The following is a 50751-nucleotide window of genomic DNA, read 5'->3' as shown; positions in this document are numbered from 1 at the left end:
AGTTCAATGAGGTTTGTTTTCGGTGTAAAGCGCGAAGGCAACGAAACGCGGACTTCGGGGGGGGGGGGGCCTCCTCGGTGTCCCAAGGGGGGGGCAAAAAGTATCAACTAAGCCATGATTACACAAAAGCCATCCGCAAAACCATCGTCTTGCGAAAAGCCATAGGCAATTTGGGTTAATGTCGAAAATCCCATTGTGGTGAAAACCTCGAATCCTAACAACAAAAAAGTGCTCTTATTTATATTAATATTTTCACTGTCCCGTCCCTCACAACCGTCACAATTGCGCGAGGGCGAATATCTCGGCGGGAGTTAAGGCGCGGCGATAGACGGCTAAGCCCGCGAGCAGGCCGGTATAAAAGTTGCCGAGCTCGCCACTGCGGTCAACGGCACCCACGGTGAAGTCCGAGCCGTTCGGCCCGCCATCGTGTAAACCACCCGCCAAGCTGTAAGGGTTCACGCCCGGTCGTGCATCGAGCACGCCGTTGAGCCAAGCATAGCCCGTATTGCCGTCATAGCTCATTGCAATCACTGACCATTCGTCGCAAGGAACGGGAGACGCGCCAACAGGGCCATCGATGCAGTATTTATAGGCCGGTGTCGGCCCGCCAACATTGGACAGGTGGCCCGTGACTTGATCACGCTGCTGCCAGACGCTGATATTGAGAAAAAGGCCGTATTGGCGGCCTAAATTTGTCTCATTCCACTGCCCCGCAATAAACTCGCAGCCTTTGTGCTGCGAAGGCTGACGCTTCACCCAGGCAACAACGGTCAACTGACCGCCTGGCCCATGAATGTCCAGCGCCGGGCATTCGCTGCGCGGGCAATTGAGCCAATCGCCTTCCTTGATTTCGATTGCGGTACCTCCAAAGGGCGCAGCCTCGTCGTCAACGGTATTGAGCGGGCCAGCTTGAGCCGACAGCACGTAAGGCTCACCCTGCTGAGCGGCAAAGGACTCCCCTGCCCGATCAAAGCACCAAAAGGTCGCAAGATCGGGTATATCAGCGGGCTTGAAGGAGATGAGAAAATTCGGATTTACAGCTTCGGACATGGCAATGGATTCGCTTTGCGATTGATGGTAGCGGTTGATAAATGAACAAGTATTAGTGACCAGCCAAACGGAGTCAAACCGCAGACTGGAACTGATGCGAGCCAGCACCCTTCGCCGTAAACTCCTCCCCCGTAGGCAAGGTCACAAGTGCAGTCATGCCCTGCGGAACCTCAACCAATAAACGGAACGGCTCGCCGCTGCGTTGCTCAAAGGACACACACAGCGAACCAAGCGGCGTCGGGTGCCTCATGGCAGCACGCTCCAGCGATCCGGGCTGCGGGCGAATGCCCATCCGGTGGCAACCGGGCTCCAGTGGTTGAACGCCCATTAGACAGCGAGGAATGATGTTAGCCGGGGCCGCGCCCCAAGCGTGGTTCCAGTCCAGATTGTTCTTATATTTCCAATCCCAAGCTTCCCAGGTCATGGTGCTGCCAGACGCAATCATGTTCATCCACCCACGCTCATCGGTCGTAGTCATCAGGGAAAGCGCCGCATCGGCTTCGCCCGCTTTGTAGAGACCCTCCAATAGGAATTGCGCACCATAGACGCTACACGCCATGCCCCGAGACTTTACGAACATGACCACAGAGGCAAGTCGCTCTGGCGGGACCAAATCGAAGGCGAGCATGAAGGCGTTACTATGCAGCGATGCATGAGTAGAGCCTTCGCCATCAACATAAACGCCGCGATCATTGTCCCAAAGCAATTGATTCAGCGTCGCCAGCACGCGCTGTCGTTGTTCCTCAAAGTGGACGGCATCTTCTGTCTTTCCAAGGGCACGAGCGATGTTCCCCATCAGCCCGACAGCGTAGGCATGGTAGGCATTCACAACGGTGTTAATAGGAAGCATTTCGTGATTGTCGCGTTCTCCCGTGCCACCGGTGGTGAATGAGCCAGGAGGCCAGTCAACCAAATCGCGGAGGCCGTGCCCGAAGATGTAGCGCTCATGCCAAAGATTGAGCGTGCGCTCGAAAGCAGCGTCACAACGCGGATCATCTGAGCTGATGAGGCCATCTTCGCGGGCTAGCCCGATGAGGGTCTTGGCCTTGAGCACATCATAAAATGCTTCTAGAGACTGCGCGTCGCCGGTGTAACAATAATCCTCCCACGCCATCATCACCGAAACGAGTTGCCAGTCCGTCGGCCAAGTCGAAAACCGCAACAGGTATTCGTGGGTGTAACGAGCCAACGCGTATTCCTGATCGACACAGTAATGGCCGAGTTGGTTCACATAGGCATCGCCTTCGTAGGCGATTCGCTCGCGGTCACCATCGACATAAACGCCGCAAAAGGTCGTGGCTTTTATTGTGTATTTACACAGCTCCCAGACCGCATTCAGCGCATCGTCGGACGACTCAAAATGCGCCGCATTGTCGTCGAACGGATAATGGACAAAGACCTGCCGCACCGCCTGTATATCCAGATCGGGCACGCCCTCGATCTCTGCATAGCGAAACGGCAGCACTTCACCAATTTCAGGCGGCATCAGGATCGCTGCTGGCCCTGTATTGCGCTCATCCGGCGGGATGATTAGCCGGCTGCCTGCTGTAGCGAGATCCTGTTCGATCCGACGATAGCGAATCTTGCCCGGCGGCGCACGATCCACCCTGCCCTCACTCGTCAACGTTTCACCCAGATGGACCGTTACCCGGCCATTGCCCGGTACGATGAGCGTGCCAAAAGCCGACCGACCAAAATCGAGAAACCAAGCGCCATCGTCGTATTGATGAGCCGACGAGGGCGCAACAAGCGTTTCAACGAGGGTCTTAGGCTTTATGGTAAAAACGGGATCAGGCATAATGGTTCACGCAATCGCGGAACCAACAGTCTCATTCATTGGGCTAAGGTTCATCAAGTCCAATTCGAGCGCTGCTTTATCAGCCAGGTCTTTCACACGGAACGCCGCAGTCCTAGCTTTGTGGAGCGCTTCCTGGCCCTTTGAGGCCATTCCCGCCAACAAGTAAGCGCGCGCCGCAGACTCCCAAGCATAGCCTAGATAGAAAGCGCTCAGCTTGTGCTCTTGAGCTGTAGTAATGCCTAACTGAGCATAATGAATCCCCGTGGTCACGTCTCCAGTCAGTGCATAGACACGTGATAGTTGCCAGTAGCTGACAGCATCATTTTGCGGAGTACGTTCAGGGGCGAATTGCCAATGCCAAAACGAAGTTTCAGCCGCGCGAATCATACGGCGATTTTCCTCAGGTGTACGGACAGGGAGATTCATGAACTCCCAGCATTGATTAAACGCCTCAGCGGCGAAATGGCGGTGAGCCTTTTCAGGTGTTAGTGTATCCATGTAGCAGGTAGTTGGGATGTAGTATACGAGTATCAAAAGATGAAGGGAATGCCGATCAACGTCAAGATTAGGCCTTAGAAAAAAGAGCAATATCTTTGTAGATACGACGAGTCATTAGCAAAATTGCTACCATCATCGTGTGCTAAAACAGTTTCTATTCTCCTGTAGTTACACGTTTCATCATGTGAAATTTCATCCGTCCTTTTCATCATAGTGGTTGATGCCATTTCGCTGACTCTATCACACCATTATTTATCTTGATCATGGGTTTATTGAGCACCGTTACCGACGGACTGGTTGAAACCCGTTTTTTACTGGCTAAAATTAAGATCGTAATTATCGGGAATATATCCAAACTCTAATGCTCGTATCGTCCTATGAAAACCATCGCACTGCCAGTCGCAGCATTCTCATTGTTAGCCGCTAGCTCCGCACAAGCCATTGTCCAAGCCTATTGGGACATGGACTCCAGCACCGTCAGCGGCAAGCTCCCCCCCAGCCAAGGCACACAAGCAGGCAGCATTTCCACCAGTTTCGTGGAGTTTAGCGCAGGCTTCATTGGCGAGATCCAACCCGGCATCGGGGGCACAACAGAAAATATACTGCCACCACCGTCAGCGACCAATCGAGCCGTCGGTTTCTTCCGCGCTGGCTCGGTCTATTTTGATGGAGCGTTTGAGATGGCTAATTTCGACTTCACTGGCCTGACCGATGCCAGCCTCTCCTTCGCCTACCGCAGCGACAACGTCTTCACTTGGGACTCCAATCTCGAGATCGACTACCGTATCGACGACGGCTCTTGGGTCGACTTCGCTGAAGGTGAAACTTACAACCCAGATTGGACCATTGCCACGATTGACTTTGGCTCCATCCTTGATGGCCAGTCCAATGTGGACTTCCGCATCCGCACTGACTCGTGGGCCAGCATCGCTGGCTACCTCGATATCGACAACGTGCAAGTCAATGCCATTCCCGAGCCCTCAACTTATGCGCTTCTGCTTGGCATTAGCTTGCTGGGTTTAGTCGCTTGGCGGCGTAAACGAAGCTAAAGCAAGTTCGCAAATATTTACTCCCACGACCCGCAAGAACTCTGCGGGTCGTTTTGTTTACAAAATCATTAATCAGTAAACCCCGGATGTATCAATTATCTGGCCTCTGTCAGGCTACATCCCTATAAAGTGCACTCATTCTGAATCTCTTGCACAACTATGATCAAACCGAGTTTTAAACTGTCTTTGGCATTCATACTGTCGCCATTCGCCCTGCAAGCGAATGACGCCTCCAAACTGGATGGTCCGCAATTAATGAACCGCTACGCGGAAACACAGACCGTGGACGCCGAGCTGGCGTTTATTGAGCTGAAGACTTTCGAAACCGAAACACCCACCGAAAACATCATTAAAAAGCGTTTGCTCGCCGTAACTCGGAAAGACGGGAATGGCGGCTATGACTACCTGATCCGCCTCTTGGTCCCCAAAGACGTGGAGGGCGTTAGCGTCCTAACGAATGTCAATAACGGCAACACCGATCAATATCTTTACCTGCCCGCTCAAGGTAAGCCCGTGCAAATTGGCACCGGTATGTCCGGCAATTTCCTGGGCTCGGATTTCGCCTACGAAGACCTGATTCGCGAAACGCCCAGCAACTACAACTATGAACGCCTACCCGACGCCGTCGCCCAAGGCGAAGTCTGCGCCGTCATCCTAGCCAAGCCGAGCGAAGTCGAAGGAAGCCAATACGCCTACCGTAAAATTTACTTGGACCCCATCAGCTTTGAGGTCCGCAAAATCGAGTTTTTCAGCGAGGATGGCAGCGACCCCGTCAAGGAATTACAGGCCTACGAATATCGTTCGCCAAACGTAGATGGTTCGACCGTGCGCCCACGCTTCGCCGTGATGACCAATCTGGAAACCGGCACGATATCAGTCTTTAAAGTCCTCAAAAGCCGGCTAAACCTGCCCCTTGACGAAGCACTTTTCACGTCAGACAATTTGCCAAATATTTCCGAGTCAGACATCAATGGCCTCTTGGTTGAGGTCGACGCTGTCGGTTCGCATTAGCATTGGTGCCGTCCGCGGTATCTAAGCAGTAATTCGCTGAGGCGCACCCATGGCCACGTCGTCGAAGCCAGGCGTGAAGTGAGCGCCGATGTAACGCGCATTTGGCCAGAAGGGCTGATCGGCGTGAAGCATCGCATCATGCCAATATTGCAGGCGAGCACGGTGCATTCGCCATGGTGGATGCTCGACTCGGAATCGTAGTGCCTGCCCCAATCGCCGCGTGTAGGCATTGTAACGCTCAAGCACGAATTCTTCGAAGCTCCCGGGGTCGGTCGTCTCGGCAGCCAAGGCATAGTCAGCGTCGAATTCAATCCCGATCCGAAAGCCCAGTCGCCCGCCAAAACGCCGATTGCGTGTATCATGCGCATAACGAATCGTAGTGAACTGATAAGGCAGGCCATAGGTCATCGGGCCAGCCACCCGAGCGAGTAGTTTGGGAACATATTCCGCGAGAAAATAAATCCCCAGTTCGTTGCCGACACGCACGTATGTCCGCACATTCAAAAAGGCGTGCTCAGCCGGGCCCAGCAACCAGTGTGGCGCACCCGGCCAAGCATCGACTCGCAGGTCTTCCATGTGAAAGGCCACCAGCGTAACCACAGCCGTTCCCTCAAACGTATCCAGAGGAAACGGCGTGTGCGGCTGCAAGTCTTCCGCCGCAATCGCGAAGTGCATCATCAGCACATCGTGCCACGCTGCCCGCAGCAACGGCCCGCCCTCCTCGGCGAGACGCTCAACGGCCAACTGATGTGGCGCGACGGTAGTCGTTAGCGCATTCATTTTTCGTGGTGCTTAAGGATTAACTTTCAATTCGCAGTTGTCTTGGGCACAGCTTGGCGCGGGTTGGGCAAGCACCTCCCGCAGGTCGTCTTCGTCGCCATTGCTTAGTAGGCTCGACAACCGATAGCGATTGTTCGAGAGCTCGACAATCAATCGCCTCGCCAACGGTCGCCAATGTGGTTGCGCAAATTCAATTGCTCGCCCACGCCAGACTTCCAGCGCCCAGAGCACCATTAGCCAGCCGTCCAGCCCTTGCCAAATTTGCCCCTGCGGCCCCAGCACCGTCAGTTCTTCCCGCAGGTCGAACTGGTCAATGCCCGGAAACCGCTCGACCAGGTTCTCCGTTTGAAGAGGCAGGAATTTGATCCGCACAAACTTGGGCTGTCGGGCGATCCACCGATGCGCCCGACGGCAAATTTGGCAATCGGCATCAAAGAAAACCGTGAGTTCGTCAATCTTAGGTTGCGTGTCCATTAGTCCCCAGCTCCAGTTGCGTGTATCTGCCCGGTAGGGGGAACCGGAGGCGGCGCGCCCCAAAGCTGGGCCCGCTTGCGCATCCGGTTAAACAGATACAGGTTGAAGAAGTGCATGCCGCCAAGCACCAGCAGCACCACGCCAATGCGCGCGCTGAGAGCCTCGAATATCTCGGCCGTCGTTTCGGGCCGCATCCCATAACGCAAGTAAAGCGTCACGAAGCCAAAATTGACCAAGTAAAAGCCAACGATCAGCAAATGGTTAATGCTGTCCGCCAGTTCTTGATTACCAGCGCAGGCGTCGACAAGAAATATCCGGCCGTGGCGGTGAAGTGTTCTGCCAACCCACACCGTCAGCCCAATGCTGATCGGCAGGTAAAGCGCGTAAGTGATGATGAGTGGATTCATGTTCGTGGTTGTTTAAGGTGACCAAATGGTCGCATTATAGATTTCGTATTTTCGGTATTATCTGAAAATTAAATTAAAATAAAACGTCAGCGTATTGCCGCCAGCGAAGTTACCCAGCGCATGGCCGAGCCGACGACGACCAGGTCGCACATTGCGCTTCGTCTTAGCAGCAAGCGGCGCAGCGATGTTATTGTAATTTCGATTAATTCTGAAAATTATGTCCATGGCATTTATCTTTCTAGGTTGAACGTTGTTTCTTAGCCGAAGAGCTTCAGCGCGGCGGGAACGACTTTACTGCGTTCAGATCGAGAGATTCGATCCATTACCGTAGAGGCGGCGGCAACAAAGTCTCCCAAGTCACGCATCATCTTGGTGAACTCCTTGGCCTCAGCGGTTTTCAGTTTGTCCGTGCGTGCGGCGCAATCGCTGATCACCGCCATTGCTGGCTCGATTTCGCGACGCTTACGCTCACGCGTGATCGCGCAAAACATCTTCCAGACGTCCTTTTCTGCCTCATAATAGTCCTTACGCTCGCCCATGACAGCGACTGGACGCAGCAGCCCCCAACCCACCAACTCGCGAAGATTCGCGTTGGCGTTTCCCCGGCTGATCTGGATCTTCTCCATGATCTGGTCGGTGTTCATTGGCTCAGGATTCGTCATCAACAAAGCGTGAATCATGGCCATGGTGCGATTGATGCCCCAGGCGCTACCCATGGCTCCCCATTGGCGGACGAAATCTTCTCTCGCCTGCTCTAGCTCTGTCATCACTGGTTTTGTTGTTTCCATCTTGATTTTCAATAATTACCGAAAATTCAGATACCGCAATAATAATCGCTGGCAAAAAAAAACTTATCGAAACGAGTTGCCATTGATTCAATATGCTTATTCATTCGTTTCGTAATATTAGAAAATTTAAAGCAAAAGGATCAAGCTGCATACTTTGGGCGAAAAACATTGTCCTCACTGTTGGCCCTCTTTTTGCTATTGAGGTAGTTAGCGACCTTTAAAAAACACGAATAATAACCACTGCCGTAATGAATCTGGAAACCGCTATTGGACTAATGCCGAACGACGAACGCCGCGCTGTATCTCGCGACCCCTTTCTGATTGAGTACGCCAATCTGAAACTCGCGGGCCTCAAGCAGCCCATCGTTGGAGAGGAGGCAAATTACCCTTTCATGCGCTTGGCCAAAGGCCTGCTAGCGCAATACCAGGAGCAGACCCGCCTTTTGGCCGGTCACTTGAGCCCGGTTGACCAACGCGCCCAGAATTTCATCGATAAATATCTTGCTGATTTGCCCGAAACGGAGCCCCGCCCTCGCCTGCCTCACAGCACGCTTTGTCTGGACCGCCATGGCCTCGCCCGTGTGCTCTGCATGCCACCAGACAAGGACGAATTTTCCTCGGATATCATCAAGAGCTACCGCGTCCACAACGGCGTGCTCCACAACCCGAAGAATGATCGTCGCACGACCAAGGGTGTCTTCCACGTCGCCGAAGGCGGTTTGCCAATTCCAGCAGACAAGCTTTCGGTGCCGAAGCTCACATTTGCCCGTATGCTAACCGAGGCGCTCAACCCGCCCTCCGAGCTCAAGCAACTTCCCTTCACCTCAGAATTGCCTAAGCCCGCCGAAGTCTGGGCATCCCTACTCATGCGTCCCGTTGTATGCCCCGGCGTGGAGGGCATTATCTCGGAAAAACGCTACGAAGTACGCTTTTTTGCGCCCGGTAACCTCGTCAGCAATCTCGACTTTGTGGAAAGTATTTTCGGCAATGCAGGCGATCCGTTTCTTCCAGAAAACGACGCTGCCGTCGACGTGCGCCACTGGACTGGCCATACTGGCTGCGTAATCCTCGCCCCGCACCTGATAACCAAAACCAAGAAAGAACTTGGCCTGCCTCATATCGATGAAGCCACCGAGCTCCAAAAGCGCCAAGGTATGTGCTGGAGCAAAGATGACGAACTCTACAACGGCGGCTCAGCGTTCAAGCTAACCGCTCGTGACGCCAGCGGCGTTATTGTCACCATCATTGCAGACAACTATTTTGGCTATTGCAAAAAGGAGGTGAAGACTCAGATCAGCTTTGCCGCCAATTTATATGGCTTGGCTGAAGAAGAACACGCTGGCGGTGCCATCGCGTTCCCAAGCTACGACTTGGGCGAAGAATTCCGCTTGGCCAAATACATCCCCGAGCTCGACCATTCCTTCGAGCAGGCAATGCAATTGCTGGGTGACCGGGCTGTCCGGCAACCCGAGGGCTTCGCCATCGATAAGGAATATCCGGACATTCATTACGTGCCCGAGGATACCGAAATTTCGCTGGCCGAGCAAACCGTGTGCTGGGGCAAAAGCGATGGCCGCGTATGCATGCGCCTCCGCCCCCACATCACTTACGTGATGCCATCGGGTTACAAGATTGAGATGCTCCGCCCCGCAACCGAAGGTCGACGCTGGCGCCTCGTTGGCACGACTGCCGAAGGCACCTTCTGCCACAAACCCTGCACGGTCTCCGGCGGCGGCAAGTCGGAAATCTCCAAGTCCATTTCCGACGCTATTATCTACGCACCGGTCATTGTCGCCGATTTCGAGGCAGACTTTGCCCGCGTGGGAGAAATCATTGCCAAGGAATACGGCATGCGGTTCAAAGACGATTCGAAAAATCGCCCGAACGGTCGTAAAGTCCTCAGTAACGAGCGCACGCTGGGCTCCGTAATCAAGCTACTCACACCCGCTCCAGAATACACCGACGAATACAATGCGTGGCTGCGGGACATTCCCTTCTACATCAAAGAATTCGTCTTTATCCTCAAGCGCTTCTACAAAGAAGACTGGGAGGGCGACTGGCGCAGCCGTTTCAGTGTGGACAGCGTCAACGGTTCCTCTGGCAACTGGCTTAAATACAAGGAAATGCGCTTGGTCACCCAATATTTGCGCATCGGCTACAACGAAGACGGCTCATGGCGCATCTTTGGCCTACGTAAGGATTTCAATCCCGCCGCGAAGCTTCAGACTGAGGACGATATTTCCGCAGCTGTCGTTATGCCAACGGATGTCATCCCAAATCTCAATCAGCGCTACAGCAACCCCTCGGTCAAGTTCATCGAAAACTGCGAGTTCCGCCTCTTCCAACGTCCGGATGATGCAATCCATCGCGGCTACGACAAGCGCACGGAGTTGGATATGTCCAAAGCGGGCAATTTCTTCTCCAACTACGAACCACTCAGCCGTGAGTTCATCACGGATCTGACCGAAGACGCCATCCGCTTCGAGCAATATACCGAACCGATGCAAGAGGCCATCAAGGCCTGTCTCGCCGATGAGCGTAGCCAGTACATGGTCATCAATTCCAACCCGCGCATCGTCGATGGCGCGCCGACCAAAAACCCACGTTACTTGCAAGACCGCGACGACCTCGTTGACCCGCGTAATTTCTACTTGGGCGAAGTTGGCGTGCGTTTATTCCGCCGAATCGGTGAAGAGCAAGGCGTGCCCATGCCGGTCAACGCCGTGCTGCCAGGCCGTCGCAACAATCCACCGCAAGATGGTGTTCGCTCACTCGCGGTTTTCAACCCAATCCATTATCTCCCACTGCCAGAGTTCTTCATGGAGATTATTTCGTCGATGACAGGCAAGAGCCCATCGACGACTGGAGCCGGTTCCGAAGGCGCACTCACCAAGGGGCCATTCAATGCCCTGCCACCAATTGTTGACCTCAACAACGCGCTCGTGTCCTTCGTTCTGACTGGCTACCAGCCCTTCATCACTGCGGCAGGTTACGTCGGCCCGAAAAACCGTGTGGACCACGACATTTCGCTACTCGTGCCCGAGGTTTGGAGCCGCATGAAGCCACGTGAACGCGACCCAGAAGCGCTCATTTCCGATGGTATGCTCGAAGCTGTGCCCGATGTGGAATTCAATGGCAAAACGGTACGCTCAAGTGTCCTCGGCTACCGCATCACGGCTCGCTTTGTTCGCCATTACTTTGGCCGCGTATTCGGTAACCCAGCCGCTGTGCTAACCGATGAAATGCTCAAGCCAGAACTGCAAGGCCTTGATCTATACGCAGACGGCATGGATAACATTCTGGCCACCCACGAACGCGTGTCCGCACTGTATTTTGAGGATGGTTCCATCGACGGCGCTTGTCCGCCGCTGAAGGCCCTGCTTCACATTATGCGCGACGGCGAATACGAGGGAAAAACACTCGCCGATCCAGAAATTCGCGATCTCTTCTCCCGCAAAGCCATGATGGAGAGCGACTGGTATCAAGCCCGTCTAGCCTGCCGTCAGCAAGTGGAAGTGAACCTGTGGGAACGGCACAACGCCTATCTCAAGGCCGAGATTGAAAAGCACGCCGGCGAAGACCAAGGTGCGCAGCAACTCGACCTCCATGCTAGCCTTGAGCACGCCCGTGAAACCTTGGCTATTTATCGTAGCCCTGGTCGTATCAATCAACTACGTGGCACACTGGGCACCGAGCCATATCTCTATCGCTAGGCCACTGAATCTCCGTGCTCGCCAGAAGCCGATGAAGCAAATCGGCTTTACGGCGAGCACTGGATGGGCCAAAGGATTATCCGTTTCATGACTAATACAATCATTGTCGGTCAAGGTATGGCTGGCAGCGTGTTGGCGTGGGAACTTCACCAACGTGGGCACACCGTGCGCATCATAGATGACGGTCATCGCACGAGTTCTTCGCGAGTCGCCGCTGGCATGGTTAATCCCGTCCAGGGGCAGCGCCTCACTCTAGCTTGGCGGATCGAGGACTGCTTGCCAGTCGCACGACAGTTTTTTGACGAGATGGCGGAGCAGTTCGGACGTGTGTTTTTTCGTCCCGCACCCATCCTGCGCTTGGTTGCCAGTGAGAAGGAACACGACTACCTTGAAAAGCGACAAGCCGACGAACGCTTTACGCCTTACCTTGGTGAGTTCATGGCACCCAGCGAAAATGCGCCGCTCAACGATGATCACGGAGGCTTGTTCATCAACCACAGTGGCTACGTCGAAACAAATCCACTGCTCGATTACCTCCAGACATACTTCCGCGAACACGACATACTTTGCGATGCAGAGTTCGATCACGCCGAATTCGTTGTCACCGAAAATGAAGTCCGTTGGCGCGATCAAACGGCCGAGCGGATCATCTTCGCCGAGGGCTGGCGCATCTTGGAGAATCCCTTCTTTCGAGAATTTAATTTCCAGCCCAACAAAGGCGAGATTCTCACCCTCAAGTCAGACCAACCCTTTCCCACGCATCCTGTAAATCGCGGCAAGTGGATCATTCCTCAGCCCGACGGAAGTGCCTGGTGTGGTTCGACCTATGGCCGCGGCAAAACCGATCTCGAAACCACGCCCACCGGACGCGACGAAATACTTCATCAGGTCGAAGCGACGTTACCCACGCACGAGCTGAGCGTCACCGGTCATCGTGCAGGCATTCGTTGTGCAGCCGGCGACCACATACCGCGTGCAGGCTGGCACCCTGATCATCCTCGCATTGGCGTCTTCAACGGCTTCGGCTCCAAGGGCAATGTCTTCATCCCCTGGCTGGCTCAACGCTTTGCGGACCACCTGACCAGCGATACCCCCCTCCCCCCTGACTGCAACTTCGGCCTTAATCCTCCTCGCCGCAAAAAGTAGCCCCCCCTTTTGATTTCAATTTGCCATGGCCCGTTTAACGCAAGTCGCTCACACCCAACTCAGTGATACGATTCAGGCAGGAGACTACGCGATAGACGCCACGGCGGGCAACGGTCACGACACGCTGCTACTCGCGCGACTAGTCGGGTCAGCGGGCCGCGTGCTCGCCATTGACCGGCAGGCAACTGCATTGTCCACCACACAGCAACGCTTGACCATCGCCAGCCTACTCGACCGTGTCATCTTGACCGAAGGCGACCATGCAAACCTGCTTTCACTGGCCCCCCAAGACTGGCAAGGGCACGTCCAAGCGATTGTTTTCAATCTTGGCTACCTACCTGGCTCGGACAAACAAATCATCACGACAGCAGCTACAACTCGCAGTGCGCTAGACGCCTGCCTTCAGCTTCTGAAGCCGGGTGGGTTGCTCTCATTGCTCATCTATCGCGGCCACGCGGGCGGCCATGATGAGGAAGTCGTCATACTCGATTGGCTTGAGACCAACGCCAACCATTTCTCGTCCCTCACCTGGAACGATGGCGATTTTCCCACTGCCGACAGCCCGCGTTTGCTCAATGGCGTAATCAGCATCTAGCTGGAACCCTCCCTTCATCCTACTGAAAGAATGCACTAACGCATCTCAATGTAGCCACGGTTCGCAAACAAATCAATGTTCGGCCTTGAGCTGACGGCCCATCAGGTTGCTCACGACCTCTGTGGGATGCCCTTTCGAGTAGCAAACACGGTGAATTTCACCCAAAATCGGCGCATCGACACCAACTTTCTTGGCCATATCCTGTACACATTGCGCAGCCCAGTAGCCTTCCACCACGGTCTTCCGGCCAGAGAGTAGTTCATCGATCCCCTGCCCCTTTGCCAAGGCTTCGCCAAAAGTGCGATTACGGCTCCATTCACCATTACAGGTAGCAATCAGGTCGCCGAAGCCGCTCAGGCCGTAAAAGGTTTCTGGCTTGCCGCCGAGCGCTGCCCCGAGGCGCACCATTTCAGCAAGCGCACGGGTTAAATAGGCAGCCTTGGCGTTGTCACCAAGTTTCAAGCCATCACAAAGACCGGCTCCGATTGCATAGACATTTTTCAAGCTACCACCGAGCTCCACACCATGCAGGTCGTTGCTCCGATAAACGCGCAAACTTTCGCTGCTAATGGCATGCTGTGCTTCGAGGAGTTGATCAGCGTCACCCTCAGCCGCGAGCACAATCGCGGTTGGTTTGCCCGCTGCGACTTCCCCCGCAAATGTTGGCCCCGAAAGCACGGCGGCAGTCAACTCAGGCAAAAGGTCTTGGACGATTTCTGCGGGGGCACGGAGGGTCTCGCGCTCATAGCCTTTGCACAAGGCGATGGCCATCTTGAGCTGCTCTGCACCGAGTAATGCATCACGAACCTTTTCGCAGAGTTCACGTAGACCAGTCGACGGACAGGCCAAAATGACGTAATCGGCCTCCATCAGCACCGGGGCAATTTCACAGCCGATCTGGATATCTGACGGCAATGCATACCCTGGCAGGTAATCGCGATTTTCCCGCTCTGAGGCAAGTGCGAGTGCGTGTTCCATCCGACGCGGTGCCAGCGTCACCCGATTGCCAGCACGATGAAGTTGTATCGCCATTGCCGTGCCCCAGGCTCCGGCTCCAAGTATCGCAAAGTTCATCCGTAAAGGCTATGGCCTGCGCCCGCTGGGAGTCGCGCATAATCTGTCGCAAACTTCACTTATCTTCACTCTGGAAGATGCAAACGAGTCAGACGTTTGAATTGCTTCCCTACAAAATATACGATACCTAGAATGCCCCATGAAACTGGAATCTCGACTAATCGGGCTTATTAAAGGTTGGGGTAAAACAAATTTTTCAAACACCACTCGTTGCCAATCTGGTCACAGTGCGATAAATTAATTTGCATAAATTCTTTTCAAGGCGGCGTAATCACTTTATTCCTTCGATACTTATGTCTTCCCCGATTTTAATTGTTGGTGCCGGTCCTGTTGGCCTTTGTCTAGCCTGCGAACTCGCCCGCTACGGTGTTCCCTTTCGTCTGATTGAAAAACGCCCCGAAGCCTCAAAAACCTCGAAAGCACTCGGAATACACGCCCGCTCATTAGAAATGCTGGAAGACATGGGCCTTGTTGACCGGTTCATCGAACGTGGCCTGAAAGTCCACCGGATGAATTTTTACGCGGGAGGCAAGCAGCTCACACACGTGAATTTGAGCGAAGTCGACAGCAAACACAACTTCACGCTGGACCTTCCTCAAAACCTGACCGAAGCCCTATTCATTGAGCGGCTCGCTGAGATGGGGCACAAGGTGGAGCGTTACGTGGAATTGATGGGTCTTTCCCAGGACGAAGACGGCGTCGCCGTAGAACTGCGCAAAAAAGGCGGCGTGGTAGAAAAGTCCACCTACCCCTATGTCGTTGGTTGCGATGGCTCACATAGCATCGTACGCAAAATCTTAGGAATGCATTTCGACGGTAATGCCTACCCGGAGCATTTCGCCTTAGCCGACGTCCACATTGATTCCGCGCTCGCGCCAGACGAAATGCATATGTTTTTCCACGGTGATGGCTTCCTGATCCTCTTCCCTATGCGGGACAAGCGATTCCGCGTCATCGCTACAGTTTCTACAACTGATGAACCGGAACTGGACGAAGCGTATTTCCAGCAACTCATGGATAAACGCACCAAGCAGCAAAGCCACATCAGCGATGGCATATGGTTTTCCAATTTCCGCATTCATCATCGCATTGTGCAGGAATACCGTGATGGACGGGTTTTCTTGGCGGGCGACGCAGCGCATATTCACAGCCCTGCTGGCGGACAAGGTATGAATACCGGCATGCAGGATGCCTACAACTTAGCTTGGAAGCTCGCACTAAAATCAGAGAACCTAGGTGATTTACTTGAAAGCTATTCCCCCGAACGTCAGCCAATCGGGCGTGGTGTAGTGGAACTGACGGACCGCATGACCAAGGTTGCCACCATGCAGAATCCCGTTGGGGCAGCGATTCGTAACCGTTTGCTCCCAGTTATGGCGAGCCTCGGAATCGTACAACACAAAATGGTCGATTCCATTGAAGAAATAGACGTAAACTACCGGGACACCAAATGCGTGGGCGAGTACCTAGGGGCTGCTGCTGCCAGCACGCGATCACCCTTTGCCCAAGGTCCACAGCCTGGCGACCGTGCTCCGGACGCCATTGTAACCCAAAGTGAGAGTGGCAAGCCCACACGCTTGTATGATCTCTACCACGGCCCGCATTACACACTCCTGCTCTTTATCAGTTCTGACGCCAACGAAGATGAGCTGAGCCACATGAAATTGACCCTTGAACAGTCTCAACGGAGGCTGGGAAAATGGCTTAAATGTGCCTGTGTAAGTGGGCGCAAACTACCGCGCGGATTGGACTCAACCGATTACGTCTACCTCGATGCACGACTAACCGCACACAAGAACTACGGCGTAACTCAAGTTCAGGCTCTCTATTTAATTCGGCCAGATGGCTATATCGCCTTCCGAAGTCTCCCTCTGGATGGCAATTCGCTCATCGCCTACTTAAACCGCCTAAAAATCGGGACTGTTTAGAACCAACCACCGGAAGAACGCACGACACCGTGCTCATCCGTGTCAGCAGAAGAACAACCACTACCCGCTAGTAACAAAGTTACTGCCGTTAATATAAGAAGAATAATGCGCTTCGTCATGCATTAACAAAAGCACAGGGCTGCATGGCCTCGTCAATGACGAAATGACGCAAACATGCGTCAATTAGGCTTTTTTTGGGGAAATATTACCCCGGTTCATTACGACTACGGATCTGACGCAAGGCTTCATAAACAACAATTCCCGCTGCTGTGGAGAGATTCAGCGAGCGCAGATCAGTCGCAAATTGCGGAATCATTATCCGCGTTGCCTCCAGTTCCTGATGTAAGGATTCCGGTGCACCATGGCCTTCATTGCCGAAAACAAGGGCATCTTCTGCTGCGAATTCAACATCCCAAATCGTGCGCTCGGCCTTCGTCGTGAGCAACCAGCAACGCGACGGCGCGGCAGATGTCTGATATGCATTCCAGTCTGCGTGATGCTCAACGTCGAGCTCCCTCCAATAGTCCATACCGCTACGCTTGAGCTGGCGGTCAGAGATGACGAATCCCAAGGGATGAATCAGGTGCAGTCGGCTTTGTGTAATCGCGCACATCCGCCCGATATTACCGGTATTCTGTGGAATCTCTGGCTGGTGCAGGACGACGTGGAGCATGGCTCAGAAAATCAACTAACGCCGAAAAGACACCGCACGGTCAGCCTCACGAAGCTGTTCCTTTTTCTTAAGAGACTGGCGCTTGTCGTGGAGTTGCTTGCCCTTGCAGAGCGCGATCTCGACCTTGATCAAGGCCTGTTTAAAATAAAGACGCAGCGGGATCAGCGCTTGGCCACCCGCTTCCATCTCCTGCTTGATACGCGAGATTTCCTTTTTATGCAAAAGGAGTTTCCGTGCCCGCGTCGGGTTGTGGGTGCCTGTGTTGTCGAAGACAAACTCGTCGATGTAAGCATGGTAGAGCGTGGGCACACCATCGCTGTCAATCCGCACAAAAGACTCCGTGATCTGGCCCTTTCCAGCGCGGATCGACTTGACCTCCGGGCCAGTCAGCTTGATCCCGGCCTCGAACTTATCGCCCACGAAGTAGTTGTGGAACGCCTTGCCGTTGCGCAACTCCCGGATATGGTCATCTTTCTTTTTCTTGGCCATGGATATAAAAAACGGATTGACCCTCACCGAGTCAATCCGCTGAAAATTCAAAACAGCTCACTTAGAGGCCGTCAGCCGAATAATACAGTTCGTAATCGATTTTTCCCTCGATGATTTCGCGTAGAGCAATGTCCTCAGGCTCGAGCTTTTCTAAGGACTCGACCAAGGGTTTCATCCCATACTTCAACTGCTTCACGCGGCGGCTAACCACGTTGATCAGGATGTTGGGATCTTCTATTTTCTTCTGGGCTTCGATTAAGTATTCGTCGCGCATGGTACGGTCTGGTTAATTGGCAATTTGGGAAAACCGGTAAAAATTGGGTGATCGTGAATCAATGACAAGCTTTAATTCGCCTGATCTTCCAGAACACGATTAGAGGTCAATCCCACGACAGAGCGCATTTTCAAAGCCACTGGTTTCGCCCAAGGGCTTTTTCCGTGCAAAACTCAATGTATCAGCCAGCGATAGCTACGCTTTAAACAGGCCCAGCGATTGAAGTGCTGCGCCCCCTCCGGGCCAAGCAAACAAAGTCCGTAATGAAAAGCCAATTCTGCCAGTGCGATGATAAATAGCCCGCTCAACAACCGAACAAAAATTGCGAGTTCAGGCACCCACCAAGGCATTGGGGCCATTAGCCAAAGCACAGTGGACAGCGCAACCAATCCGTATCCCGCGCAAACTTTCACCCACGAACCATGCCTCTCATCCACAAACGAAACCTAGCCCTGCAGACAAGGTAAGTCAATGCCTTCCGGGAATTCGTGTGATGCTTGCCAAAGTGGAAAAGTAAGTTTTTAGTCGTCGTTATGACATATTTCCCGCCCCGCACCTTTGCTTTAATCGCCGCCTGCATGTTGGCAGTCATTACCGCTCACGCACGCATTGGCGAAAGTAAATCCACCATCGAGCGCCGGATCACTGCGGGCAATCGGGGCATCGTTATCGACGATGACATTGCCAACTTCTACCTGGATCGCTCCCCGCTCAAGTCGGCCATGCTCACACCCAATTCAAAAGGCGAATTAGTACCCCATGACGACCTAAACCTGTCTGTCGGCGTTTACTATAAAAAGGTTGGTAACGACCGTGCCTTCAGCAGTGAGCTCGTAGGGAGAGATGGGAAACCGGTTCGTGAGCCTGACGGCTGGTTGCTCTTTGTCGTGTATTATAAGGATCGCTCAGTGCTTGAAGTTTACACACGTTCAGGCAGTATCAATGAGGCTGAGTCCAACGGGCTTCTGGCCATGAACCAAGCCTCCTCTTCCTGGGTTAAAGGTGCTCTACCCGAGGATAAATACCCCAACAAAGACTATAAGCCATTGTTACCGAACAACCTTCACCGCACTGATGGTGAGATGGCCGCAAACCTAAACGGCAATTCCATTATGATCTTCATGATCAACACCGACGATCTCCTTGGGAAAGCCAAAAAAGAACGGGAAAACCAGTCCGCACCCGATAGTCTTGCGGGCTTCTAACCGACACATGAGCAGCGAGCGGCTATATTTTTTTGATTCCGAGGCCAAGCAAGCACGTGGCCCCTACCTACTCGACCAACTCAAAGAATTTTCCGAGACCGGAGTGATTAGCCGAAACACCCTCGTGGCACCGCCAGACAACAGCGAATGGATCGCCATTAGCGATTGGCCAGAACTTGACAGCTTTCTTTTTCCCCCATCGACGATTCACTTGCGAACTGAGCGTTATCAGGCAGAGGCCGAAGCCCCAGCCGCATTGGCCACCGATGCCTACGAAGTGCTTGCGATCAACCGCTCCCACGAAGACCCCGACAAGCTCGTCATCACCGATGAAGACATGCGCCCGCGCATGACCCGACGCACTCGTGATTACCTATGGGGCATTTTCGGCGGCAATTTCCTAATCATCGCTGGCAATGGGCTTTATGGCCTGTTGTTTGGGGTCAATCCGGTCATTTTATTATTCTCGCTGGCCTTGGTTGCCATGTGGACAGCAGGCTTCACTTGGATCACCTACGGCATCATGGGGCGATGGTAGCGCCGCCAGAAACACTCTGGGCGCTGGGCGCGTTTCGCTCAGGCACCACGCTCCTGCACAGCCTCCTCAATGCGCACCCCGAGGTGGCTCTCATCTACGAGCTCAACCTCCATGATCGCTACCCACGCATGCCTGGCCCTCAGCCAAGGAGTGATTGGCGCAAGCGCTGGGACCTCTGGAACGGCTCGCTCTCCCGTGCAGACCTGCCGACAGGTTTTGACCCCCAACCGCCCGCCAATTGGGGCATGGCCGCCCAACGACTTTTTTCTGAATATGCCGGAAAAACTGGTGCTCGCTATGGCGGTGAGAAAAGCCCGGTCTACGCCTTCTCCGCAGAAGCATTGCTACGCGACAATCCGCAGGCTCGTTTGATTATGCTTTGGCGCGAACCGGCGGACATCCTACGCAGTGTGCGTCATGCCGCCGCCAAAAGCCGGTATTTCTGCAAGCCTATGCTCGACGCGTGGTTCCTCATCGGTCTGGAGCGCCTTCTCGAAACCTTCGACAACCCGGCCGCCAACGTCCATCAGCTCAGCTATCACCACCTTCTAGAGAGCCCCGACGCCGCTTTGGCTAAAGTCTGGCGCTTCCTCGGCATTGATGAAAATTGCGTGAATGCCCAAGCCTTCGCGCCAGCCTTCGCCATCGGCACCGAGCGCGATCTGCATCGCCCGCTCGCCCAAGGGAAAATCATCGTTCCACCGGATCGTGCGGAAATCCTCACACCAACTGAACGCCAAAAAATCGCCCGTTATCGCCAATACTGGGCCAACCGCTTTTCACTCGCCGGAAAATTTGCCGACGAACCCGATTGCCTGCCCGATGCTCCCTTGGGGGAGAAAGAACGCGCACTGGATCGCCTTGCCGCACGCACCTTCCAGCACTATAATCGAGCCATCCAATCACTCTATCTAAGACTTCCGCCATCGGCTATTTTGCGCTACCGCAAATCAAAGGGTGGTTGATGTGTTGAAGACGCGTCACGCATTCTCTGCGGCTAATGCTTTCTCGTCGGTCGTTTCCTCGGATGCCTTTGGTAATGTCATCTGGGACAGGCCAAGCAAGAGCCAGAAAAGCACCGCGCCCATCGGCCCCTCCAGCACCACCTGAAACAGCGCCCCAAAGAAGATCGTCCAGGCCATGATCAGAAAGATTAAGGCAGGCTGAAGCGGTTCTCGGGCCTTCTGTTTGCGGACCAATCGCCAAGCCTGATTTGTCATCGCGCCCAGAATAAGCACCCAACAGAAAATGCCGATCATGCCTGTTCGCCCAAATACGCTGAGGAGGAAATTATGCGGGCTACGCGTGCGAAAAGTTTCATTGCCCTGCGGGTAGTATTCCTGGATAAAAGGATTCGCCAAGTCGTAGCCAAACCCCAGCCCCTGCACCGGCCCATTCTCCAGAACATGCTCGGTCAGCGAGCGCCACCAGACCAGCCGGAAACGATTGTTATCGCCCGTGTCCTTGCTTTCGGGGTTCTGGTAATCGTAGCTCCCCGCGAAATCTACCAGTGACACACCGTGCTCGAAGACCGCATACAGCTGGCTCTCCGCCAAGCGGCGTTCGTGAGAAATATCCACCGCAATCACCAAGGCCGAGCCGAGCACCCCAACCAGCAGCAGCCGCGGCAATATCCGCCAGTGCCCAGCGATGACCATGATGCATAATCCAATCGCAGCTCCGACCATTGCGGAACGAGCTAGCGTTAAAAACAATACTCCGGCGGACAAGCCCATGAGCAGCGTCAGCCCGATTTTTTCCAACTTGCCCGAGCAACGCGTCGAAACGCCGTAGTAAAAGAAGATCCCCGCCGCCGCAAAGATGCCGACCAAGTCGCCTTTATAATAGATCACCGGCGAGCTCCGATACCTGATTTGATGAAACATCTCCGGTGCCACCAGATACAACAGATAGCCGACCGCCATCAGCGCAAAACCGATTCCCAGCGCCCACTCGATTATCCGTATCGACTGCTCCCGTTTAGCCAACGTCATCCCGCCAAAAAAGAAGACGGCATAATAGACCATGGCGAAGTCCCGAATGGCCAGAAAACCCGAGCTCGATAGGTCAAAAATCATGTGCGCCGAAGAGGTCGCCATCCAGACCGCAATGAACACCGTCAGCGGCGTGAGCCGGAACGAGAAATCGCGCTCCAGCGGAATGCGGAGTATCAGCGCCAGAGAGACGACTAGCACCCCTGCCTCGGCGGGAAGCATGGGCAGGCCCGGCGGCATGAGCTGCGCGAACCCACGGTTGCCCACCAGATACCCCAACACTAGCAGCCCCATAAACAACGCCTCCCAATGGCAACGAAGCATCGTTACTATCAAAATGTAGGCCAGCCCGCCGCATAGCACGAGGGGGCCAAACAGACTGCCCGTTCCCAATTGCCAACCAACGAGCAGCGCCAGCATTGTTCCAGCAATCATACACAGCGGTCGTAATATGGCGGGTGCCCAATACATCTGCCGCACAGCATGGCCAACCACCGTATCAAGCCAATCATTTTTGCTTGGCCAATGCCCTCCCTAATGCCGTTTAATAAAGGCCATCGCTACGAAGTCCGCATCACACACACGCAAACACCTGTTCCTCGAACTTTGGGGGCTGGGCGATGCTGTGTTGATGACTCCCGCACTGGATGCCGCTCTCGCTGCTGGCGACGAAGTCCACGCCCTCGTCAAACCTGCCTCCCGGCAATTACTTGAGCCCGCTTACCCCACCGTGCACTGGATTGAGTGGTCGGCACCGTGGACTGTATTCCGCGGTAAGTATCGCCTCTGGCAATGGCCTTGGCCCAAAATCCTACGATTGATTAAGCGTCTGCGGGGCATTCACTTTGCGGACGGCTGGTCCGCTCGACCAGACCCGCGTGACCACCTTTTCCTTTGGCTGGCAGGCGTCCGCCAAAGGCGAAGTTTTCGTCACTCCTTGAGCCAACCCTTTTTAAACGCAGGCCTCGACTGGCCTGAGATGCCGCGTCACCGATCCGAGGACTGGATTACACTCGCCCGTGCGGCAGGCCTCAATCCCCCCGATCGCCCAATCCTCCCCCCCCCCCTTTACCAACACGCCCTCCCTCCAAATTTAGCCAACCTCCCCCGACCCTGGGTAATTTTTCACGCTGGTGCCGCTCAACCTACTCGCCGTTGGCCCGAAGCCTCCTGGCAGGCGGTGCTGACGAGCCTCAGCGGACAAGCAGCGTTTTCGTTAGTCCTCATCCCCGACCCTACCGGCCACGGTCAAATGCTCCGTCCGCTGGCCGACGTTGTCCTTGATCAACTCGACCTGCCTGCTCTCGTCGCTGTCTTGGGTGCCGCGGACGCCGTCCTCGCGCATGACTCCGGCCCCGCGCACTTGGCAGCAGCACTGGGCACGCCTGTCTTCGCGGTTATGGGCCCTAACTTACCGGAACGCTTTGGACCACGCCACCCCGACGCAGCCGTACTTCACGATCCACAATGCCCTCATTTTCCCTGCCGCGATTATTGTCATTTTGACGAGCCTCGCTGCCTGACTCACCTCAGCCCGGAACGCTGCCTGCTCACCCTTGGCCCATGGCTTCAAAATAAGCTTCGCGCTGCAGCGGCCAAGCCCTTGAATGCGGGTGATTATGACTAGCGCCCAACACCGATTGGCTTGGATCAGCGCCGCCTTGCTCAGCTTTGCGGGAGCATGGCTGTTCCAGTTTTACGGCAACAACGTGCGCTCATATTTCAATACCGAATCGCTGTTTGCCTGGTGGGGATTACAATGGTTTAACCCACGCAGCCAGACCGAATATGGGCCAATTATCCTGCTGACTTCCATTGGCCTCACGATCTGGAACTGGCGACGCACGCCGGAGGATTCGTCTGAGCCTTGCCCGCGAGCCGCGGTCTTGTTGATCATGGCAGGGCTAGCGCTGCATGCTGGCGGGCTGATCGTCGAGCAAGCGCGTATTTCGATCGTCGGTCTGTTGGTTTTCATCAATGGTATTGCTTGGCTGGCTGGGGGTCGACGCGCTGGCCGCGCAAGCGCTTTTCCGCTCCTTTTCCTGCTTTTCGCGCTGCCCCTGGAGTTCCTTTTTGACGAATTTGGTTTCTACCTACGACTCGCGGTTATCCAGAGCTCCACCACGCTCGCTCACTTGGTCGGCATCGGTGTGTTTCGCAATGGCACCCACCTGATTTCGCCCGACGGCTCCTTTAATTATGACGTCGAACCTGCCTGCTCCGGCATCCGTTCACTCGTTGCCCTAACGGCGTTGACGCTGCTAGTCGGCTATTGCTGCTTTCGCACCTGGTGGCGGCGTGGATTCCTGCTAGCGGTAGCCTTCCCCTTCGCCTACCTCGGCAATGTTGCGCGGATTTTTACGATCATCCTCGCAGCAGAATGGTTCGGTCAAGAGGCTGGAATGGTCGTCCACGAATGGTTCGGTTTTTTGGTATTCGTGATCGTGCTGGGACTGGCGCTGGCAACGGTGTCTGCCTTGGAAAAATGGATACCAGAAAAACCTTTGGCCGTTCGTCAAACATCACAGAAACCACTAACGAGCACCCGAGCACTGGGGTTGACGCTCGTCGTTGGTCTGGGCTCCATTGCACTTTGTGCAGCCTTTGCCGCCAAGGTCGAGAACCTAGGCCGAAGCGCCGAAGCTGGCGTCCGCCTGACTGCTGATGGCGAGCAACCACAGCCACTGCCCAACTTGCTCGGACCCGGCCTCGAGTGGGCGGGTAAGGTGGCCCCCATAAGCGAAATTGAACGCACCGTGCTGCCGCCCGACACTGGATTTTCACGCAGCAACTACATCCATCTCGACGGTGGTGGCGAACTGGTTTACTTCTCGATTGTGCTTTGCGGAAAAGGCCGAGGGGCCATTCATCGGCCTGAACTTTGCCTCGTCGGGCAAGGCTGGCGCATTGAACGCAAGAGCCTACACGATTTTGCCATACCTGGGATGCCCGATGGCTTAGAGGCGACAGTACTTGAAATCGAGCGCACAGTACAGACCGAGGACGGCGAAGTAGTCATCCCTGGCTTGTTTGCCTATTGGTTTGTTGGTCGGGACCGCGTTGCCGCAACAAATATCGAGCGGATGGCTTGGTTTGCCTGGGATAGGTTGACTCGCCTGCAAAGTCACCGCTGGGCCTATTTATTCGCACAAACGGACTGCCCCGACGGACGCGAAGCCGGGCTTGCGCGCCTCCAATCAGTCATTGGTGAAGTCGTGCCAGTCGTGCAAACCGCAGGATTTCCAAGCGCAGAGTAGGCAATATGGAGGCTTTACGGTCTCGCAAGTGAAGACAAATCGCATAAACCATTGTTTACACGCTGTTTGTCTTTGACAAGTTCGTGCCGTTCATTCCTTTATCAATTGTGCTGAACTTTTTCTCCAACGATATTGGAATTGACCTCGGGACCGCCAATTCCCTCGTATTCGTCCGCGACAAGGGTATTGTCTTACGGGAACCATCCGTGGTCGCCGTTTATAATAACACCAAAAAAGTGCGTGCCGTAGGCATTGAAGCCAAACGCATGCTAGGCCGGACCCCCGGCAACATCACCGCCCTCCGCCCCATGAAAGACGGTGTTATCGCCGACTTTGAGATCACCGAGGCCATGCTGCGCCACTTCATCAAGAAGGTCGCGCACAACACCAAGTTTGTACCGCCCCGTGTCGTCGTAGCCGTCCCCAGCGGCATTACCGAAGTCGAGCGCCGCGCGGTTAAGGAATCTGCAATTCATGCCGGTGCTCGCGAAGTGCTTTTGCTCGAAGAGCCGATGGCTGCCGCAATTGGCGTAGGCCTTCCCATTGAAGAACCAGCCGCCAACATGATCGTCGACATTGGCGGTGGCACGACTGAAGTCGCCATTATTTCATTGGCTGGCGTCGTGTTTACCCGTTCGCTCCGCGTCGGTGGTGACGAGATGGACAACGCCATCATCGCCTACATGAAGCGCGCCTACAACCTGATGATCGGTGAGCGCACTGCAGAAGAAATCAAGATTCGCGTCGGCTCTGCCTATCCACTCGAAGAAGAACTGACGATGGAAGTTAAAGGCCGGGACTCCGTTGCAGGCCTGCCGAAAACCTTGCACATCACTTCACAAGAAGTGCGTGATGCGCTGGCCGACGTTTTCAATTCCATCATCGAAGTCGTCCGCTCTGCATTGGAGCGTTGCCCGCCTGAACTCTCCGCCGATCTGGTTGACCGCGGCATCGTGATGGCTGGCGGTGGGTCGATGATTCGCAATCTCGACAAGCTGATCAGCGAAGCGACCGGACTTCCGGTCATTCTCGCTGAAGACCCGCTCTCCGCTGTCGCCAACGGCACCGGTATCGTCCTGCAAGACCTGAACTGGTGGCTCCGGGATGCGTCGTAGAGGAGTTTAAAGGCCAAAGTTAGAAAGGTTAAAGAATTGGGGACTTGCGTCTCGATTGACTTTCTTTGGTCTTGGTTAATCAGCAACTATTCACCTGCTGTTTCTCCCGTCACATGCTGATGCTTTAAACTTTAACCTTTGTATTTTAACCTCCCCGATGAAATCCCTCCGTCTACTAAAGCCGCTCATTGCGTTGCTGCTTTTCTTGGCGTTGTGGGAGCTCACGCCAATCGCGATCAAACGATTCGGGAAGGACGCGTTTTTTGAATTCCAGGCGCCGTTGATCGCAGTACAAGGCTACGCAAAGGATTTGCAGACTTATTGGTCCCTCAGGACGCGATCAAAAAATGACTTAATTGAAGCCGGGCGGGACCTTTCCCGATTGAATGCAACGTATCAGGTCGCCCAACAGGAAAACCTGACCAAAGACGCCGAAATAGCACGCTTGGAGAGTCTTCTTAATTTGCCGTCGCGACAAGAATTTCGCTACGAAATCGCCCGCGTGGCCCAGCGTGACATTTCCGCCTGGTGGCAACAACTCGTCATCCGCAAAGGCGAAAACTATGACATCCCCGTAGGAGCGGCGGTCATTTACAATGGCGGCGTGGTAGGCCGTGTGCGCGAAGTTTTTGCCTACACGGCGACCGTGGAGCTGGTCAGCAGTCCGGGCTTTCGTATGGCGGCGAATGTCGTGGGTGAGGCAGCGCCGGTGACTTATCTGGGCGTCATCAACCCACCCTTCAGTCCGCCGCGTGGCGAGGCATTGAACGTCCCCCCCACCATCACAGTGACGCCCAACGAGCCGCGTAAATTAGTCTCTTCGGAACTGGGAGGCATTTTTCCTGCTGGGTTAACTATCGGTGAAATTACGACGCTAGAGCCTGGTTCGGATGGATATTTTCAGCGTGCTACGGTGCGACTCAGCCCGCAATTGGCAGGCTTGCGAGAAGTCGCCGTCGTGATTCCGTTTGGCCAGGAGCGTGCAGTCGAGCGAAGTGAAATGGAGGACGGGGATGGAACTTGATCTGCGCTGGCCCCTGTTTTTTTTCGCAAATCTTCTGCTAATCGCGCTGCTACGGCTGGTGAATGACACGGTCTCGCTTTATGGGTTTTATTTTTGCCTTCCCGGACTTCTAACCCTTCTGCCAGCACTCCATGTGCCACCCCGCTGGGGTATTCCGCTTTGCCTTGCCACGGCTTTGTTTTATGCAGCGCCGTACAGTGAAAAGATCGCGCCATTTCTGGTGGTTTATGGTTTGGGCTACGTAATTTTTCGCCAGTTCAGCAGCCAGCTACGACGGTTTCGGCGATTCCAACTGCTAACTGCATTGGCCGCAGCCAACACCCTGCTTATCCTTATACAGTCTGCGTTGCTAAGCCCTGAAGTCGGCATTTTGCCTTACATGCAGCGCGTGATGGTTGATGCAATGCTCTCTGCAATCCTGATATACCCCGTTGGTAGCTGGTTTATTGATCTCCAATACGGCGCGATGCAGCTCTTTGGAACGGACCCGCGAGCCGACGCCCCTCCGCAGTAGTGCTTACTGTATAATGACCTGCTGTGAGCCAGAATTCGCCGGCGGCAGGACCAATTTCACGCCGAGCACGATGCAGTTAAAAAGCACGCGGCCCGCCCAATCTTTGGTTATGTAGGCATTGCTGCCGGGCTTTTCCAACGCGGAAACGACAACATCCTCTTCCAAGTCAATCAGCTCAACGCGGTGCAGCTCGCTCTTCCATGTATCGATGTCCGCCAGATCGTCATCCGAGGTAAAATGCACAAGGTGATGGCCACTCTCCCAGTAAATCCAGACCTCGTTGATGACCTCTGAAGCGGGTGCCAAATAAACAATTTGCGGGGCCGATGGGTCCATTAAATCCGGGCGTTCGGCATTGACTTCCTCCTGCACCTCTTTGCGGATCAAGGCTAATAATTCCTGCCCTGGAAACAGCCGATCATTGCGCGTTTCGTGGAGCCAGTCAAAGACTTCCTCGAGCGTATAAACCTGCACGGAGTAAAGCTCTGGGTCCCAGACAAAATCGCGCTCGTAGGATACATTTACGACATTGAAGCGCTGATTTTTCACTTCCAACCCGAGCTCTTCAATTTCGTAATCCGCCTGCTTGAGCAGTACCCGAGTCCGGGCCAGCGGCACCATCACTTCGGCAAAGCGACTATGGTCCGATGCATCAGTTTTCGGGAAGAGTTCGCGATAGCCGATGACCACGTCATCAATAGCGTCAAAGTCCTCCGCCAGCATGGGCGCATCGATGTGCCAGCGATAGAGGTAACGCAGCAGCGAAAACAGATAATCGCGATCCGGCTCGGCCACCGGAGTCTTGGCAGGCGTCTCTACAACTGGAACAACTTCCTCAATGGTCTCGACAACGGTTTTGCCATCAACAGAGACAGTGGCCGTCTCTTCTCTGATAAGCACCTCATCGGCAGACAGCACACAGAAAGACAGCCAAAGCGCCAGACAATGAATTGGGCGAAAGTGGATCATTTTTCCAAACGCATTTCCAAGCTGCGGCCATGTGCATCGAGCTGTTCCATTTCCGCAAAGGCGCGCACAACGGGCCAAGCCAAAGCAATGGACTTGGCGTCGTATTCAACGATGCTGGTGCGACGCATGTAGTCCGTCACCTGCATGCCGCCAAAGAAGCGGCCAGTGCGATCAGTTGGCAGCGTATGGCTCGGGCCAGCGGTAAAATCTCCCAGCACCGTGGGAGTTTCTCCTCCTATAAGCATCGCACCGGCAGTGGTAATTTTCTTCGCAAGTATTTTCCGTGAGTCGGGCTTAACTTGCAGCTCCAAATGCTCCGGGGCAATATAGTTGGCGATCTCGGCAATCGCTTCCAGATCACTTGCGATCACGCAAAACCCATGGTGCTTCAACACGCCCAAGGCGGCGTCACGGTGTGATAACGTCTCGGCCTGCGCCGTAATCTCGGCCTGAATGGCAGCTGCTTGTTCGCGGCTCTCAACAATAAGGAATACCTTTTCTTTGCCCGTGCCGTGCTCGGCCTGAGCCAAAAGGTCCGCTGCGATAAAGGCAGGATTTGAAGTCGAATCACCGATGATGAGTACTTCGCTCGGTCCTGGTAAAAGATCCACCCCTACCCGACCAAACAACGCACGCTTGGCCTCCATGACGTAGGCATTGCCAGGGCCAAAAACTTTATCAACAGCAGGCACGGTTTTCGTCCCAATAGCCAAAGCGGCCAGCGCTTGAACACCTCCGATTTTGTAAACTTCTTCAACGCCGCACAAATGCAGCGCAGCGAGTAGGCTTGGGCTCACGGAGCCATCCTTGCCCGGGGGGGTGCAAACTGCCACCTCAGGGCAGCCAGCCAGCTTGGCCAGCACCGCGCTCATGATCACTGTCGAAACCAAAGGCACTTGGCCACCGGGCACGTAAAGGCCAACTCGCTGAATAGGGAAAAATGCCTCACCCACCGTAGCACCATGCGGATTCTTCGCGTGCCAGGACTGCGGCATGGTCTTGCGGTGGAAATCCTTGACGCAATGAATGGCCTCCTTGATCGCCTTGCGCTGCGCGGTCGTCAACGTCTTCGGCGCGGCTGATAGCTCGTCTGCCTTCACACGTAACGTGCGCGCTGTCAGCTTGGCCTTGTCAAACTTTTCAGTATAGCGAAAAACCGCCTTGTCGCCCTCACGCTCAACATCAGCAATGACCGTGCGGACTGTTTCCGCAATTTCATCCGCAGCGCGAAATGATGGGCAAGCCCGTTTCAGTTTTTGTGCAAAGCCAGGTTGGCCGTACTCCAGGATTTTCATAACGCGCAACCTTGGCGCATGCCACCAGACCGCGCAACTGGGAAAATGACTTTATCCGCGCCTTATTCTGGAAAATCAAATACTCCCGGCTGAACCTGCTCATTCACCGTAACTTCAGTGAACTTGACTGTGCGCAACAACGCACCAGTCTCATCGTAGGTCTCAACGGTTTTAGGGAATTTGATACCGCCGACATTCAAGGAATCCTTCTCCGTCATTGTCAGGCCATCGCTACTCACTGTCGCCAAAAGCTCACCCGTGTTGGGATCAAAATATCGAATGTAATACAGGTCGAGCGGGTAGGCAAAATTTACCTTGCGCGCAGATTTCCCGTTATAATCCACAATTCCTTCGTCCGTGATAGTTGCCCCGCGTATTTTATTGGGACCATTGAAGAAATTCAGATTTTCAACCGCATTCGCCATGAGCCGCTTGACCTGTGTTGGGCGTAATACCTGCACCAGCTTCTTCGTCTTATCATTGGGGTCGTAGCTCATCACATAGCCCTCGTAGCCATTGACAGCGGTTTCATTGACGACGTCTCCGCGCATTTCGCGCAGCAGCTGGCGGTTGGGCTTGTCAAAAATCAGCTCCAGATCCGACATTTTTTCTCCACTGGGCGATATTACGACTCCTTTATAATGAATCGCCTCTACATCATCCAGCACGCTCTCTGGCCCCAACTGCGTCCGCGCCTTTTGCAGAAACTGATCGATCGGCTCAGCATTAAGCGCGCCGACACTGGAAAGAAGAACGAAAAAGGCAAAGTTACGAAAGGAGATCATCATATTGATTTAAAAGACGGTAGGGTTGAAGGGGTGAAGGTTAACGCAGACCCTGCAAATGTGAAGCACGGATTTAGGCCGGGCTATCAGCATTTTTTTGCGCAATCCAAAAGCGTGTATCATCTGAGAAATCACGGACTTCCGCAGGTTCCATGCAAATTTCAGATCGCAGCGCCGAGGCGTCCACTCGGAAACCCGCTGCTTCCAAATCCGCCTGAACTTCACTGGAGTCCGCCGCATGGATATACATCCAATAACCTTCGTCTCCCTCGTAGTAGAGATCGCCAAATTCTTTCACCTGAGGATGCTGACGCCCTTTCTGCCAAAGCTTGCTTTCATCACGCCAGAAGCTCTTGCGTCCGTGGCGGTTACGATCATGCCCCGTGAAAACAAACCAACCGCTAGGCTTAATGACACGGGAAATTTCCTGTATGGCTCGTTGGCGATTAGCGCGTCCCGGTATCTGCATAAGGCCATTAAAGCCGAAAATGGCACCGTCGAACTCGCCATCACTAAAGGGCAAGCGCGTAGCGTCGGCTCGCTGAATCGGCACGCCATATTCCAGCACCTGATTGATCCGTCGTGCCTCAGCGACCATTTCCGCGCAATAATCCGTGGCCATCACACGGCGGTATTCCAACTCCCAGAGGCCAAAAGCAATCCGCCCTGCCCCGCAGCCCAACTCAAGAATAGAGTCCTCCGGCTTGAAAACACGGCGAAAGATGCGCTCCTCGCTCACCCACAAGCCAACACGACTAACAGCATGGGCATAGTGGTCAACAACTTCAGTTTGTTGAAAATAGGTCTGGGCTTCGGCAATTTCCATGATTTAATCATCCACCAATAAGCGGTGAAGTTACTTGCTGACAAGCTCAGTAAATACGTTTTTTAACCGAAACATCTGCTTTGAGAAAAGTTCCTGATCCGTCAGGTTCTGATTTCATTGCCGATCTTCCGGAACTTCCTGTTTGTAAAAACCTTGAGCAGGTTTACAAAAAAACCTTGCACTGCGCATATAATCCGCTTTTTTAGGCGGTTTTCCCATTTTCCAAAATGAAAGCAACTATTGAAACCCAAGGCCGCCAGTTCATCGTCACAGAAGGTGATGTGATCTTCGTGAATCGTTATAAAGACTCGCAGGCGGGCGATACAGTAACCCTCGACAAAGTGCTCTGTGTCGGTCAAGGCGCAGATACGCGTTTCGGCGCACCTTACGTAGAAGGCGCTAACGTCGCAGCAACGATTCTCGAAAACAAGCGCGACAAGAAAGTTGTCATCCATAAGATGCACCGTCGTATGGGCTATCGCCGCACGACCGGACATCGCCAAGAACTTTCCGTCATTAAGATCGAATCCATTAACGCCTAACCAGTCATGGCCCATAAAAAAGGACAAGGAACTTCCAGAAATGGACGCGACAGTGAATCAAAGCGCCTCGGCGTCAAGAAATACGGCGGCGAAAAAGTTCGCGCTGGTAATATCTTGATCCGCCAACGCGGCACCCGCTTCCACCCCGGCAACAATGTCGGTATGGGTCGGGACTTCACCCTGTTCGCGCTGGAAGACGGCGTCGTTGAGTGGGACCGTTTACACCGCAAGGTGAAGGTCGTGCCACACTTGGTCGAAGTCTAAACCACACTCCTGGTTTCACACTTACAGGCGCTTTCCTTCGGGATGGCGCCTTTTTCTTGCTCGCATCATTGGAGCGAATTCGCAGAATACGTTTTTGACCCTACGCTCATCATGTCATTCGACCTGAACGAATTACGCGCTCAGCGCGACCGCGTCCGTGAACACCTAGCATGGCTCGACCAGCAGATCAAGCAGGCCGACGCTTCGACCCTACCAGTCCCCCCCCCCTCCCCCCTCTCTGGGGCAACTTTGGCCGCTTCCCAGTCGAAGCAAGCGCCCCCCCCCCCTATCAATCCAACACCAGTCGGAGCGACGACAAAAATTGAGCCAGTAATAATCGATACCGACATTCCGATGGAATTCTCCCCCGGAGGATTTGACGGACGCACAAAAGCCGGTTGTATCTTATCTGCCGTGCTAATCATGGCGCTTTTCCTGTTCCTATTGTTCGGTTTGCCATCATTACTTAGTTAATCAGTCCGATTAGGGGCTTCCTTATTTCCAAACTATGCTTCGCCAACTGCGCAACGGCTTCTTTGCCGGCCTTATCATTGCCGCCCCCCTTGGCGTCACCATTTTCGTAGTGAATTTCATGCTGTCACGAATCGGTGAGCCGATCAGCAATGCGATTTTCCAATTTATTGACGAAGCCATCCGCAACCAATGGTTCATCCAACTGTTGCTCAGCATCGCGTCGATTTTCATCGTGGTGCTTGTCATCACGCTGCTCGGGTTCCTCTCCCGCTATTTCATCGGGCGCATTTTCATCAATCTGAGTGAGCGTATCATCAACGCAGTGCCGTTCATTAATGCGGTCTATAAAACGGTCAAGCAGATCGTCGACACCTTCAGCAAACAGCAGAAGGCCGTATTTCAGAAAGTGGTGCTCACCGAGTATCCGCGTAAGGGAGTCTATGTATTGGGCTTCCTGACCAGCGACGCCAAAGGCGAAGTCCAAAACAAAACTGGCGCGGAAGTCGTCAATGTATTCGTACCCACAACGCCGAACCCAACCAGCGGCTTCCTGCTCATGGTGCCACGCGACGAAGTGATTATCATGGAAATGACCATTGCCGATGGGATGAAGCTGATTGTGTCCGGGGGAGCCGTCACTCCGCCATTTCGAGAGGGCACAGATGAACTCACGGTAGAGACCGCTTCTGGTAATATATAGCCGATGCCCGCACGTGAGCTTCAGGCAGTTGGCGTTGTGCTGGCGACAGTTCCCTCGGGCGAACGCTTCCTGCGGTTAAACATTCTGAGCCCAGATGAAGGCCGTCTAGTGGCCATGTGGCGGCGATCCAATAAGAATTCTGGCAGCAGTCCCGACCTCTTCGATCAAGCTGTATTCCATCTGGAAGGCTCCAGCTCTGCGACAACTTGGTTTCTCAAGGAATATCGCCTTGAACATAGCCGTCGGGCTCTCGCTCGTAGCTACCGCACCTTGCAGCTTGCCACGAGGCTCGGAGAGCTGCTATGGCGCAACCTCCCCCATACCGAATTCTTTGCCCCAACCGCCCAGTTGGCCATCGATGCATTTAATGCGTTCGAAAGCTCCACCTTACCGCAATGCGTCTACCTCAAGGCCCTCTACCGATACGCCGCCGAGGAAGGCTACGCTGTGCGGCAACATTGGCTCGCTGATATGCCCACCCGCGAGCAAGAGCGAGCTCGATCGATCATACATCAACCGTTGGAGATGCTTTCGGCGGAGAATGATACTGTTGCCGGGACCATGATCGAAAAAATCGAGCGCTGGCTTCGCGCCGACACCGATATCATCGTTCCGTAAAAGTATGTCATAATTCCGGTTTCCGCAGTCAAGCGTTGTCAGTTCTGACAATTCCATTAGGAAAGGATGTCAATGAAAGCCCTCTACTCCATCTTCGCAGTTTTAATTCTTGCGACCACTTTGCCCGCACAGAATGAATCCTCCGGTGAAGAGGAAACCCAGACGGAAGTTTCCTTGCGTGAGCCTGTTCCCGCTCAAACCGATCCCATTGCCGCCAAGCTCGTAGAAACTTATCTGAAGGCCTCCGGCGGCAAAGACCGCCAAAAAGCGATCCACTCGGCGATCATCCATGAGACGATTCGCGAGGGCAAAAAGGATTACCGCACAATTTCTTACCGTGAGCGCCCTGATAAGCTGCGTTTAGAGCTCATCACTGAAAGTCTCGGGCGCGAATATAAGGTCATATCCGGCTACGACGGGACAGATGCATGGACATACGATCTGACACAAAAACACCCCTTCCCCAAGGAAATGGGCGGAAAAGAAAAGAAGAACTTCATCCAACTAGCTGCCTTTGACGACATTCTAATGCGATGGGAGGAGGAAGGCTGCGTCCTCGAATACATGGGAGCGGTCAACAATCGCAAACAGAAGAATTACCTGGTTAAACTCTTCCATCCCGATGGACTCACGGAATTCTTCTACTTCCACCCCAAAAATTACCTGATCACACGGCAAGGCCGGAGAGAAGAGCGCAATGGCGTAATTGTCGACATCGACAGCTTCTACGTGAAATATGATAACATCGAGGGCATCTGGTTACCAATGAAGACCGAACTCGTCCTCGAAGATCAAATTTACGGCTACTCAGAAGTGACCAGTCTCCAATTAAACCCGCATGTTTCGGACGACCTCTTTGCCATGCCCAAAGTCAAAGAAGTCTGGCTACGAGGTAATAATCAATAGAGCGGGACCGGCGAGAATATAAGAGCTCGTGTGCTCTCGAAATAGCCATCCACGCAATCCCGAACAAGTAGCAAATAAACAACGGCACCAATAGCTAACCAAGGCCCAAAGGGAATCTTGGCCTGCATGTTTAGATCCGCCTCCGGTTCAGTAGTCTCCGCGTCTTCCGCTTCATCCATCTTTTTCGGCGGTGCCATTTCTTCGACTTCACCAGTCTTTCCGGGACGTAACTTGGTGCCGAAAAGCGAGTTAACCAGCATCATCGGCAACACGACCAATGTGCCAAATAATGACCCTCCAAAGATCGCAAAAATCGCACCTTTCCAGCCAATAAAGGCACCGATACATCCCATTAAAAGCACATCACCAAAGCCCATTGCTTCTTCTTTGCGCAGAAATTTCTCGGCGAGAAGCCCAACCCAAAGAATAACTCCAGCCCCCACGACTCCTCCCGTCGCACTCAAGGCGGCACTGCGAATATGCTCCAGCAACGGTGGATCTCCGCTCCCTCCCTGCTGATGCAGCTCGGGGTAAAGACAAGAAAGGATAAAGCCGAACACCAGCCCCCAAACGGTAAACAGGTCTGGCAAAAATTGCGTATCGTAGTCGATGAAAAGCCCACAAATGAGCAGTGCCAGGAAAATCCAGATCGCAACAACGACGCCCAGATCGTCGCTATAAACAATCCAGGTCCACATATACAAGCCACCCGTCAGCGCCTCGATAATGGCGTAGCGCATCGAAAACGGCGCTCCACAGCAGCGAGCTTTTCCCCGTAAAATGCACCAACTGAGAATCGGCAAATTGTCGTACCACTTGATCGGCGTCTGGCAGGCAAAGCAGTGCGAACCAGGCTTCACCACTGATAATTTCGCTGGATAACGATAGATTACGACGTTAAAAAAGCTTCCCCAGCATGCGCCAAACACAAATGCCCAGAAGGCGAAAAACCACGGGTAGGCGCTGTTGATTGCGTAAAATTCTTCGAGATTCATGTAGATTAAAAGTCAGTGCTGATACCAGTAGTTGGTGCTTAGCTCAATAGTCGAATGAGCAAGGGTTCCGTCGCCGCCTGAATCAGGTCGATTAATTCCGCGTCCATCGGTTGATAATCATCAGGAATGTCCAGACTCTCAATGGGTGGCAATTCACTGTCGTGAAAGCACTCAATGATGCGGCGTTTGTGCGTGGGCACCATCACCAGAATCAAATCCGCCCAATCAATATCTGCTTGGCTGATGGTGTGTCGTGCAGATCCACTAACACCCGCCGAACGCACTTCCAGCCGTGCATCAGGGCGATAAATTTCCTCAGCTGTCGGGCTTCGCCACTGATTACGGCTGCAAACGAAAAGCAAACGCGGCTTCATGCACGGCGAGGTGTGTATCCTTTGGCGTAGCAAGCACCATCCATCATTGCTTGCGCTGGCACCTGTGCCCCAGTCCAGATTTCCAGACTGCGAACGCCCTGCCAAACCAGCATGGAAAGTCCATCGGCATAGGCCAAACCTTGGGTTTTTGCCGTACGGGCCAGATCATTTTCCACGCCATAGGTCATGTCGTAGATTTTTGTATCCGAGCCAAAACGTGAAAGCTTCAACGGTACTGGATCGTCCGCCTTTAGACCAAGTGACGTCGCGTTGACAATGACGCCGTCAGTGGGGAGGTCCGATGGCGGAGCGCTTAGGTCAAAGCCGCGCACTCGCTCACAGCCGGAAGCATCGGCAAGCAGCTCGATCAGCCCCTCAAGTCGCTCTTGATTACGATTGCCAATCCACAACGCAGCGACACCGGACTGCAAGCACTGCACAGCGGCTGCTCGGGCGGCACCACCGGCTCCCAGCAGGATAACTGTCGCTCCGGCCAGCTCTACCCCCAACTCTCGCTTCAGGGCCTGCTCCAGCCCATAACCGTCAGAGTTGTAGCCCGCCCAGCCATTTTCTTGACGATGCAGTGTATTGACCGCCCCCGAAAGCTTCGCCCCCGCATCAATCTCAACAACCAGATCCACTGCTTGCACCTTGTGAGGAATGGTTAAATTAATCCCTGTAAAGCCAGCTTGGTGGAGCTTTTCCAACGCCTGATGCAAAATTTCCGGCGGGGTATTGAATTTGAAATAACGCCAATTGCGGTAAAGCTGCTGGGTCTGGCCCATCAGATTGAGTGCGGCGTTGTGCATCGCCGGGCTAACGCTGTGCGTGATGGGGCTGCCGAGTACCGCCAAGGCGGTTCCGTTGTATTGCCAATGCTCAAGCTCATCCAGCAAACGCACGCGGTCGGAGTCGTCGTAATGCATCCCACGATGCTTGGTGACGTCTGCCGCGTCGACAAGCCCTATTCGTCATTAAGACGATAGGCAGCCTCGAATTCGTTCACATATTCCGTGAACAAACGGACTCGATCCGAATCACCCTCGCGACTGTATTGGTTGACCAGATTACGGCAACAGCGAGCAAGTACTTCGCCGACTGGGCATGGAGCAAAAACAGCTGGCTCCAACTCAATTTGATACGGCTCAAGCATTTCCTCAATTTCCTCAATGCCACGGAACACTCCACCCTCAAAAACATCAATGTAGAAAGGGTCAGCATCCAGGAAACAGCCCACCATAAACCGGCCAGGGAAAGCGATCGGCGAAAGTTCTAGGTGACACCGGTCTGCCACAAGCAAGTAGAGGATCGACAGGCTAATCGGAATTCCTCGACGACGGGAAACGACTTCACTCAAAAAGCTATTCCGTGGATCGTAAAAACTCTCCATATCGCCCGTAAAACCGTATTCTCCAAAGATGACCCGGTTCAAAATTCGACACTTTTCCCAAGCGGTGCTGGGATGCAAAAGTAACTCGCGGCAGCGATCAGACACCTCGGCTAAAAAGCGTTCGTAATCGACCATGCCCACATCTGGATTGGCCACTCGATCAAGCAGCAGCACACCCGTTTCCAATTCATAATGAAACGAGCGAATGAAGTCCCGGAAAACTCGCTCGGGCTGACCACCAGTTAGCGATTCCAACAGCTCCCGCGCGGCACAACCAACGCTGGATTCTGGATGTAACACCGCCTCGCGCAGAAAAGACACGCCCACTGGCCCCAATCGTTCTAGCTCCGCACGCACAGCTGTCCGAACGCTGGAAGTCGTATCGTCCAACAAGCCCAACAACGCGTGTTTACGCGAAGTCTTTAGCGGCACTGAATTTTTCTCATTCACTGTAATTACCATAAGATAAAATTTATCCTCCGCAACGGAAAAGCAAGGCATGGGCCAACCTGTTACGCAAAATATTCATTCAGCCGCCGAGCCGCCTAGGAGTTGTGCTTGACGCCATCGCACGCTGTTCGCACCGTCCCTACATGAGCGATGTTATCGACCAAGAAGTCTTGCAAATTTTCCGTGATTCCGGTGCCCTGTTGGAAGGCCATTTTATCCTCCGTTCAGGTCTGCGGTCCGGCCATTTTTTCCAGTGCGCCCGCGTTTGCGAACGCATGGACAAAGTCACGCGATTGGCTGAAATGCTTTTGGCTAAGATCGACCTTGCCAGCTTCGACACCGTCCTCGCACCAGCGATGGGCGGACTGGTGATTGGCCAAGAACTCGCCCGCCAAGCCGGTAAGCGCTTCCTCTTTGTAGAGAAGGTTGACGACAAGCTCGCCCTGCGACGTAATTTCAAAATTGCCCCCGGCGAACGACTATTGGTCGTCGAAGACGTAATCACCCGCGGAGGACGCGTTAACGAAGCACTGAACATCATTGCCGCCGAGGGTGGAACTGCCGCGGGAGTCGCCGTCTTGGTTGACCGTTCCGAGGGCCAGGTCAGCTTCTCTGCACCCTTGACGACTCTGCTCGCATTTTCGTTTCCAACTTATGATCCGGCAAACCTACCGCCAGAGCTCGCCGCGATCCCGGCAATGAAGCCAGGAAGCTAGAGCTGAAAAAAGCTAATCGATACGATTTCAGTATCGAGATAGAGTCGCGTTTATTGCTTTCAAAGTGCGGTTAGAGGCAAAAAACATTGTCATTTGGCCTCAATTATACATGATTGACCTTATATTTTACGGAATAATTCCGTATAAATACGAGAATAAGCGATCCATGCCCAACCTTAACTGGCCAACTGAAAGCAGAAACGCTCAGCCATCTGAGCGTGTTGTTGTCGTGCCCAGAACACCCGATTACGACCATCCTTACGCACGTGTCCCCAAGCCGCCGCCAATACGATCGAAGCCCAAAGTCACGGTAGTCCCCCCCCCCCTTCAGCGCAAAGCTAGCCCTGTTCCTTTCAGTCTGTTACTCGCAGTAGGCGTGATCCTTGCCATTTGCGGTGCCGCATACTACGTGATGAGCAAAGACTACACGCCCACAGCCCAAGACCGAAAGCTAGTCAACGCGCATCTAGCCGTTCCTGAGATTATGGCTAACGAAACTCCAGCTGATTTCGTCAAAGCTATGGACGTCCAAAGCGTTCGCTTGGCCTCTGGCCAAAGCCGTGCATCCATTAACGGTAAAGTCTATCGTGTTGGAGACGTCGTTGACGAATACCATGGGCTAGTTTTCGTCGGTCACGATCCCGATGGAGAGTTTCTGCTCTTTCGTGATCCCGAACAACAGGTACATTTCTATAGCCTCTACAAAGAGTAGGCTTGTTTAGCTAACCTGATCAGCAGAGCTAACGGGAGCTTCATCAACTGGCAGCGCGATGGGCGTCTGCTCATTCTGAATGAACATATAGGGGCGAATTGGCACCGATGCAGAACAACCGGTTAACAGGGCAACTACGGCCAACAGGCCTATCCAACGAAACTTCATTGAGCAGGAAATTAGGAATCGCAACGGCTCAGTGCAAGTAAATATCAGCCGCTAGAGAGATTTAGGCCGTCCTATGCGTCTAAACATACGATTTGCACTCCAGGTCCATGCACACCCTCAATTAGAATGCCTTCAACGTCAGCTGTCTTTGATGGACCCGTGGCCCAGATAACCGAAGGATCGCTCCCCAAATTTTCCAATGCGGTGACTGTATCTGGGTAGATCGTAGCGGGGTCCACGATCGCGGCATGAGTCCAGGGAGCCAACGCACCTAAACGGGCGGAAGTCGATTCATCCTTGAGGATCAAGCTTCCAGTCTCGGCAATGACACCCGCCGCCAGAGTTATCCCAAAGGCAAAATCGTCGAACCGCCCGCGGTCGAATTCTGTTTCGAGAGTAATCCCCTCAAACTCCGGCATCGCCCGAAGGCGTTCCGCCAAAGCTCGATCGCAATAGCCATGCGTCTGCTTTTTCTCGTGGAGCCATGAGCCCAACGTAGCGAGACCTACCAACGGCGTGCCGTTGACCTGCTTAGCCTTATGTGAAAACAGCTCCCAAAGCTCCGAAAATTCCGGGTGCGCACGGCAAATGGGTAACTCACGGGCGTAATTCGGCAAGGCCGCGCGCTGCGGCAAAGGTGCCAAAGCAGTCTTGATACGGGAGAAAATTTGGGTTCGATCGTCAGACATAGCAGTTTGCATTTTGCGGCTCGTTACTCGCTTTCCTTTTTCTTCATCCAGTCTCGGAATTTGCCGCCACGCCATTTGGGAAGCTGCCGCACAGAAGTCCAAGCCTGAGCCGCGGGAACCACGTTCATCATCGCCTGCGGGGTCACGTTAACCGCATAGCCGATTTTCATCGCGGCCTTCCAAGCACTCGGCTGGCTGGCCATCATCGCGTACATCCCCATCGGCGGCGTGCCAGCCGCGGCATTTTTCGCGCCCTCGCGTTTACCCTTGTCCCGCAAGCGCAAGAGCAAGTCAGGGATCGGGATATTGACCGGACAAACTTCATTACAGGCACCACAGAGGCTAGAGGCCTTGGGCAAATCAGCCAGCTCTGGAAACTTATCAGCCGCCAGCAATGGACTCAGCACCGCGCCGACTGGACCGGGGTAGACGCTCCGATAGGCATGTCCACTGGCCTGCCGATAAACCGGGCAGACGTTCAAACACGCACCACATCGGATACAGCGGAGGATTTCTCGGCACTCGCTCGCGAGGACATCCGTGCGCTTGTTATCAACGAAAATAACGTGCATTTCCTCTGGCCCATCGGGCTGTTCAGCACGCTTAGGCCCCGCAATGAACTGGGTGTAAACCGTGAGCTGCTGACCAGTGCCGGAACGTCCAATCAGATTCAAAAAAAGCCCAAGGTCTTTGTCACGCGGAACCAGCTTTTCGATACCCACAATCGCAATATGCAGCTTTGTCGCAGCCATACAGAAGCGGGCATTACCCTCATTCGTGACCAGCACTATACGACCGCTTTCCGCCGAAACAAAATTGGCACCAGTAACCGCCACATCAGCCTCAAAATACTTTTTCCGCAGGTGGACGCGGGCGCGGCGGGTAATCGTCTCCGGATCGTCATTGTATGCACCCAGGCCTTCGCGCTCGAAACTCCTAGCGATCTGGCGACGATTCTTGTGCATGATCGGCTTGACAATGTGCGACGGGTGATCGTTGTCGATCTGCACAATGAACTCGCCGAGGTCAGTCTCCACGCACTCAATGCCATTCTTCTCGAGAAAAGGCACGAGATGAGTCTCCTCCGTGACCATGCTCTTGGACTTCACCAGCTTCTTGGCACCATGTTTTTGCATCAGTTCGAGCGCAATCTGATTGGCCCGGTCGCCATCTCCGGCAAAGTGCACCTGAGCGCCATTAGCGGTCAGACTCTTTTCCGCTTGCTCAAGATACTGGTCAAGGTGTTCCAAAGTGTGCTGCTTAATTTGGCCAGCTGTTTCTCGCAGGACGTCCGCCGTCTCGGGGAAATCGCGCCACAGCACATCGTAACGTTTCTCGCTCGTGCTTTTGGAGCCATCATAAACGGTGGCATGCACCTCCGCAGGCAGATCACGGGCAAAACGGTCGATTTTCTGAAAAGTCTTAGGCTGCATGGCATTAAGCTTGAATTTCTCCGGCGTCGATAAGGGCGTCGCGCAGAATCTGAATCACGTGTCGGCGAGGAATTTCCTTACCCTCTTTGTCCATGATTCCGCCCAAGTGTAGCAGACAACCCATGTCCGCCGAACAAAGATAATCTGGCTGAGCCTTCACAATATGCTCGATCTTCAATTCACCCATTGCCTTGGAAATGTTGGGGAAACTGACCGAAAACGCACCGCCAAAACCACAGCACTGCTCTTGCTCACCAAAGGCCAAAAGCTCGACGCCTTCTATTGATGAAAGTAGCGTGTTAGCCGCTGGACCACTACATGTGCCGCGAGAGTGACAACTGCGGTGAAAGGCGATCTTGTGCGGAAATTTGCCGGGAATCTTCGTAATATCTAAGCCGTGCACCAAGTAGTCTGTGACTTCCCAAGTGCGGTTGGCGAGCTGCTTGACGCGAGGTAGGTCGTCCTCTTTTTCAAATTCCAGTATCGCACCATGAAAGCCCATTGCTGCACAAGAACCAGACGGAACCACCACTGGGTTTTCGCCCTTAAAGGTGTCCATCACATGCCGAACCACCTGGCGCGAGGCCTTCCAATCACCCGCGTTAAACGCTGGCTGCCCGCAACAAGTCTGGCCTTCTGGAAATTCCACCGTGCAGCCCGCCCATTCAAGTACCTGAACAGTCGCCATGGCCACGTCGTCAAAGAACGCGTCGCATAGGCAAGTAGCCATAAGTTGGATTGTTTTGGAAGCGGGGATTTGTCGGTCGAGATGAATCACTGAATGAAGATTGTTGGCCTCAATATGGGGCTGGCTCTTAGAAAATCAACCATATCTGCTCAGTTTTGGAAGATTTTGGAAGATTTAAGAAGCTTCTTATCAGGTGATTATTAGTTCTGGAAATATTTAGTCGCCTGCCTCCAACAGACGCATTCGACGATGTTTTTGTGGGAATTGAAGCGTCACCACCGTTCCTGACTCTGGGCGGCTGTCGAGGCCGATTTGTCCGCCATGGTCACGCATAATGCGGCGGCAGATCATCATCCCCAAACCATGCCCCGAAGATTTCGTGGTGTGGTAAGGCTGGAAGATTTTCGACAGGTCCTCCTGCGCGATGCCCACACCCGTGTCTGCAAAAGAAAGGTAGACGTACTCGTCGTCTTCACGCGATGCAATGCGTAGCTCCCCCCCTGCATCCATGGCTTCCATGGCATTTTTTAGCACGTTGAAAAACACCTGCTTGATCTGGTTGCGGTCTCCCAGAATGACCGGTGCCTCGTCGTTGACCGTAACGTCCACCTGAACGCCGAGGTTCGTGAGCTCGTCGCCAAGAAAATTCAGCACTTCGTCCAGCACGTCCAGTAACGGCGCTTCCTGCAAGTCGAGTGGCTGCGGGCGAATGGCCTGGAGGAAGTTAGCAATGATGCCGTCTAGGCGCTGGACCTCATTGGTACAAACATCCAAAGCATTGCTCATCTTAGCCGTCGCAGGGTCCTTGGGCATTTTACTGATCTGCCGCGTCAGTAATTGCAGGTGGATGTTAATCGAGTTCAGCGGATTGCCCAGCTCATGCGCAACGCCCGCTGCGAGGTCGAAAATGCTGGAAATCTTCTCGTCCTGGATGAGTTGCTCGGTCGAGAGTTTGTCCTCGGTAATGTCCGCCAGAATCATGGTAAAAAGCGGCGCGCCCTTATCCCCCTCCCCTTCAAACGGGGTCAGATAAACACGCACAAAACGGTGCTCAGGGTAGGTAATTTCTAGCTCACGGGCCACGGCAGCCGGTCGCACCCGGCGACCAGAACCGTCCTGTCCCGTCGCGTTAAGATTCATCGTGCGGGCCAAGTCCGGGACAGCTTTCCAGACCGGCATGCTACCGACATCCTCCTCCTTGAGGCCAAGAATCCGTAGCGCGGCGGCGTTGGCATATTCCACTAGGCCACTTTGCCCAATGACCAGCACGCCCTCGCGGATGGCGTTAAACACGGTCTCCAGCAGCTCACGCTCACGCGCCAACCGCTGCACGAGTATCGTGAGGTTCGTGGCGTCGAGGTCGTCGAGCCGCCCTAGTATGCGCTCCAAGGGGGAGATTTTGCTGCGAGCCGCCATGTTATAACACTATGCTGCGCGGACAGCGGGCGCATTTCAACGACAAACCGCAAAGGCAGAAATCAAAGGGATACTGGCCGCAAAAGTAGACTGCGCCTACGCTCCCAGCTCAGTCTGGATCGCCTTTACGGCGGCGGCGGGGTCCTCGGCCTTGAGGATTGGGCGGCCGACGACGATGTAGCTGCTGCCTTGCTCAGCGGCGTCTGCGGGCGTCATAACTCGTTGCTGGTCGTTGAGATCGGCACCTGCGGGGCGAATGCCTGGCGTGACCAAAACAGCGTCTGGGCCAAGCTCATTGCGCAGCGTGCGAAGCTCTTGTGGGGAGCAGACAAGGCCCCCTGCCCCGCCATCCAAGGCTAGACGGGCGAGGCGGAGGACTTGCTCGTCGGTCTCAGAGTCTACGCCGATGTCCGCCAGCGTGGCGCGATTCATCGAGGTGAGCACTGTGACGGCGAGCACGGTGGCCCCAGGAAGCGCTTCCTGAGCGGCTTCGGCGGCGGCGGCGACCATTTCCCTGCCTCCGCCGGCATGGATCGTCAACAGGCCAACGGGCTTGCCAGCGAGGCTCCTAATGGCTGAGGCAACGGTGTTGGGGATGTCGTGTAATTTAAGGTCGAGGAAGATGCTTTGCCCACGGGCGGCAACGGCGTCCAACAGCGCTGGACCCTCTTTAACAAAGAGCTGGAGGCCGATCTTGACCCATTTCAGGTCGGGGCCAATGCGATCAAGCATGGCGATAGCGGCGGCCTTATCGGGCACATCAAGGGCGAGAATGAGTTCAGTCGATTTCGGCATGCGGCAAAAACTGACGCCCTCACCGCTTTCTGGCAACCGTTTCCTAAAGGCAAAAAAACCGAGGGGGGGCACCAGACGCGATTTCGGCCAAAAAACCCGCTAGGCCAATATCCATCAGGCGCTCCAATGATTTAGGGCATTAAGACCCTAATAGCAAAACTGATACTTTTATGCTCTTTTTGGCCGGATTCTGGTTCAAAAATGTAAACTAGAGCAAAGTTTGGTTTCTAAAAAAAAGCCCGGAGCGGCTTGCTCGGAGCTTCAGTAGACGGAGGCGGCGGGGATTTTGGCTGAGTCTTGGCGTGAGATTCGTCAAGTGTGAGTCATCTTCACAACACCGACACTAAAGGTGGAGCCCGGTGTCCCGACCGGGCCGTTTCATCCTGCTTTCCGTGAAGCAACGTTAGCCCGGTCGGGACACCGAGCTCCACCTTGGGACTGGAGGCCGTTTCCACCATTGTTTGACCAAAACCAAAGAGTACCGCTGCAATACATCTGATCCTAAATGAACACTTGTCGTCGGTGGTAGTCTTAATGGAGACTGACCTATGGCGAGTAAAGCCCGTGCAATCATTTTTGGCCGACTGGCGATAGTCGCATTCATTTTCACGCTTCTGGCACTGGTTCTTCGTGGGCCGCTGGATTCATGGATCAACAACGTCGCGCTCGGTCAACTGGACTATACCAACCAGCAATATTTAGAGGAATCCTTTGATGACGCCTCGCGCCTGTTCCTGATCCTGACCGGGGTCAAGAGCGTGCTCGCTGTCGTGGAAGGCAGCGAGGTCGGGGTCGGCTTCGGGCTGGAGATTGGCGACATCGTGCAGGGCGTTTATGACTACGTAGACTTCGCCTGGAAAATTGTTCTTTGGGCAACGATGATCATTGTGATGACGCGCATGTTGCTGGAGGTCTCGCAATTCCTTGATCAGTGGCTGCTGGCGCTGGCGCTCGGCTCGATGCTTTTTTATCTGGTCGCCGTGTGGTTTATGCCTCGTCGGCGGGCAATGGCTCGCGTGCTGCGCGACGCCACGTTTTTCTGCACAATCCTGTCCGTGGCCGCCTATGTAATTGTGCCGCTGGCGGTGTCGGGCGGGGCCTTTCTTTCGACGGAAATCACGCAGAGCCGCGTCATCGAAGCCGAGGGGAATCTGACCGTGCTCAACGCCGAACTGAACGAGCGCTTTAGCGACATCGAAAAGGCCGAGGGCATCTTCAGCAAGGCAGCCAAGGTGAAGGATGCGACGTCGGCGTTGACGAGTTTCTTGGCGGAACGCACGAGCGCATTGTTCTGGGACGTCATCACGGTAAGTGCGGCGTATTTGTTCGACACGGTCATTTTCCCGCTGGGTTTGTTTTTCGTGCTGTTCTGGATGACGCGGCTGATTGGTCGCTATGCCTTCGGGCTGCGGCGCGGGCAAGTCTTCCGCGAAGATATGGATACGCTGATGGGCCGCTATTGGACGCAGCGCCCCACGCCCATTGACGCCCGCAAGAAACCCGAGCCGGATGTCGATTAGCCCTAGTTCGGGTAAACGTAATCTGAAACGACGAACGTATCGACTGCACTCTCGCCAGAATTCTTACTCGGGAAAAAGAAGACCAGCGTGCGCTGATTGGGCTGAACAGGCCATTGAGCGCGGTAAACCTGCTCGGTCCCCTGCTCTTCCTTGACCATCACAATGGCGTCAACCGGTGAATTCTCGGTAGCTGGATGTGTCATCCATTTGCCCCGAGGCTGTAGCGTGCGTACATCGTCCCCGACTTTGCAAAAAAGCTCATGCGAACAGAGATTGAAAAGCAGATAACTCCCGCCCGTGAAATGTTCCGGACGATCATCCAGCACAACGACTCCAAAACCTGACTGCGAATTGTTCTTCCCTTGACGAATGGCAAAGAGCAACAAGGGACGGCTAATGTCAGTTGTCAGATCGGCCTGAGCAACTGGCACACGAACCGTGCTCCCATCTTCAGCAAGCTCTTGCTTGAAGAAAACCAACGAACTTGGCCCGCTGTATTGATAAACAGGGCTCCGGCGCACGCGTTGAAACCGCAGTTCGGTGACGACCCCGTCGTTATCATAAAATATGCCTTTGGGTGGGGCCATTCCCTTCCAAGGGAGCACAGAAAAATCGACCACATAGGTCTTTGTCTCCTGGGCGTGCAGGCAAACCGTTGAGAAGAGCAATGACGCAAGGATAACTGAATGCAAAAACTTCATCTATACTTCATCGGGTTCGAGCCACCGGAAAGAAATTATCCGAAATGCCCGGCCCCAATTTTCATTTTCAGCACTCCACTGCACCCGATCATCGGTCGCTTCATTATCAGCGGCATTGATAAAATCAGGATAACGCTGCACTTGAGCTTCGCACCACCGACGCGTCACTTCAGCAGTGAAGGGATGGGTCACCTCACCATAGGCACGAATCGTAAAGGTATCCCCGCGGACGGCTAATGTCGCCCCCAGAGACGTGAGCACGTCAGCTTGGGTAATCGAGCCTGCAATCCCCCGTGTCGTCGAACCCGAGGCCGCCACAGGCGTCACGAAATCCGATGTAACGCTGGCCGTTCCTTCGCTTTCAATGGATGCATTGAGGTCTACTGCATCAATCGCAGACTGTAGCGCACCGCTAAGCCTCAAATCGCCAGCAAAAGCATCATCCTCCAAATCGCGATTAACGAAATCTGCCAATGACAAAAACGGCCCGCGCCGTTTAACCTGCTCTACGATTGCCTCTGCCAATGCCCGAATTTCGGGGCGAGAAAAACGTCTAAATCCGTTCCAAGGTTCGCCGGATGCCCCATTGGGCAAAGTAAATGAGGAGAAAGGCACACCGCTGGTGCTCTCCTTATTCAGCGAGCCATTCGTGCTCAAATACTCGACCTCGGCAGAGTCACCAAGGGCTCTCGCGAGGACCGCCTCCCAAGCGTCAACCGATACGCTGTTGACGTTAAAACCTCCCTCGACAAGAAGCTGAGCAGCGACCTCACGGTAGCCCTCGGGGCCTTTTAACGTGCTACGGACGGTCTCCAAGTCGAATTCGCTTTCGCGCAGGAAATGAACACGCGGATCTCTCAGGTCGCCATCAGAGCCGCCGCCTGTCCATGCATCAATAACGTCGCTCAAGGATTTTGTTTCTGAATACGATCCGGTGCCAGAGAACTCCGGTGCCAAGCCCGAAAAGAAATAGCCATCCCACAGAGCTTGATTGGCGTAGTAGGACAAGTCATAGACAGTGCTGTTACGACTGGGCGAAGTCGCTGTCTGGAACTCATAGAGTTCATCGAGCGGCACATACGGACTCGCGCTCGAGTTTCCAATGGCATGTGCCGACTGGTAATCCAATAGTGCGACATCCGCATGCTGTAGGGCGGCCAATGAAAGCAATGGTGCGGTCGGAATTTCCCAAGCGGTAACATGCGTTTCCCCCGCCCCGCCAAGGGTATCTCCCCAGAATGCATTGCTGCCGGAACTTTCAATGACTGATGCTAAAGATGATTGCGGCTCGCTGCTAATCAATGCCTGTGGCGCAGTTGCACGCGGAAAATTCGACGTCTGTGTTGAGCGGACCGCTGACCGCGGGTTGAAGTCCTCGAACAGGCTGGCGGTAGACGTATCGTGAGCTGGCAGTAGACGATAATCAATGTTGAAAAGCTCCAGACGCACACCGGGGATTCCAAGCAGCACAGGCACATCCAACAACTGCTCTTCGACGGCAAGATCCACGTAAAGCTCGTGTGTACCTCCATGAGATAATGGCGTATGCAAATACTGAATTTGTCGATCACCTTTCCAATGGCCACGAGCAGAGTCAGGTAAATCCGCTGGATCGACGCTAAAGACGCTAGTCAGCAGGTAATTATAATTCTGTCCCGCACCAATGTTATTGGTCTGGATCACTGCCGAGGAATCGCCATTCAAATGTGCCGGGTAGAGCTCGACACTCAGACTCGATGCAGCAGCGATCGGCATTGACCCACTGGTTTGCTCCTCAAGGGGGATTGTGACGCCCGTACTTTCGAAAACGGGTTCACCGCCCGTAATGCTGGTTAGCTTATTAAATTCTTGATAATAGGTTCCGCCATTGTAGCGGACTCCCTGTCTGAGATATAAGTTTGGGCTGTTGCTGCTACCAATGAGGGTGTCGTAGGCAACTGGTGCAGAATCGGGCAAAGAAAAGATTTTAATTTCGCCGGGCTCAAAACTTAAATCATCCATATCCGTGATAAATAGCTGGAGGTCCTTTCCCTGTGCGGTGTTGCCGTATGCCTTGTGAAGTGTTCGATAATCAGCTAGATATTCTTCGGATTTTCCGTCCGTTCTCTCTAGCCGAACATGAAAGTAAACAGGCAAATTGTCTTGGATAATTTTCAGTCCTGCATGCATCGATATATCGACATTATAAGGATTCCAAAGAACAACAATCGGTGCCATGACCAGCGCAAAGTTGCCGTCGATATTCATCACTGAAAAATTGTAAATGACGCGCTGCATCAGAGGAGCGTAGTTCCCTCGCGTCGGTCGATTACCGTATCCCAGAACATTACTGCCCATGAGCGACGTGGCGTACTCATTGGCTCCCGAATCCCCTGACCACAAGATTCCGTTGAATACGTTTCCTTGATACCGGATATAATCGTCCAAGCTGCGCGACGTCCCCTTTATCGAGTCGGCGATCGTGGATGGCACCTCCGGCGTATTGGGAAACATTGGCTGCGCTCCCAGAATTGGCGAGCTCGAGCGCGGCCCGATCACGTGCTTATAAAGGTTGTAGTAATCCCGTAGCAGATGCCAAGTCGGCCCGCGGAGTAAATCCTCTCCCGAGTTATCACTAACTCCATTGTCCACGGACTCGGCAAAGAGGAAACGCGCATAGAAATCCTCACCGTGATTTTGCTCAATCGCGGAAGTCATATCGTTACCTGTGCGTGAGCCATCACCGACAAATTCGGATGCGTTGAAGTACGTAAGGGAATTCGTGTCCGAGCCGACTTGATCCATCTCAAAAGCCAGGGAGAGATCACGCTTCAGCCCACCTTCACGCGGATTCGTCTGAAGAGAAAAAGTCCCATCGGTAAACGCATGAAAACGCCCAGGCTCATCTGAAAAGTCTTCGTTAATAACCGAAAACTGACTCCGCGACGGCTTCCTAACCAGTTGTGTGGACCACTCTGAATCATCCGCTCCAGCGTATAGAGCATCGGCATCCACACCTCCCGCACCGGATAGCACCAGACGCGAATCGGGGATTTCCGATTTAGACAACGCATTCACTGCATGACTTCCTGCAGTCAGCTGCGCTTTCTGGCTTTCATCGAATACGGCGTACGCATACGCCCCAGTCGTACCTGAGCCTGATCCGGCATTGGAGACGTTGACCTTGTTAACAACAACTGCGGATGAGGCTGTCGGATCCGCCCGATTAAACACAGTAACCGGATCGGTCAGCTCTTCCAACGGATTAGGATTATTACCGGAGACCAACCACCCCTCCATCTGGCCAAACTTCGGGTTGTTAGCACCATCCTGCGAATGCTCTGCTGTATTCCAGACTCCCAACCACAACGGCTGCTCGATACCCTCAATATCTGCCGTAAGAGGGTCGAGATCCCCAATGCCTGCGCTCGCGGTGATACGCTGATCAGGGCCAGCCAAGGCCTGTAGTTGACCAAGAGCAACCTGAAGTCCCAGGCGTGCCATTTCCTCCGCTTCAGTTTCCTGTTGCTTGAAGTTCGTCGTTTGCACGCCAACGACACTTAAAGACACCATCGAAACGACTAAGAGGAATATAAACCCCATGAGGGAAAGCGCGACAACTAGCGCAAACCCTCCACATCGATTACCCATTAGGCGTAAATTTTTTGGCGTGCGAGCCACATGTTTCATAAACGAAACCAGCGTTTAAGCCAGCTTTTGAAGGGCAATAATATTCAGGTAATACCCTTAAATATTACCGTTTCCTCCGAACATATACGACAGCGCCAATGCACCCAGCGAATAGCAAAGCAAATAGGGAAGGCTCAGGAATTGGGGCAACATCGGCAAATGTATCTCCGACTCGGAATTCGTCGAAACTAAATGTCTTTGATTCAGCGGCACCGGAATTGATCAGGCCCGAGCGAATGCGCTGGATGCTGAAATCACCGGA

Annotated in this window: 53 protein-coding genes; 23 read left to right on the top strand and 30 right to left on the bottom strand. The window is 53.9% G+C overall.

From position 1 onward, the window contains the following. Positions 1-276: 276 nt before the first annotated feature. The 3 genes from IE065_RS15325 to IE065_RS15315 all read right to left on the bottom strand — a co-directional run bounded on the left by IE065_RS15325 (position 277) and on the right by IE065_RS15315 (position 3346). Positions 277-1050, bottom strand: coding sequence for a LamG domain-containing protein (locus tag IE065_RS15325; RefSeq protein ID WP_189516656.1), 774 nt, complete (start codon positions 1048-1050; stop codon positions 277-279). Positions 1051-1123: 73 nt separating this feature from the next. Then, the gene (locus tag IE065_RS15320) at positions 1124-2848 is read right to left on the bottom strand and encodes an alpha-L-rhamnosidase-related protein (protein WP_189516654.1); all 1725 of its coding nucleotides are present in this window, start codon (positions 2846-2848) and stop codon (positions 1124-1126) included. Between the two features lie 6 nt (positions 2849-2854). Then, positions 2855-3346 (bottom strand): hypothetical protein, encoded by a 492-nt coding sequence (locus IE065_RS15315; protein ID WP_189516652.1) that lies wholly within the window; start codon positions 3344-3346, stop codon positions 2855-2857. Positions 3347-3723: 377 nt separating this feature from the next. Here IE065_RS15315 and IE065_RS15310 point away from each other — a divergent pair, with 377 nt between their 5' ends. Together IE065_RS15310 and IE065_RS15305 are read left to right on the top strand one after the other, a co-directional pair. After that, entirely contained in the window at positions 3724-4395 is a 672-nt protein-coding gene (locus tag IE065_RS15310) for a PEP-CTERM sorting domain-containing protein (protein ID WP_200163301.1), read from the top strand. Positions 4396-4581: 186 nt separating this feature from the next. Beyond that, positions 4582-5406: an outer membrane lipoprotein-sorting protein gene (locus IE065_RS15305; protein ID WP_189516650.1), complete on the top strand. Its 825-nt coding sequence runs from the start codon at positions 4582-4584 to the stop codon at positions 5404-5406. A 21-nt stretch (positions 5407-5427) separates the two neighbouring features. Here the strand turns inward: IE065_RS15305 and IE065_RS15300 are convergent, their stop codons facing one another. From IE065_RS15300 to IE065_RS15280, 5 genes are read right to left on the bottom strand one after another with little or no spacing between them, the layout of a single operon-like run. Next, a complete protein-coding gene (locus IE065_RS15300) occupies positions 5428-6186 on the bottom strand; it encodes a DUF2071 domain-containing protein (protein ID WP_189516648.1) in 759 nt (252 codons plus the stop codon). Between the two features lie 12 nt (positions 6187-6198). Further along, positions 6199-6660, bottom strand: a complete 462-nt coding sequence (locus tag IE065_RS15295; protein WP_189516647.1) for a thiol-disulfide oxidoreductase DCC family protein — start codon at positions 6658-6660, stop codon at positions 6199-6201. Beyond that, positions 6660-7067 carry a hypothetical protein gene (locus IE065_RS15290; protein WP_189516646.1) on the bottom strand — a complete coding sequence of 136 codons (408 nt, stop codon included), beginning with the start codon at positions 7065-7067 and terminating at the stop codon, positions 6660-6662. The genes IE065_RS15295 and IE065_RS15290 overlap by 1 nt, the downstream gene beginning before the upstream one ends. A 57-nt stretch (positions 7068-7124) precedes the next feature. Next, entirely contained in the window at positions 7125-7292 is a 168-nt protein-coding gene (locus IE065_RS15285) for a hypothetical protein (RefSeq protein ID WP_189516645.1), read from the bottom strand. Between the two features lie 32 nt (positions 7293-7324). Further along, entirely contained in the window at positions 7325-7855 is a 531-nt protein-coding gene (locus tag IE065_RS15280) for a GbsR/MarR family transcriptional regulator (protein ID WP_200163303.1), read from the bottom strand. Positions 7856-8103: 248 nt separating this feature from the next. Here IE065_RS15280 and IE065_RS15275 point away from each other — a divergent pair, with 248 nt between their 5' ends. From IE065_RS15275 to mnmM, 3 genes are all read left to right on the top strand, one after another. After that, positions 8104-11568, top strand: coding sequence for a PPi-type phosphoenolpyruvate carboxykinase family protein (locus IE065_RS15275; protein WP_200163304.1), 3465 nt, complete (start codon positions 8104-8106; stop codon positions 11566-11568). Between the two features lie 87 nt (positions 11569-11655). Further along, on the top strand, positions 11656-12714 hold the full coding sequence (locus tag IE065_RS15270; RefSeq protein ID WP_189516644.1) for an NAD(P)/FAD-dependent oxidoreductase: 1059 nt from the start codon (positions 11656-11658) through the stop codon (positions 12712-12714). Positions 12715-12739: 25 nt separating this feature from the next. Then, positions 12740-13309 carry a tRNA 5-(aminomethyl)-2-thiouridylate-methyltransferase MnmM gene (gene mnmM, locus IE065_RS15265; protein ID WP_189516643.1) on the top strand — a complete coding sequence of 190 codons (570 nt, stop codon included), beginning with the start codon at positions 12740-12742 and terminating at the stop codon, positions 13307-13309. A gap of 72 nt (positions 13310-13381) precedes the next feature. Here mnmM and IE065_RS15260 read toward each other — a convergent pair whose 3' ends face one another. Then, the gene (locus tag IE065_RS15260; RefSeq protein ID WP_189516642.1) at positions 13382-14383 is read right to left on the bottom strand and encodes an NAD(P)H-dependent glycerol-3-phosphate dehydrogenase; all 1002 of its coding nucleotides are present in this window, start codon (positions 14381-14383) and stop codon (positions 13382-13384) included. 293 nt (positions 14384-14676) lie between these two features. Here IE065_RS15260 and IE065_RS15255 point away from each other — a divergent pair, with 293 nt between their 5' ends. Continuing rightward, on the top strand, positions 14677-16311 hold the full coding sequence (locus tag IE065_RS15255) for an FAD-dependent monooxygenase (RefSeq protein WP_189516641.1): 1635 nt from the start codon (positions 14677-14679) through the stop codon (positions 16309-16311). A 205-nt stretch (positions 16312-16516) separates the two neighbouring features. On the opposite strand, the gene IE065_RS15250 is transcribed toward IE065_RS15255, so the two are convergent. The 3 genes from IE065_RS15250 to IE065_RS15240 form a co-directional block, all read right to left on the bottom strand. Beyond that, positions 16517-16984, bottom strand: coding sequence for a tRNA (cytidine(34)-2'-O)-methyltransferase (locus IE065_RS15250; RefSeq protein ID WP_189516639.1), 468 nt, complete (start codon positions 16982-16984; stop codon positions 16517-16519). A gap of 15 nt (positions 16985-16999) precedes the next feature. Next, complete coding sequence (gene smpB / locus IE065_RS15245; RefSeq protein WP_189516637.1) at positions 17000-17473, bottom strand: SsrA-binding protein SmpB; 474 nt, start codon at positions 17471-17473, stop codon at positions 17000-17002. 61 nt (positions 17474-17534) lie between these two features. Continuing rightward, positions 17535-17747, bottom strand: a complete 213-nt coding sequence (locus IE065_RS15240; protein WP_189516635.1) for a DNA-directed RNA polymerase subunit omega — start codon at positions 17745-17747, stop codon at positions 17535-17537. Positions 17748-18280: 533 nt separating this feature from the next. Here IE065_RS15240 and IE065_RS15235 point away from each other — a divergent pair. From IE065_RS15235 to IE065_RS15225, 3 genes are read left to right on the top strand one after another with little or no spacing between them, the layout of a single operon-like run. Continuing rightward, positions 18281-18952 carry a hypothetical protein gene (locus tag IE065_RS15235; RefSeq protein ID WP_189516633.1) on the top strand — a complete coding sequence of 224 codons (672 nt, stop codon included), beginning with the start codon at positions 18281-18283 and terminating at the stop codon, positions 18950-18952. Positions 18953-18959: 7 nt separating this feature from the next. Then, the gene (locus IE065_RS15230) at positions 18960-19490 is read left to right on the top strand and encodes a DUF4339 domain-containing protein (RefSeq protein WP_189516631.1); all 531 of its coding nucleotides are present in this window, start codon (positions 18960-18962) and stop codon (positions 19488-19490) included. Beyond that, positions 19484-20455, top strand: a complete 972-nt coding sequence (locus tag IE065_RS15225) for a sulfotransferase family protein (protein WP_189516629.1) — start codon at positions 19484-19486, stop codon at positions 20453-20455. Before IE065_RS15230 ends, IE065_RS15225 begins: the two co-directional genes overlap by 7 nt. Before the next feature lie 15 nt (positions 20456-20470). On the opposite strand, the gene IE065_RS15220 is transcribed toward IE065_RS15225, so the two are convergent. Further along, positions 20471-21919 carry an O-antigen ligase family protein gene (locus tag IE065_RS15220; RefSeq protein WP_189516627.1) on the bottom strand — a complete coding sequence of 483 codons (1449 nt, stop codon included), beginning with the start codon at positions 21917-21919 and terminating at the stop codon, positions 20471-20473. Between the two features lie 196 nt (positions 21920-22115). Between IE065_RS15220 and IE065_RS15215 the strand changes: the two genes are divergently transcribed. The 5 genes from IE065_RS15215 to IE065_RS15195 all read left to right on the top strand — a co-directional run bounded on the left by IE065_RS15215 (position 22116) and on the right by IE065_RS15195 (position 27394). Next, a complete protein-coding gene (locus tag IE065_RS15215) occupies positions 22116-23111 on the top strand; it encodes a glycosyltransferase family 9 protein (protein WP_189516625.1) in 996 nt (331 codons plus the stop codon). After that, positions 23104-24741, top strand: a complete 1638-nt coding sequence (locus IE065_RS15210) for an exosortase/archaeosortase family protein (protein WP_189516623.1) — start codon at positions 23104-23106, stop codon at positions 24739-24741. Before IE065_RS15215 ends, IE065_RS15210 begins: the two co-directional genes overlap by 8 nt. A 107-nt stretch (positions 24742-24848) precedes the next feature. Beyond that, positions 24849-25856 (top strand): rod shape-determining protein, encoded by a 1008-nt coding sequence (locus IE065_RS15205; RefSeq protein ID WP_189516621.1) that lies wholly within the window; start codon positions 24849-24851, stop codon positions 25854-25856. A 157-nt stretch (positions 25857-26013) separates the two neighbouring features. Next, complete coding sequence (gene mreC, locus IE065_RS15200) at positions 26014-26880, top strand: rod shape-determining protein MreC (protein ID WP_189516619.1); 867 nt, start codon at positions 26014-26016, stop codon at positions 26878-26880. 133 nt (positions 26881-27013) lie between these two features. Next, positions 27014-27394: a hypothetical protein gene (locus IE065_RS15195; protein WP_189516617.1), complete on the top strand. Its 381-nt coding sequence runs from the start codon at positions 27014-27016 to the stop codon at positions 27392-27394. A gap of 3 nt (positions 27395-27397) precedes the next feature. Here the strand turns inward: IE065_RS15195 and IE065_RS15190 are convergent, their stop codons facing one another. The 4 genes from IE065_RS15190 to IE065_RS15175 all read right to left on the bottom strand — a co-directional run bounded on the left by IE065_RS15190 (position 27398) and on the right by IE065_RS15175 (position 31269). Continuing rightward, a complete protein-coding gene (locus IE065_RS15190) occupies positions 27398-28363 on the bottom strand; it encodes a hypothetical protein (RefSeq protein WP_189516616.1) in 966 nt (321 codons plus the stop codon). Beyond that, complete coding sequence (gene hisD, locus IE065_RS15185) at positions 28360-29658, bottom strand: histidinol dehydrogenase (protein ID WP_189516614.1); 1299 nt, start codon at positions 29656-29658, stop codon at positions 28360-28362. Before hisD ends, IE065_RS15190 begins: the two co-directional genes overlap by 4 nt. Positions 29659-29720: 62 nt before the next feature. Then, complete coding sequence (locus IE065_RS15180; RefSeq protein ID WP_189516612.1) at positions 29721-30446, bottom strand: hypothetical protein; 726 nt, start codon at positions 30444-30446, stop codon at positions 29721-29723. 70 nt (positions 30447-30516) lie between these two features. Beyond that, entirely contained in the window at positions 30517-31269 is a 753-nt protein-coding gene (locus IE065_RS15175; protein WP_189516611.1) for a class I SAM-dependent methyltransferase, read from the bottom strand. Positions 31270-31496: 227 nt separating this feature from the next. On the opposite strand from IE065_RS15175, the gene rplU reads away from it, so the two are divergent. From rplU to IE065_RS15145, 6 genes are all read left to right on the top strand, one after another. Further along, entirely contained in the window at positions 31497-31811 is a 315-nt protein-coding gene (rplU, locus tag IE065_RS15170) for a 50S ribosomal protein L21 (protein WP_189516609.1), read from the top strand. A 6-nt stretch (positions 31812-31817) separates the two neighbouring features. Further along, the gene (rpmA, locus tag IE065_RS15165; protein WP_189516607.1) at positions 31818-32075 is read left to right on the top strand and encodes a 50S ribosomal protein L27; all 258 of its coding nucleotides are present in this window, start codon (positions 31818-31820) and stop codon (positions 32073-32075) included. A gap of 111 nt (positions 32076-32186) precedes the next feature. Continuing rightward, the gene (locus IE065_RS15160; RefSeq protein WP_189516605.1) at positions 32187-32549 is read left to right on the top strand and encodes a hypothetical protein; all 363 of its coding nucleotides are present in this window, start codon (positions 32187-32189) and stop codon (positions 32547-32549) included. A gap of 34 nt (positions 32550-32583) precedes the next feature. Continuing rightward, entirely contained in the window at positions 32584-33249 is a 666-nt protein-coding gene (locus IE065_RS15155; protein ID WP_189516604.1) for a DUF502 domain-containing protein, read from the top strand. A 3-nt stretch (positions 33250-33252) separates the two neighbouring features. Further along, positions 33253-33867: a hypothetical protein gene (locus tag IE065_RS15150; RefSeq protein ID WP_189516603.1), complete on the top strand. Its 615-nt coding sequence runs from the start codon at positions 33253-33255 to the stop codon at positions 33865-33867. A 72-nt stretch (positions 33868-33939) separates the two neighbouring features. Further along, a complete protein-coding gene (locus IE065_RS15145; protein ID WP_189516602.1) occupies positions 33940-34773 on the top strand; it encodes a hypothetical protein in 834 nt (277 codons plus the stop codon). On the opposite strand, the gene IE065_RS15140 is transcribed toward IE065_RS15145, so the two are convergent. Genes IE065_RS15140 through IE065_RS15125 form a run of 4 tightly spaced genes read right to left on the bottom strand, consistent with a single transcriptional unit; the run spans position 34767 to position 37982 of the window. Then, entirely contained in the window at positions 34767-35768 is a 1002-nt protein-coding gene (locus tag IE065_RS15140; RefSeq protein WP_189516601.1) for a prepilin peptidase, read from the bottom strand. The genes IE065_RS15145 and IE065_RS15140 overlap by 7 nt on opposite strands. A 38-nt stretch (positions 35769-35806) precedes the next feature. After that, on the bottom strand, positions 35807-36142 hold the full coding sequence (locus IE065_RS15135; RefSeq protein ID WP_189516600.1) for a low molecular weight protein tyrosine phosphatase family protein: 336 nt from the start codon (positions 36140-36142) through the stop codon (positions 35807-35809). Continuing rightward, positions 36139-37068, bottom strand: coding sequence for a shikimate dehydrogenase family protein (locus tag IE065_RS15130; protein WP_189516599.1), 930 nt, complete (start codon positions 37066-37068; stop codon positions 36139-36141). The genes IE065_RS15135 and IE065_RS15130 overlap by 4 nt, the downstream gene beginning before the upstream one ends. Before the next feature lie 38 nt (positions 37069-37106). Continuing rightward, a complete protein-coding gene (locus IE065_RS15125; protein WP_189516598.1) occupies positions 37107-37982 on the bottom strand; it encodes a transglutaminase-like domain-containing protein in 876 nt (291 codons plus the stop codon). A 143-nt stretch (positions 37983-38125) separates the two neighbouring features. Between IE065_RS15125 and pyrE the strand changes: the two genes are divergently transcribed. Continuing rightward, a complete protein-coding gene (gene pyrE / locus IE065_RS15120) occupies positions 38126-38698 on the top strand; it encodes an orotate phosphoribosyltransferase (RefSeq protein WP_189516597.1) in 573 nt (190 codons plus the stop codon). Positions 38699-38864: 166 nt separating this feature from the next. Next, the gene (locus IE065_RS15115) at positions 38865-39410 is read left to right on the top strand and encodes a hypothetical protein (RefSeq protein WP_189516595.1); all 546 of its coding nucleotides are present in this window, start codon (positions 38865-38867) and stop codon (positions 39408-39410) included. A 6-nt stretch (positions 39411-39416) separates the two neighbouring features. Here the strand turns inward: IE065_RS15115 and IE065_RS15110 are convergent, their stop codons facing one another. The 6 genes from IE065_RS15110 to pyrF all read right to left on the bottom strand — a co-directional run bounded on the left by IE065_RS15110 (position 39417) and on the right by pyrF (position 44599). Next, positions 39417-39578 (bottom strand): hypothetical protein, encoded by a 162-nt coding sequence (locus tag IE065_RS15110; RefSeq protein WP_189516594.1) that lies wholly within the window; start codon positions 39576-39578, stop codon positions 39417-39419. 71 nt (positions 39579-39649) lie between these two features. Continuing rightward, positions 39650-40267, bottom strand: a complete 618-nt coding sequence (locus IE065_RS15105; RefSeq protein ID WP_189516593.1) for a LutC/YkgG family protein — start codon at positions 40265-40267, stop codon at positions 39650-39652. Between the two features lie 23 nt (positions 40268-40290). Further along, positions 40291-41700, bottom strand: a complete 1410-nt coding sequence (locus tag IE065_RS15100; RefSeq protein WP_189516592.1) for a LutB/LldF family L-lactate oxidation iron-sulfur protein — start codon at positions 41698-41700, stop codon at positions 40291-40293. A gap of 4 nt (positions 41701-41704) precedes the next feature. Beyond that, the gene (locus tag IE065_RS15095) at positions 41705-42430 is read right to left on the bottom strand and encodes a (Fe-S)-binding protein (RefSeq protein ID WP_189516591.1); all 726 of its coding nucleotides are present in this window, start codon (positions 42428-42430) and stop codon (positions 41705-41707) included. A gap of 174 nt (positions 42431-42604) precedes the next feature. After that, positions 42605-43804: a sensor histidine kinase gene (locus IE065_RS15090; RefSeq protein WP_189516590.1), complete on the bottom strand. Its 1200-nt coding sequence runs from the start codon at positions 43802-43804 to the stop codon at positions 42605-42607. Positions 43805-43900: 96 nt separating this feature from the next. Further along, positions 43901-44599 carry an orotidine-5'-phosphate decarboxylase gene (gene pyrF, locus IE065_RS15085; protein WP_189516589.1) on the bottom strand — a complete coding sequence of 233 codons (699 nt, stop codon included), beginning with the start codon at positions 44597-44599 and terminating at the stop codon, positions 43901-43903. Positions 44600-45147: 548 nt separating this feature from the next. On the opposite strand from pyrF, the gene IE065_RS15080 reads away from it, so the two are divergent. After that, positions 45148-46119, top strand: coding sequence for a hypothetical protein (locus IE065_RS15080; RefSeq protein ID WP_189516588.1), 972 nt, complete (start codon positions 45148-45150; stop codon positions 46117-46119). A 2-nt stretch (positions 46120-46121) separates the two neighbouring features. Here the strand turns inward: IE065_RS15080 and IE065_RS15075 are convergent, their stop codons facing one another. The 3 genes from IE065_RS15075 to IE065_RS15065 all read right to left on the bottom strand — a co-directional run. Then, positions 46122-46820 carry a hypothetical protein gene (locus tag IE065_RS15075; protein ID WP_189516587.1) on the bottom strand — a complete coding sequence of 233 codons (699 nt, stop codon included), beginning with the start codon at positions 46818-46820 and terminating at the stop codon, positions 46122-46124. Further along, positions 46821-50489, bottom strand: coding sequence for a hypothetical protein (locus IE065_RS15070; RefSeq protein WP_189516586.1), 3669 nt, complete (start codon positions 50487-50489; stop codon positions 46821-46823). A 64-nt stretch (positions 50490-50553) separates the two neighbouring features. Beyond that, a partial coding sequence (locus IE065_RS15065) for a PEP-CTERM sorting domain-containing protein (protein ID WP_189516585.1) occupies positions 50554-50751 on the bottom strand: 198 nt, incomplete at its 5' end.

This window comes from Cerasicoccus arenae (assembly GCF_014651635.1).
Taxonomy (GTDB): Bacteria; Verrucomicrobiota; Verrucomicrobiia; order Opitutales; family Cerasicoccaceae; genus Cerasicoccus; species Cerasicoccus arenae.
This window is presented reverse-complemented; position numbering and strand designations above follow the sequence as displayed.

Bases quoted from the DNA above. Each gene is read 5' to 3' on its own strand.
- IE065_RS15315 (WP_189516652.1), bottom strand. From the start codon at position 3,346: ATGGATACACTAACACCTGAAAAGGCTCACCGCCATTTCGCCGCTGAG.
- IE065_RS15240 (WP_189516635.1), bottom strand. From the start codon at position 17,747: ATGCGCGACGAATACTTAATCGAAGCCCAGAAGAAAATAGAAGATCCC.
- IE065_RS15090 (WP_189516590.1), bottom strand. From the start codon at position 43,804: ATGGCGGCTCGCAGCAAAATCTCCCCCTTGGAGCGCATACTAGGGCGG.
- IE065_RS15295 (WP_189516647.1), bottom strand. From the start codon at position 6,660: ATGGACACGCAACCTAAGATTGACGAACTCACGGTTTTCTTTGATGCC.
- IE065_RS15285 (WP_189516645.1), bottom strand. From the start codon at position 7,292: ATGGACATAATTTTCAGAATTAATCGAAATTACAATAACATCGCTGCG.
- IE065_RS15155 (WP_189516604.1), top strand. From the start codon at position 32,584: ATGCTTCGCCAACTGCGCAACGGCTTCTTTGCCGGCCTTATCATTGCC.
- IE065_RS15310 (WP_200163301.1), top strand. From the start codon at position 3,724: ATGAAAACCATCGCACTGCCAGTCGCAGCATTCTCATTGTTAGCCGCT.
- pyrE (WP_189516597.1), top strand. From the start codon at position 38,126: ATGAGCGATGTTATCGACCAAGAAGTCTTGCAAATTTTCCGTGATTCC.
- IE065_RS15145 (WP_189516602.1), top strand. From the start codon at position 33,940: ATGAAAGCCCTCTACTCCATCTTCGCAGTTTTAATTCTTGCGACCACT.
- pyrF (WP_189516589.1), bottom strand. From the start codon at position 44,599: ATGCCGAAATCGACTGAACTCATTCTCGCCCTTGATGTGCCCGATAAG.
- IE065_RS15100 (WP_189516592.1), bottom strand. From the start codon at position 41,700: ATGCAGCCTAAGACTTTTCAGAAAATCGACCGTTTTGCCCGTGATCTG.
- IE065_RS15075 (WP_189516587.1), bottom strand. From the start codon at position 46,820: ATGAAGTTTTTGCATTCAGTTATCCTTGCGTCATTGCTCTTCTCAACG.
- IE065_RS15270 (WP_189516644.1), top strand. From the start codon at position 11,656: ATGACTAATACAATCATTGTCGGTCAAGGTATGGCTGGCAGCGTGTTG.
- mnmM (WP_189516643.1), top strand. From the start codon at position 12,740: ATGGCCCGTTTAACGCAAGTCGCTCACACCCAACTCAGTGATACGATT.
- IE065_RS15190 (WP_189516616.1), bottom strand. From the start codon at position 28,363: ATGATCCACTTTCGCCCAATTCATTGTCTGGCGCTTTGGCTGTCTTTC.
- IE065_RS15280 (WP_200163303.1), bottom strand. From the start codon at position 7,855: ATGGAAACAACAAAACCAGTGATGACAGAGCTAGAGCAGGCGAGAGAA.
- IE065_RS15080 (WP_189516588.1), top strand. From the start codon at position 45,148: ATGGCGAGTAAAGCCCGTGCAATCATTTTTGGCCGACTGGCGATAGTC.
- IE065_RS15260 (WP_189516642.1), bottom strand. From the start codon at position 14,383: ATGAACTTTGCGATACTTGGAGCCGGAGCCTGGGGCACGGCAATGGCG.
- IE065_RS15275 (WP_200163304.1), top strand. From the start codon at position 8,104: ATGAATCTGGAAACCGCTATTGGACTAATGCCGAACGACGAACGCCGC.
- IE065_RS15135 (WP_189516600.1), bottom strand. From the start codon at position 36,142: ATGAAGCCGCGTTTGCTTTTCGTTTGCAGCCGTAATCAGTGGCGAAGC.
- IE065_RS15105 (WP_189516593.1), bottom strand. From the start codon at position 40,267: ATGTCTGACGATCGAACCCAAATTTTCTCCCGTATCAAGACTGCTTTG.
- IE065_RS15300 (WP_189516648.1), bottom strand. From the start codon at position 6,186: ATGAATGCGCTAACGACTACCGTCGCGCCACATCAGTTGGCCGTTGAG.
- IE065_RS15320 (WP_189516654.1), bottom strand. From the start codon at position 2,848: ATGCCTGATCCCGTTTTTACCATAAAGCCTAAGACCCTCGTTGAAACG.
- hisD (WP_189516614.1), bottom strand. From the start codon at position 29,658: ATGAAAATCCTGGAGTACGGCCAACCTGGCTTTGCACAAAAACTGAAA.
- IE065_RS15115 (WP_189516595.1), top strand. From the start codon at position 38,865: ATGCCCAACCTTAACTGGCCAACTGAAAGCAGAAACGCTCAGCCATCT.
- mreC (WP_189516619.1), top strand. From the start codon at position 26,014: ATGAAATCCCTCCGTCTACTAAAGCCGCTCATTGCGTTGCTGCTTTTC.
- IE065_RS15225 (WP_189516629.1), top strand. From the start codon at position 19,484: ATGGTAGCGCCGCCAGAAACACTCTGGGCGCTGGGCGCGTTTCGCTCA.
- IE065_RS15220 (WP_189516627.1), bottom strand. From the start codon at position 21,919: ATGATTGCTGGAACAATGCTGGCGCTGCTCGTTGGTTGGCAATTGGGA.
- IE065_RS15130 (WP_189516599.1), bottom strand. From the start codon at position 37,068: ATGCATTACGACGACTCCGACCGCGTGCGTTTGCTGGATGAGCTTGAG.
- smpB (WP_189516637.1), bottom strand. From the start codon at position 17,473: ATGGCCAAGAAAAAGAAAGATGACCATATCCGGGAGTTGCGCAACGGC.
- IE065_RS15255 (WP_189516641.1), top strand. From the start codon at position 14,677: ATGTCTTCCCCGATTTTAATTGTTGGTGCCGGTCCTGTTGGCCTTTGT.
- IE065_RS15175 (WP_189516611.1), bottom strand. From the start codon at position 31,269: ATGGAAATTGCCGAAGCCCAGACCTATTTTCAACAAACTGAAGTTGTT.
- IE065_RS15215 (WP_189516625.1), top strand. From the start codon at position 22,116: ATGACTCCCGCACTGGATGCCGCTCTCGCTGCTGGCGACGAAGTCCAC.
- IE065_RS15160 (WP_189516605.1), top strand. From the start codon at position 32,187: ATGTCATTCGACCTGAACGAATTACGCGCTCAGCGCGACCGCGTCCGT.
- IE065_RS15230 (WP_189516631.1), top strand. From the start codon at position 18,960: ATGAGCAGCGAGCGGCTATATTTTTTTGATTCCGAGGCCAAGCAAGCA.
- IE065_RS15235 (WP_189516633.1), top strand. From the start codon at position 18,281: ATGACATATTTCCCGCCCCGCACCTTTGCTTTAATCGCCGCCTGCATG.
- IE065_RS15180 (WP_189516612.1), bottom strand. From the start codon at position 30,446: ATGATGATCTCCTTTCGTAACTTTGCCTTTTTCGTTCTTCTTTCCAGT.
- IE065_RS15250 (WP_189516639.1), bottom strand. From the start codon at position 16,984: ATGCTCCACGTCGTCCTGCACCAGCCAGAGATTCCACAGAATACCGGT.
- IE065_RS15150 (WP_189516603.1), top strand. From the start codon at position 33,253: ATGCCCGCACGTGAGCTTCAGGCAGTTGGCGTTGTGCTGGCGACAGTT.
- IE065_RS15070 (WP_189516586.1), bottom strand. From the start codon at position 50,489: ATGAAACATGTGGCTCGCACGCCAAAAAATTTACGCCTAATGGGTAAT.
- rplU (WP_189516609.1), top strand. From the start codon at position 31,497: ATGAAAGCAACTATTGAAACCCAAGGCCGCCAGTTCATCGTCACAGAA.
- rpmA (WP_189516607.1), top strand. From the start codon at position 31,818: ATGGCCCATAAAAAAGGACAAGGAACTTCCAGAAATGGACGCGACAGT.
- IE065_RS15110 (WP_189516594.1), bottom strand. From the start codon at position 39,578: ATGAAGTTTCGTTGGATAGGCCTGTTGGCCGTAGTTGCCCTGTTAACC.
- IE065_RS15325 (WP_189516656.1), bottom strand. From the start codon at position 1,050: ATGTCCGAAGCTGTAAATCCGAATTTTCTCATCTCCTTCAAGCCCGCT.
- IE065_RS15210 (WP_189516623.1), top strand. From the start codon at position 23,104: ATGACTAGCGCCCAACACCGATTGGCTTGGATCAGCGCCGCCTTGCTC.
- IE065_RS15140 (WP_189516601.1), bottom strand. From the start codon at position 35,768: ATGAATCTCGAAGAATTTTACGCAATCAACAGCGCCTACCCGTGGTTT.
- IE065_RS15095 (WP_189516591.1), bottom strand. From the start codon at position 42,430: ATGGCTACTTGCCTATGCGACGCGTTCTTTGACGACGTGGCCATGGCG.
- IE065_RS15290 (WP_189516646.1), bottom strand. From the start codon at position 7,067: ATGAATCCACTCATCATCACTTACGCGCTTTACCTGCCGATCAGCATT.